This is a genomic window from Acidovorax sp. NB1 (assembly GCF_005405905.1).
GTDB lineage: Bacteria > Pseudomonadota > Gammaproteobacteria > Burkholderiales > Burkholderiaceae_C > Acidovorax.
The window spans coordinates 113,085-169,785 of record NZ_BJHU01000009.1; the positions used below are offsets into that span (position 1 = coordinate 113,085).

Annotated in this window: 49 protein-coding genes (2 of these 49 only partly in view); 35 read left to right on the forward strand and 14 right to left on the reverse strand. The window is 66.0% G+C overall.

Going from position 1 to position 56,701, the window contains the following annotated elements:
• From dusB to purH, 3 genes are all read left to right on the forward strand, one after another.
• On the forward strand, positions 1-340 hold the final stretch of the coding sequence (gene dusB, locus AvAM_RS03915; RefSeq protein ID WP_137745858.1) for a tRNA dihydrouridine synthase DusB. It extends 707 nt beyond the left edge of the window; the window shows 340 of its 1,047 coding nt (coding positions 708-1,047); its start codon lies beyond the left edge, outside the window; it ends in the stop codon at positions 338-340.
• Complete coding sequence (locus AvAM_RS03920) at positions 337-570, forward strand: Fis family transcriptional regulator (RefSeq protein WP_063458953.1); 234 nt, start codon at positions 337-339, stop codon at positions 568-570. The genes dusB and AvAM_RS03920 overlap by 4 nt, the downstream gene beginning before the upstream one ends.
• Positions 571-668: 98 nt before the next feature.
• The gene (gene purH, locus AvAM_RS03925) at positions 669-2,270 is read left to right on the forward strand and encodes a bifunctional phosphoribosylaminoimidazolecarboxamide formyltransferase/IMP cyclohydrolase (RefSeq protein WP_137745859.1); all 1,602 of its coding nucleotides are present in this window, start codon (positions 669-671) and stop codon (positions 2,268-2,270) included.
• 82 nt (positions 2,271-2,352) lie between these two features.
• Here the strand turns inward: purH and pobA are convergent, their stop codons facing one another.
• Positions 2,353-3,537 (reverse strand): 4-hydroxybenzoate 3-monooxygenase, encoded by a 1,185-nt coding sequence (gene pobA / locus AvAM_RS03930; protein WP_137745860.1) that lies wholly within the window; start codon positions 3,535-3,537, stop codon positions 2,353-2,355.
• A 302-nt stretch (positions 3,538-3,839) separates the two neighbouring features.
• Between pobA and AvAM_RS03935 the strand changes: the two genes are divergently transcribed.
• Positions 3,840-4,619, forward strand: coding sequence for an IclR family transcriptional regulator C-terminal domain-containing protein (locus AvAM_RS03935; RefSeq protein ID WP_137745861.1), 780 nt, complete (start codon positions 3,840-3,842; stop codon positions 4,617-4,619).
• A 73-nt stretch (positions 4,620-4,692) separates the two neighbouring features.
• Here the strand turns inward: AvAM_RS03935 and hemL are convergent, their stop codons facing one another.
• Both hemL and AvAM_RS03945 read right to left on the reverse strand, forming a co-directional pair.
• Complete coding sequence (gene hemL, locus AvAM_RS03940; RefSeq protein ID WP_137745862.1) at positions 4,693-5,997, reverse strand: glutamate-1-semialdehyde 2,1-aminomutase; 1,305 nt, start codon at positions 5,995-5,997, stop codon at positions 4,693-4,695.
• Positions 5,981-6,946, reverse strand: coding sequence for a bifunctional hydroxymethylpyrimidine kinase/phosphomethylpyrimidine kinase (locus AvAM_RS03945; protein ID WP_137745863.1), 966 nt, complete (start codon positions 6,944-6,946; stop codon positions 5,981-5,983). Before AvAM_RS03945 ends, hemL begins: the two co-directional genes overlap by 17 nt.
• A 94-nt stretch (positions 6,947-7,040) precedes the next feature.
• On the opposite strand from AvAM_RS03945, the gene AvAM_RS03950 reads away from it, so the two are divergent.
• From AvAM_RS03950 to AvAM_RS03980, 7 genes are all read left to right on the forward strand, one after another.
• A complete protein-coding gene (locus AvAM_RS03950) occupies positions 7,041-7,214 on the forward strand; it encodes a rubredoxin (RefSeq protein ID WP_082836248.1) in 174 nt (57 codons plus the stop codon).
• Positions 7,215-7,272: 58 nt separating this feature from the next.
• On the forward strand, positions 7,273-7,671 hold the full coding sequence (locus tag AvAM_RS03955; RefSeq protein ID WP_005796099.1) for a PleD family two-component system response regulator: 399 nt from the start codon (positions 7,273-7,275) through the stop codon (positions 7,669-7,671).
• Positions 7,671-8,036, forward strand: coding sequence for a PleD family two-component system response regulator (locus AvAM_RS03960; RefSeq protein WP_010459520.1), 366 nt, complete (start codon positions 7,671-7,673; stop codon positions 8,034-8,036). Before AvAM_RS03955 ends, AvAM_RS03960 begins: the two co-directional genes overlap by 1 nt.
• Positions 8,037-8,051: 15 nt before the next feature.
• Complete coding sequence (locus AvAM_RS03965) at positions 8,052-8,579, forward strand: chemotaxis protein CheW (RefSeq protein ID WP_137745864.1); 528 nt, start codon at positions 8,052-8,054, stop codon at positions 8,577-8,579.
• Positions 8,580-8,600: 21 nt separating this feature from the next.
• On the forward strand, positions 8,601-10,889 hold the full coding sequence (locus AvAM_RS03970) for a methyl-accepting chemotaxis protein (RefSeq protein WP_137745865.1): 2,289 nt from the start codon (positions 8,601-8,603) through the stop codon (positions 10,887-10,889).
• A gap of 48 nt (positions 10,890-10,937) precedes the next feature.
• Positions 10,938-17,162 carry an Hpt domain-containing protein gene (locus AvAM_RS03975; RefSeq protein ID WP_137745866.1) on the forward strand — a complete coding sequence of 2,075 codons (6,225 nt, stop codon included), beginning with the start codon at positions 10,938-10,940 and terminating at the stop codon, positions 17,160-17,162.
• A 158-nt stretch (positions 17,163-17,320) separates the two neighbouring features.
• On the forward strand, positions 17,321-18,493 hold the full coding sequence (locus AvAM_RS03980) for a PilT/PilU family type 4a pilus ATPase (protein ID WP_137745945.1): 1,173 nt from the start codon (positions 17,321-17,323) through the stop codon (positions 18,491-18,493).
• A 39-nt stretch (positions 18,494-18,532) separates the two neighbouring features.
• Here AvAM_RS03980 and AvAM_RS03985 read toward each other — a convergent pair whose 3' ends face one another.
• Positions 18,533-20,017, reverse strand: coding sequence for a deoxyribodipyrimidine photo-lyase (locus AvAM_RS03985; RefSeq protein ID WP_171012130.1), 1,485 nt, complete (start codon positions 20,015-20,017; stop codon positions 18,533-18,535).
• Positions 20,018-20,038: 21 nt separating this feature from the next.
• On the opposite strand from AvAM_RS03985, the gene AvAM_RS03990 reads away from it, so the two are divergent.
• The 9 genes from AvAM_RS03990 (at position 20,039) to AvAM_RS04030 (ending at position 27,446) form a co-directional block, all read left to right on the forward strand.
• Positions 20,039-20,638, forward strand: a complete 600-nt coding sequence (locus AvAM_RS03990; RefSeq protein ID WP_094291428.1) for a YqgE/AlgH family protein — start codon at positions 20,039-20,041, stop codon at positions 20,636-20,638.
• The gene (gene ruvX, locus AvAM_RS03995; protein ID WP_094291427.1) at positions 20,635-21,066 is read left to right on the forward strand and encodes a Holliday junction resolvase RuvX; all 432 of its coding nucleotides are present in this window, start codon (positions 20,635-20,637) and stop codon (positions 21,064-21,066) included. The genes AvAM_RS03990 and ruvX overlap by 4 nt, the downstream gene beginning before the upstream one ends.
• Entirely contained in the window at positions 21,063-21,587 is a 525-nt protein-coding gene (gene pyrR / locus AvAM_RS04000; protein ID WP_060987636.1) for a bifunctional pyr operon transcriptional regulator/uracil phosphoribosyltransferase PyrR, read from the forward strand. Before ruvX ends, pyrR begins: the two co-directional genes overlap by 4 nt.
• Before the next feature lie 12 nt (positions 21,588-21,599).
• Complete coding sequence (locus tag AvAM_RS04005) at positions 21,600-22,562, forward strand: aspartate carbamoyltransferase catalytic subunit (protein WP_056066217.1); 963 nt, start codon at positions 21,600-21,602, stop codon at positions 22,560-22,562.
• Between the two features lie 79 nt (positions 22,563-22,641).
• Complete coding sequence (locus AvAM_RS04010) at positions 22,642-23,937, forward strand: dihydroorotase (protein ID WP_137745868.1); 1,296 nt, start codon at positions 22,642-22,644, stop codon at positions 23,935-23,937.
• Positions 23,938-24,007: 70 nt separating this feature from the next.
• Positions 24,008-24,745 (forward strand): 1-acyl-sn-glycerol-3-phosphate acyltransferase, encoded by a 738-nt coding sequence (locus AvAM_RS04015; protein ID WP_137745869.1) that lies wholly within the window; start codon positions 24,008-24,010, stop codon positions 24,743-24,745.
• A 190-nt stretch (positions 24,746-24,935) separates the two neighbouring features.
• Entirely contained in the window at positions 24,936-26,168 is a 1,233-nt protein-coding gene (locus tag AvAM_RS04020; protein WP_137745870.1) for a Yip1 family protein, read from the forward strand.
• A gap of 292 nt (positions 26,169-26,460) precedes the next feature.
• Positions 26,461-27,030, forward strand: a complete 570-nt coding sequence (locus AvAM_RS04025) for a DUF4166 domain-containing protein (RefSeq protein ID WP_137745871.1) — start codon at positions 26,461-26,463, stop codon at positions 27,028-27,030.
• Positions 27,027-27,446, forward strand: a complete 420-nt coding sequence (locus tag AvAM_RS04030) for a thiol-disulfide oxidoreductase DCC family protein (RefSeq protein WP_137745872.1) — start codon at positions 27,027-27,029, stop codon at positions 27,444-27,446. The genes AvAM_RS04025 and AvAM_RS04030 overlap by 4 nt, the downstream gene beginning before the upstream one ends.
• Before the next feature lie 40 nt (positions 27,447-27,486).
• On the opposite strand, the gene AvAM_RS04035 is transcribed toward AvAM_RS04030, so the two are convergent.
• Positions 27,487-28,569 carry an ABC transporter ATP-binding protein gene (locus AvAM_RS04035; protein WP_137745873.1) on the reverse strand — a complete coding sequence of 361 codons (1,083 nt, stop codon included), beginning with the start codon at positions 28,567-28,569 and terminating at the stop codon, positions 27,487-27,489.
• Positions 28,570-28,688: 119 nt separating this feature from the next.
• Here AvAM_RS04035 and AvAM_RS04040 point away from each other — a divergent pair, with 119 nt between their 5' ends.
• Positions 28,689-30,326, forward strand: a complete 1,638-nt coding sequence (locus AvAM_RS04040) for an iron ABC transporter permease (RefSeq protein ID WP_137745874.1) — start codon at positions 28,689-28,691, stop codon at positions 30,324-30,326.
• Between the two features lie 86 nt (positions 30,327-30,412).
• Here AvAM_RS04040 and AvAM_RS04045 read toward each other — a convergent pair whose 3' ends face one another.
• The 7 genes from AvAM_RS04045 to AvAM_RS04070 form a co-directional block, all read right to left on the reverse strand.
• The gene (locus AvAM_RS04045; protein ID WP_249367925.1) at positions 30,413-32,203 is read right to left on the reverse strand and encodes an ATP-binding protein; all 1,791 of its coding nucleotides are present in this window, start codon (positions 32,201-32,203) and stop codon (positions 30,413-30,415) included.
• A 55-nt stretch (positions 32,204-32,258) separates the two neighbouring features.
• Positions 32,259-33,818, reverse strand: coding sequence for a PepSY-associated TM helix domain-containing protein (locus AvAM_RS04050; RefSeq protein ID WP_137745875.1), 1,560 nt, complete (start codon positions 33,816-33,818; stop codon positions 32,259-32,261).
• A gap of 19 nt (positions 33,819-33,837) precedes the next feature.
• Positions 33,838-36,051, reverse strand: a complete 2,214-nt coding sequence (locus AvAM_RS04055) for a TonB-dependent siderophore receptor (RefSeq protein WP_249367927.1) — start codon at positions 36,049-36,051, stop codon at positions 33,838-33,840.
• A 140-nt stretch (positions 36,052-36,191) separates the two neighbouring features.
• Complete coding sequence (locus tag AvAM_RS04060) at positions 36,192-36,551, reverse strand: DUF2946 family protein (protein ID WP_137745876.1); 360 nt, start codon at positions 36,549-36,551, stop codon at positions 36,192-36,194.
• A 212-nt stretch (positions 36,552-36,763) separates the two neighbouring features.
• Positions 36,764-38,203, reverse strand: a complete 1,440-nt coding sequence (locus AvAM_RS04065) for an aldehyde dehydrogenase family protein (protein ID WP_137745877.1) — start codon at positions 38,201-38,203, stop codon at positions 36,764-36,766.
• A 31-nt stretch (positions 38,204-38,234) separates the two neighbouring features.
• A complete protein-coding gene (locus AvAM_RS25600) occupies positions 38,235-38,405 on the reverse strand; it encodes a hypothetical protein (RefSeq protein ID WP_171012131.1) in 171 nt (56 codons plus the stop codon).
• Positions 38,406-38,490: 85 nt separating this feature from the next.
• Positions 38,491-39,219, reverse strand: a complete 729-nt coding sequence (locus AvAM_RS04070; RefSeq protein ID WP_137745878.1) for a FadR/GntR family transcriptional regulator — start codon at positions 39,217-39,219, stop codon at positions 38,491-38,493.
• 125 nt (positions 39,220-39,344) lie between these two features.
• Between AvAM_RS04070 and AvAM_RS04075 the strand changes: the two genes are divergently transcribed.
• From AvAM_RS04075 to AvAM_RS04120, 10 genes are all read left to right on the forward strand, one after another.
• Positions 39,345-40,163, forward strand: a complete 819-nt coding sequence (locus tag AvAM_RS04075) for an NAD(P)-dependent oxidoreductase (protein WP_137745879.1) — start codon at positions 39,345-39,347, stop codon at positions 40,161-40,163.
• Between the two features lie 64 nt (positions 40,164-40,227).
• A complete protein-coding gene (locus AvAM_RS04080; protein WP_137745880.1) occupies positions 40,228-41,217 on the forward strand; it encodes a TRAP transporter substrate-binding protein in 990 nt (329 codons plus the stop codon).
• 80 nt (positions 41,218-41,297) lie between these two features.
• Positions 41,298-41,816 carry a TRAP transporter small permease gene (locus tag AvAM_RS04085; protein ID WP_137745881.1) on the forward strand — a complete coding sequence of 173 codons (519 nt, stop codon included), beginning with the start codon at positions 41,298-41,300 and terminating at the stop codon, positions 41,814-41,816.
• Positions 41,817-41,818: 2 nt separating this feature from the next.
• Positions 41,819-43,102, forward strand: a complete 1,284-nt coding sequence (locus AvAM_RS04090) for a TRAP transporter large permease (protein WP_137745882.1) — start codon at positions 41,819-41,821, stop codon at positions 43,100-43,102.
• A 152-nt stretch (positions 43,103-43,254) separates the two neighbouring features.
• Positions 43,255-44,301, forward strand: coding sequence for a lactonase family protein (locus AvAM_RS04095; RefSeq protein WP_212742252.1), 1,047 nt, complete (start codon positions 43,255-43,257; stop codon positions 44,299-44,301).
• Between the two features lie 41 nt (positions 44,302-44,342).
• Positions 44,343-45,920 carry a galactarate dehydratase gene (gene garD, locus AvAM_RS04100; RefSeq protein ID WP_137745883.1) on the forward strand — a complete coding sequence of 526 codons (1,578 nt, stop codon included), beginning with the start codon at positions 44,343-44,345 and terminating at the stop codon, positions 45,918-45,920.
• A gap of 83 nt (positions 45,921-46,003) precedes the next feature.
• Complete coding sequence (locus AvAM_RS04105; protein WP_137745884.1) at positions 46,004-46,933, forward strand: DMT family transporter; 930 nt, start codon at positions 46,004-46,006, stop codon at positions 46,931-46,933.
• A gap of 9 nt (positions 46,934-46,942) precedes the next feature.
• The gene (locus tag AvAM_RS04110) at positions 46,943-48,055 is read left to right on the forward strand and encodes an aldose epimerase family protein (protein WP_137745885.1); all 1,113 of its coding nucleotides are present in this window, start codon (positions 46,943-46,945) and stop codon (positions 48,053-48,055) included.
• 79 nt (positions 48,056-48,134) lie between these two features.
• Positions 48,135-49,118 carry a catalase gene (locus AvAM_RS04115; RefSeq protein WP_249367929.1) on the forward strand — a complete coding sequence of 328 codons (984 nt, stop codon included), beginning with the start codon at positions 48,135-48,137 and terminating at the stop codon, positions 49,116-49,118.
• A 149-nt stretch (positions 49,119-49,267) separates the two neighbouring features.
• Positions 49,268-50,800: a DegQ family serine endoprotease gene (locus AvAM_RS04120; protein WP_137745887.1), complete on the forward strand. Its 1,533-nt coding sequence runs from the start codon at positions 49,268-49,270 to the stop codon at positions 50,798-50,800.
• A gap of 51 nt (positions 50,801-50,851) precedes the next feature.
• Here the strand turns inward: AvAM_RS04120 and AvAM_RS04125 are convergent, their stop codons facing one another.
• The gene (locus tag AvAM_RS04125; RefSeq protein WP_137745888.1) at positions 50,852-51,883 is read right to left on the reverse strand and encodes an ABC transporter substrate-binding protein; all 1,032 of its coding nucleotides are present in this window, start codon (positions 51,881-51,883) and stop codon (positions 50,852-50,854) included.
• A 200-nt stretch (positions 51,884-52,083) separates the two neighbouring features.
• Between AvAM_RS04125 and AvAM_RS04130 the strand changes: the two genes are divergently transcribed.
• The 3 genes from AvAM_RS04130 (at position 52,084) to AvAM_RS04140 (ending at position 55,280) form a co-directional block, all read left to right on the forward strand.
• Entirely contained in the window at positions 52,084-52,743 is a 660-nt protein-coding gene (locus AvAM_RS04130) for a response regulator transcription factor (RefSeq protein ID WP_137745889.1), read from the forward strand.
• The gene (locus AvAM_RS04135; protein ID WP_137745890.1) at positions 52,743-54,092 is read left to right on the forward strand and encodes an ATP-binding protein; all 1,350 of its coding nucleotides are present in this window, start codon (positions 52,743-52,745) and stop codon (positions 54,090-54,092) included. The genes AvAM_RS04130 and AvAM_RS04135 overlap by 1 nt, the downstream gene beginning before the upstream one ends.
• A 195-nt stretch (positions 54,093-54,287) precedes the next feature.
• Entirely contained in the window at positions 54,288-55,280 is a 993-nt protein-coding gene (locus AvAM_RS04140) for a 2-dehydropantoate 2-reductase (RefSeq protein ID WP_137745891.1), read from the forward strand.
• A 58-nt stretch (positions 55,281-55,338) separates the two neighbouring features.
• Here AvAM_RS04140 and AvAM_RS04145 read toward each other — a convergent pair whose 3' ends face one another.
• Positions 55,339-55,824, reverse strand: coding sequence for an Lrp/AsnC family transcriptional regulator (locus tag AvAM_RS04145; protein WP_137745892.1), 486 nt, complete (start codon positions 55,822-55,824; stop codon positions 55,339-55,341).
• Between the two features lie 101 nt (positions 55,825-55,925).
• On the opposite strand from AvAM_RS04145, the gene AvAM_RS04150 reads away from it, so the two are divergent.
• Positions 55,926-56,701: the 5' portion of an EamA family transporter gene (locus AvAM_RS04150; RefSeq protein WP_137745893.1), read on the forward strand. Its footprint extends 127 nt past the window's final position; only the first 776 of its 903 coding nucleotides appear in the window; its start codon is at positions 55,926-55,928; its stop codon lies beyond the right edge, outside the window.

Below are 56,701 nucleotides of genomic sequence, written 5' to 3' on the forward strand. Positions count from 1 at the left end.
CTTCCGCGAAGTCGGCCACTTTCTGGCCACGGGCGAACACCTGGCGCCACCGTTGGTGGTCGAGGTGCGGCGCCTGCTGCTGGACCACCTGCACGACCACTACCGCCTGTACGGCGAGCTCACCGGGGTGCGCAGTGCGCGCAAGCACATTGCCTGGTACCTGCGCGCGTTGCCGGGCGGCGAGGCCCTGCGGGCACATATCAACACGATCGAAGACAGCGCCACGCAGTGGCAGGCCGTGGCCGACTACCTGGATGCCCTCGCGCAACAGATGGACCGGCTACCCGCCGCCACCGATGTTGACGCAGACACAGAAGAACAAGAGGGATTGGCTGCATGAGCAAGAAACACATAGAAGAATGCGTGCGCGAAAGCCTGCAAGGCTACTTTCGCGACCTGGGCGGCGAGACGCCCGATGGCATGTACGACATGCTGGTGCGTGTGGTCGAAAAGCCGCTGCTGGAAGTGGTGATGACCCATGCGGACAACAACCAGTCGCGCGCTGCCGAGTGGCTGGGCCTGAACCGCAACACCCTGCGCAAGAAGCTGGTCGAGCACAAGCTGCTCTGACGCTCTCGTGCTGTTTGCTATCTAATTTATAGCTATTGGCCCTTGATGGACAGGCGCAAGGGCCTTTTTTTACTCAAAACCTCCCCACCACCACTGCCATGAACGCACTCCTCTCCGTCTCCGACAAGACCGGCATCGTCGAATTCGCGCAAGCGCTGCACGCACTGGGCATCAAGCTCTTGTCCACTGGCGGCACCGCCAAGCTGCTGGCCGACAAGGGCCTGCCCGTGACCGAAGTGGCCGAGGTCACCCAGTTCCCCGAGATGCTGGACGGCCGCGTGAAGACGCTGCACCCCAAGGTGCACGGCGGCCTGCTGGCCCGCCGCGAGCTGCCCGAACACATGGCCGCCCTCAAGGAACACGGCATCGACACCATCGACCTGCTGGTCGTCAACCTCTACCCCTTTGAAGCCACCGTGGCCAAGGCCGGTTGCACGCTGGCCGACGCGATCGAGAACATCGACATCGGCGGCCCCGCCATGGTGCGTAGCGCTGCCAAGAACTGGAAGGACGTGGGCGTGATTACCTCGGCCGACCAGTACGACGCCGTGCTGGCCGAGCTGAAGGCGGGCGGAAAGCTGTCGGACAAGCTGCGCTTTGCGCTGTCGGTGGCTGCGTTCAACCGCATCGCGCAGTACGACGGTGCGATCAGCGACTACCTCTCATCCGTCACGTTCGAAGAAGAAAAGCTGTCGGAAACCTATGTGCCCACGCGCACTCAGTTCCCTGGCCAGAGCAACGGCATCTTCACCAAGGTGCAGGACCTGCGCTACGGCGAAAACAGCCACCAGCAAGCCGCGCTGTACCGCGACCTGCACCCCGCACCCGGCTCGCTGGTCACTGGCGTGCAGCTGCAGGGCAAGGAGCTGAGCTACAACAACATCGCCGACGCCGACGCGGCCTGGGAATGCGTGAAGAGCTTTGACGCTGCCGCCTGCGTGATCGTCAAGCACGCCAACCCCTGCGGCGTGGCCGTGGGCCTGGACGCGCTGAGCGCCTACAGCAAGGCCTTCCAGACCGACCCCACCAGCGCCTTCGGCGGCATCATCGCCTTCAACCGCGTGGTGGACGGCCAGGCTGCTGCACAGGTCAGCAAGCAGTTTGTCGAAGTGCTGATGGCCCCCGACTTCACCGCCGAGGCGCTGGAGATCTTCAAGGCCAAGGCCAACGTGCGCCTGCTCAAGATCGCGCTGCCCGCCCACGGTGGCAAGACGGACTGGGAACGTGGCCGCAACGCCATGGACGCCAAGCGCATCGGCTCGGGCCTGTTGCTGCAGACGGCCGATAACCACGAGCTGTCGCTCATCGACCTCAAGGTCGTGACGAAGAAGCAGCCCACGCTGGAAGAAATGGAAGACCTGCTGTTCGCCTGGAAGGTCGCCAAGTACGTCAAGAGCAACGCCATCGTCTTCTGCAAGGGCGGCATGACCATGGGTGTGGGCGCCGGCCAGATGAGCCGCCTGGACTCGGCCCGCATCGCCAGCATCAAGGCGGGCCACGCAGGCCTGACCCTGCAAGGCACGGTGGTGGCGAGCGATGCGTTCTTCCCCTTCCGCGATGGTCTGGATGTGGTGGTGGACGCGGGCGCCACCTGCGTGATCCAGCCCGGTGGCTCGATGCGCGACAACGAAGTCATCGACGCCGCCAACGAGCGTGGCGTGGCGATGGTCTTCAGCGGCGTGCGCCACTTCCGTCATTGATCCCACCGGAGGCGGTCACCCAACAAAAAGCGGCTTCCTTGGAAGCCGCTTTTTTATGTCTGTTGCCAGACGGAGGCGAGGTTCAGGCGCCGAAGTTCATCGGCAGCCCCACGTAGTTCTCTGCCAGCGACACCGAGGCTGCGCGCGAGTGCACCAGGTAGTCCAGCTCGGCCTCCTGGATCTTCTGGCCGAACTCGCCCGTCTCTGGAAAGCGGTGCATCAACGAGGTGAACCACCACGAGAAGCGCTCGGCACGCCACACGCGGCGCAGGCAGCGGTCGGAGTAGGTGTCGATGCCGACCGAGGACTTCTCTTTGTAGAACTCGGTGAGCGCAGTCCACAGATAACCCACGTCGCTGGCTGCCAGGTTGAGGCCCTTGGCGCCGGTGGGCGGCACGATGTGCGCCGCGTCGCCCGCCAGGAACATGCGGCCAAACCGCATGGGCTCGGCCACAAAGCTGCGCAGCGGGGCAATGCTCATCTCCAGCGCGGGGCCGGTGACCAGGTTGGCGCGTGCCTCGGGGTCCAGGCGGTTGCCCAGCTCGGCCCAGAACTGGTCGATGGTCCAGTTCTCGATCTTGTCGGTGTCGGGCACCTGCACGTAGTAGCGGCTGCGCGTGGCGCTGCGCATGCTGCACAGCGCAAAGCCGCGCTCGGTGTTGGCGTAGATCAGTTCGTGCGACACGGGCGGCACATCGGCCAGCACGCCCAGCCAGCCAAACGGGTACACGCGTTCGTAGGTCTTGAGCAAATCCGCTGGGGCGCTGGCGCGGCACACGCCGTGGTAGCCGTCGCAGCCTGCGATGAAGTCGCAGTCCACGGTGTGGGTCTGGCCGTCTTTTTCGTAGGTCACGCGCGGGTGCTGGCCGTTGAAGTCGTGCACGCTGACGTTGTGGGCCTCGTACACCGTGGTCAGCCCTTCGGCTGCACGCGCATCCATCAGGTCGCGGGTCACTTCGGTCTGGCCATACACCGTCACGCGGCTGCCGCCGGTCAGGTCGTGCAGGTTGATGCGGTGGCGCTGGCCTTTGAACAGCAGCTCGATGCCGTCATGGGGCAGGCCCTCGGCATGGGCGCGGGCACCCACGCCGGCCTGGTCCAGCAGGTCCATGCTGACCTGCTCCAGCACGCCTGCGCGGATGCGGCCCAGCACGTAGTCGGGGCTGCGCTGTTCGATGATGACGGCGTCGATACCGGATTTGTAGAGCAACTGGCCGAGCAGCAGGCCGGCAGGGCCTGCGCCAATGATGGCAACCTGGGTACGCATGGGGCAATCTCGCAAAGGTGGTGGCGTTGGGGGATGGGCCCAGCGCCAAGCCTTAGGGCAGATGCTGCGCTGGGGATGGGACCAAGCGTAGGTTGATCTGCATCAAAAGAGGATGCCTGGGTTGCGTTTGCGCGCGATAGGTAGATGCTTTGTGCGATCATCGCGCAGGCATGCATGATCCGGGTCAAGAAGGCTGCGTGCGCCCCGGCACGGTGGCTGCCATGGCTGGGCTTTTGTCTGTGCCTTTGTTTGGGCTTGCATCTGGCCACCGGTTCTTTTGTTGCACCGTTTTTCACCACACCATGACCAGCATCTCCATCGCCAAGGCCGATTTGATTGAAGGCATGGCCAAGGGCATGGCCGTGCTGGAGAGTTTTGACACCGAGCGCCAGCGCCTGAATGCCACGCTGGCCGCGCAGCGCACGGGCCTCACGCGGGCGGCGGCGCGGCGGCATTTGCTCACGCTCGCGCACCTGGGGTATCTGGAGACGGACGGCAGCTACTTCTGGCTGGCGCCCAAGGTGCTGCGCTTCTCGGGCAGCTATCTGGCGTCAGCCCGCCTGCCGCGCGTGCTGCAGCCCACACTAAACCGGTTGGCGGCGCAGACGCAGCAGTCGTTTTCGGCCGTCGTGCTGGATGGCAGCGAAGTGGTGATCGTGGCGCGCAGCGGGGTGTATGGCGCGCCGTCGCGTGTGCTGGCGTATGGCCTGCACCTGGGGGCGCGGCTGCCTGCGCACCCCACGTCCACGGGGCGGGTGCTGCTGGCGGGGCTGCCACCGGTGGAACTCACGCAGTGGCTCAAGGGCCACACGCTGCACCGCCTCACGCCCCACACCATCACCCAGGTCGGGCCGCTGCGGCAGGTGATTGCCAAGGCGCGGCGCGATGACTATTGCCTGGCGGTGGAAGAGCATGAGCTGGGCGTGCACGCGCTGGCCGTGCCGCTGCGCAACCTGCAGGGCGACACCGTGGCAGCGCTCAATGTGGTGGCGTCGCCCAAGCAGATCGATGAGGGCAGCCTGCAGCGCGACATGTTGCCGCTGCTGCAGGAGGCAGCGCGCGAGTTGCGCGGACTGTTGTAGCCGCCCTGCCGCCAGAAATATGAAGAAAAAATGCCGCTACCGCGCTATAGATAAGCGCTGATAGCTACTATTTTTATAGTGTCTTGAAGACTTCGCGTGCAGCCGCCACGGTGGCGTCGATGTCGGCGGCGGTGTGGGCGGCGCTCACAAAACCGGCCTCGTACAAGGCGGGCGCAATGTAGACGCCCCGGTCCAGCAGGCCGTGGAACAGCTGGTTGAAGCGCGCGCTGTCGGTCTTGAGCACCTGGGCATAGTTTTGCGGCAGCTCGGGCAGCAAGAAGAAGCCGAACATGCCGCCTTCGCAATCACTGCTGAAGGGTACGCCTTCAGCGGCTGCGGCGGCCGCAAGGCCATCGACCAGCAAGCGGGTGCGGGCCGAGAGTGCATCAAAGAAGCCGGGCTTCTTGATCTCGCGCAGCGTGGCCAGGCCACAGGCGGTGGCGACCGGGTTGCCCGAGAGCGTGCCCGCCTGGTAGACGCCACCCAGGGGCGCCAAGTGTTCCATGATGGCGCGCGGGCCACCAAACGCCGCCAAAGGCATGCCACCGCCAATCACCTTGCCGAGCACCGTGAGATCCGGCTTGAAGCCCGGGATGCTTTTGGCATACACGCTTTGCGCACTGCCCAGTGCCACGCGGAAGCCCGTCATCACTTCATCCAGCACCAACAGCGCGCCGTATTCGGTGCACAGCTCGCGGCAGCGCTTCATGAACGGCACGCTGGCGCGCACCAAGTTCATGTTGCCCGCGATGGGTTCGATCATCACGCAAGCCAGCTCCTTGCCGTGCAGGGCAAAGGCTTCTTCGAGCTGGGCGACGTTGTTGTATTCGAGCACGATGGTGTGCTGCACCACTTCGGGCGGCACCCCGGCGCTGGTGGCGTTGCCAAACGTGGCCAGGCCCGAGCCGGCCTTGACCAGCAGCGAGTCGGCATGGCCGTGGTAGCAGCCCTCGAACTTGATGAACTTGCTGCGGCCGGTGGCGCCACGGGCCAGGCGGATGGCGCTCATGCCAGCCTCGGTGCCCGAGCTGACGAGGCGGATCATCTCCATGGAGGGGACCAGGCTCAGGATTTCTTCGGCCAGCTCGACCTCGCGCTCGGTGGGGGCGCCGAAGCTGAAGCCTTCCAGCGCGGCGCTCTGCACGGCTTCGAGCACGGCAGGGTGGCCGTGGCCCAGGATCATCGGGCCCCAGGAGCCGATGTAATCAATGAAGCGCTGGTCGTTGGCGTCCCAGAAGTAGGCGCCTTGCGCACGCTTCACAAAGCGGGGCGTTCCGCCCACGGCCTTGAAGGCCCGCACGGGCGAGTTCACGCCGCCGGGGATCAGCGCCTTGGCGCGTTCGAACAGGGGGATATTGCGATCAGTGTTTGGTGTCATGGGGGGGCATCACAAAGCCTTCAAGGGCCTGTGCTTCGTCAATCGGGGTCTCTTCGTCGTCGTCGTCAGTGCCGGTTTCTTCGTCATCTGGCTGGGCCCAGAACATGCGGTCGGGCACGATGTGGCCCATGCCGGGGCGAAAGCCCGCGTCCAGGCAGCGGTCCAGGTAGCTCAGTGCCTCGCTGGTGGCCTCGCCCAGATCGTTGCCCGCCGCCACCAGGGCGGTGAGCGCGGCCGAGAGCGTGTCGCCTGCGCCTGCGAAGGTGGCGTCAAACAGCTCGAACTTGCCGCTGCCCAGCACCGTCTGTGGGGATGCGAGCACGTTCTCGACGAACTGCTCGGGCAGGGGGATGCCGGTGACCAGGGTGTAGGGCACGCCCATCTCGGAGGCTGCGCGGGCAATGTCGCGGGCGGTGGGGTTGCGCTCGCCGCTCCAGTCCGGCAGCAGCCAGCGCCACAGGGTGCTGTGGTTTCCAACCAACACTGAGGTCTGCGGCAACAACAATTCGCGGAAGGCGTCCAGGTACTCGTCGATCAACTCGTCACGCCACCAGGAAAGGTTGGGCATGTACGCTATCACTGGGACTTCGTCATAGTCTGTAGTTATCTCGGCGATGGTGCTGATGTTCTCCGGACTGCCCACGAAGCCAACCTTGATGGCCTGGACCGGCAGGTCCTCCAGCACGGCCCGGGCCTGCTCGGCCACGGCCTCGTCGTCAAAGCCGAAGTGGTCAAAAATCTCAGCGGTGTCGCGGGCGTAGGCGCCTGTGACCACGGCAATCGGGTGTCCGCCGACGGATGCAATGGTGGTGATATCGGCGGTCAGGCCGCCTGCGCCGCTGGGGTCGCTGGCATTGAAGACAAGCACACATGCAGGGCTTGCTTCCTCCGAACCGTCATCTTCGATCTCTGTGATTTCTGAGGGGGGAGGGGACGCTTTGATGGTCATGGACCAGATCCTGCTTGAGGGGTGGCACCGAAGCCGCAGCCCCTGGAGATGACTAGATACAATCGTTGCATTCTATGTGAAGGCCCTTTAAGCTGTGACCGACTCTAAAACTTGGATGTGTTTGATTTGCGGCTGGATTTATGACGAGGCAGAGGGCTCCCCTGAGCACGGCATTGCACCCAATACGCCCTGGGATCAGGTCCCCATGAATTGGACCTGCCCTGAATGTGGCGCCCGCAAGGAAGATTTCGAGATGGTTCAGATCTGAGGCGCCCAGCACCACTTGCTGCGGCGTTGTTTATTTTCTCCATCGGGAGCAGTGACAATTGACTACAACAGGCGCATCTTTCAAAGTGCTCGTGGTGGATGACAGCAACACCATCCGTCGAAGCGCCGAGATTTTTCTCAAGCAGGGGGGGCACGAAGTCTTGTTGGCCGACGACGGCTTTGATGCTTTGGCCAAAGTCAATGATTATCAGCCTCAGCTGATTTTCTGCGACATCCTCATGCCCAAGCTCGACGGGTACCAGACCTGCGCCATCATCAAGCGCAATGCCCGTTTTGCAGATACTCCGGTAGTGATGCTGTCCTCCAAGGATGGCGTGTTCGACAAGGCGCGTGGGCGCATGGTCGGCTGCCAGGAATATCTCACCAAGCCATTTACCAAAGACCAGCTGTTGCAAGCAGTTCAACAGTTTGGCAATTCCCAACAAGGAGCCATGTAATGCCCATTCAGAAAGTATTGGTCGTCGACGACTCGAAGACCGAGTTGATGTTTTTGACGGACCTGCTTCAGAAAAAAGGCATGCAAGTCCGTACTGCAGAAAATGCCGACGAAGCATTCCGCCGCCTCGCTGAAGAAAAACCCGACCTGATTTTGATGGACGTGGTGATGCCTGGCCAAAACGGTTTTCAGCTCACGCGTGCCATTACCCGTGATCCGCTGTATGCCGATGTGCCGATCATCATGTGCACCAGCAAGAACCAGGAAACGGATCGTGTCTGGGGCATGCGTCAGGGTGCGCGCGGCTATATCACCAAGCCGGTGGACCCCGCCGAATTGCAGGCCAAAATTGACGCTCTGAACTAAGGCTGCGGCGCGCTCATGGCCAACCGCGAAGCCCTGCGAGAACTGCAGACCCGACTTGCCAGCCGCCTGCAGGCCGCAAGAACCGAAGGGACCTCTGTGTCATCCTGGCTGGCTGTCGAGTCCGCCGGGAGTTTTTACTTATTGCCACTGGGGCAGTCGGGGGAAATTTTCCCCTGGGCCTCCGTGCAGGCCGTGCCCTATACCCAGAGCTGGTTCCTGGGTGTTGCCAACCTGCGTGGTGGGCTGGTGGGGGTTGTGGACCTGGCGGGTCTGCTGGGTTCGGCGGCGCCGCGATCCGAGCAGGCGCTGGCCGAGTCCAGCCTGCTGGCCTTCAACGCCGCACTGGATGTCAATGCGGCGTTGCTGGTGGACCGCTTGGCGGGTCTGCGCGGCACCGACGCCTTTGTGTCGTCCGAGCCCCCTGCCGAGGACGCTCCCAGCTTCTTTGGCACCACCTATATCGATTCCAGCGGCACACGCTGGCAGGAGCTGAACCTGCAGATCCTGTCCCAACATCCCGCTTTCCTGAGCATCAGTGCTTGAGTTTTTCTGTAAGGCTGCACCATGTCCGTCGTCAATCAATTTGGAAAACTGTTCAACCGGAAACCCTCTGCGCCGGATGCTGGCGCGGCCGCCGGCACGGCTGACGATGGGCAGGATGTCCTGGCCACAGGCGCTCTGGATGGCGCGCAGTTGCGCGACTCCTACCAAGCGGAGGCCATGAACAGTGTTCAGGGGGATCCCGATGGTTACCCCTCCGAATTGGCAGTTTCCGAAACGGACGAAGAGTTGATCTCTCTGCCCCTGCTGGGGCGCTCGACGGCCGCAGGCCACCAACGCCGTCTGCTGGCCCTGCTGCTGGTGGGCGTGTTGGTGCTGGGTGCGATTGCGTTCTGGGTGCTGCAGCAGGCGGACCGCTCCGCGCAGCAGCTGGCGGCTACCGGCCAATCGCTGATGCAGTCGCAACGTCTGGCCAAGTCGGTGTCGCAGGCGCTAGTGGGTAGCCCACAGGCATTCCCGGACGTGGTGGAAAGCTCGGGCGTGCTGGCGCGCAACGTGCGTGCCCTGAATGCGGGTGACAGTGAGCTGGGCGTGCAGTCGCTGGGCGAGCCGTTCAAGCCTGACCTGGATGCCGTCAACCCCCTGATGGAGCGCGCCGAGCGCAACGCCAGCGTGGTGATGGGCCAGCAGAAGATCCTGACCCAGGTGGGCGACGCTCTGCGTACCATCAACCGCCAGTCTTCCGACTTGCTGGAAATCGCTGAAACCGTGTCCTCGCTGAAGCTCCAGCAGAATGCCCCGGCCGCTGAAATTTCTGCAGCTGGCCAGCTGGTGATGTTGACCCAGCGTATCGGCAAATCGGCCAACGAATTCCAGACCATGGAAGGCGTGAGCCCCGAGGCCGTGTTCCTGCTGGGCAAGGACTTGAACTCTTTCAAGGAAATCGCCCAGGGTCTGCTGGATGGCAGCCCCGAACTGCGCCTGGCTGCCACCAAGGACGCCCAGACCCGCGAGCAACTCGAAGCCCTGGTCAAGCTCTATGAGCAGACCCGCACCCAGGCCAGCGCCATTCTGGGCAACCTGCAAGGCCTGGTGTCTGCGCGTGAAGCGCAATCCGCCATCATTGCCGACAGCGAACCGCTGCGCCGCCAACTCGAAGGCCTGCAGACCAAGCTGTCCGCCCAGACCGGTCTGGGTGCTGGCCAGTTTGCCGCTCTGGCACTGGCCGGTCTGTTCGTGCTGCTGTGCGGTATCGGTATTTCGCGTGTTCAGCTGCTGGACAGCCGAGGCCGCCAGGCAGCTGCCGAAACGCAGCAAAAAGACGCCAAGCGCCAGGAGCAGGAAGCCAAACGCGTCAATGACGCCAACCAGGCCGCCATTTTGCGTTTGATGAACGAACTGCAGTCGGTTGCTGAAGGTGACTTGACACAGGAAGCCACGGTGACCGAAGACATTACGGGTGCCATCGCCGACTCGGTGAACTACACGGTGGAAGAACTGCGCCAGCTGGTGGGCAGCGTGCAGAACACGGCGACCCGCGTGGCGCAGACGACCGCGCAGGTGGACAACACCTCGACCGAACTGCTGGCTGCTTCGACCGAACAGCTGCGCGAAATTCGTGAAACCGGCCGCTCCGTTCTGGACATGGCGACCCGAATCAACGAAGTGTCCACACAGGCGCAAGAATCCGCCACGGTGGCCCGTCAGTCGCTGCAAGCCGCTGACTCGGGTCTGCAAGCCGTGCAGAACGCCATCGGCGGTATGAACTCCATCCGCGACCAGATTCAGGACACTTCCAAGCGGATCAAGCGCCTGGGCGAATCGTCGCAGGAGATCGGTGAAATCACCGAGCTGATTTCTGACATTACCGAGCAGACGAACGTGTTGGCCCTGAACGCCGCCATCCAGGCCGCGTCTGCCGGTGAAGCCGGTCGTGGCTTCTCGGTGGTGGCGGAAGAAGTGCAGCGCCTGGCTGAACGTTCTGCAGACGCGACGCGCCAGATCTCGGCGCTGGTGAAAGCCATTCAGACCGACACCCAGGATGCCGTGGCCGCTATGGAGCGCTCCACGCAGGGTGTGGTGGAAGGGGCGCGTCTGTCTGACAGCGCCGGTACCGCGCTGACCGAAATCGACCGCGTGTCGCGCCGCCTTGCTGAACTGATTGAGCAGATTTCGTCCTCCACTTCGCGTGAAGCTGTTCTGGCCAACGAAGTGGCCGACAACATCCAGCACATTTTTGCGGTGACCGAGCAAACGGGTGAAGGTACCCGCACCACGGCACAACAGGTGCGTGAGCTTTCGCACATGGCCGAAGAACTGCGCCAATCGGTGGCACGTTTCAAGATCGCCTGACAGCAGTAGTCATCAACCAGCTGGCTCATTGCAGCCGGGGACAAATACATGTCATCTATTGATGCCAACAATGCACCGGCCGCAGAAGGGACCCAGGGGGATCAGGACCTGGGTCCTTTGGCTTGGGTGCTTGACGAACTGCGGAAGTCACTCGACGGTGCGGTCAAGGCCATGCGCCGTTTTGTGCGCGATGCGGAAGTTGCGCGTGAATCCGATCTTGCAGCGCTGGACGCTGGCGCGCTGCGCATAGCGCGTCAGCAGCTGCACCAAGCATGTGGCGCACTCGAAATGGTGGGCATGGGCCCACCAGCCCTCGTGCTGCGCTCCATGGAGTCTGCGGTCCAGAAGTTTGTCCAGCGCCCGGAAACCTGCAGCGACGAAGCGGCTGCAGTGATCGAGCGCGCAAGTTTTGCGCTGATCGAATACCTGGAAACCGTGCTGGCGGGCAAGGCGGTATCACCCGTGGCGCTGTTCCCTCAGTACCGCGACGCCCAGGCGCTGGCAGGTGCCGACCGCGTGCATCCGGCAGACCTCTGGCCTGTGGAGCGCCGTTTCCGCGAACCCGAAGGGGCCGTGACCCTGCCGCCCTTGCCATATGGCCCCGAGGCGCGGGCGCGGCTGGATGCGGCCGTGCTGCGCATTGTCAAGTCCGGCGACCTCAAGGCTGCGCTGAACCTGCGAGATACCTGTCTGGGGCTCGTAGCAGCCCAGTCAGACCGCCAGGCACGTGCGTTCTGGAAGATTTGCGCTGGCTTCTTCGAAGCGTTTGGCTCCGGCCTGTTGTCCCCCGATGTGTACGTCAAACGGGTGGCCTCGCGGGTGCTGATGCAGTACGCGACCCTGGCCAAGGGCGACCCCACCATTGCAGACCGGCTGGTTCAGGACCTGCTGTTCTTCTGTTCGCAGGCCAAGGCCTCCGAGTTGCCCGAGGACGCTGCACCTTCGCTGCGCGCCGTGCGCCAGGCGTTTTCCCTGGACCGTTTCAAGCCCGTTGATTACGAAACCGCGCGGTTTGGCCGCTTCGACCCGGCAGTGTTGGCGCAGGCGCGCAAGCGCATCGCATCGGCCACCGAGACCTGGTCGGCACTGGCCGGTGGTGATCGCAACAAACTCAAACCGGCAGCTGACCAGTTCAGCCTGGTGTGCGACTCGCTGCGCAAACTGCATCCTGGCAGTGAGAACCTGGCCCTGGCATTGACGCGGGCAATGGACTCCACCACCCGCTCGGGCGAGCCGCCATCGGCCGCCTTGGCAATGGAAGTGGCGACTTCGGTGTTGTACCTGCAGGCGGCGTTTGAAGAACTGGATGCTGCCGACGACCAGATGGAGGCGCGTGCCACCCGGTTGGCCGAGCGCCTGGACGCGGTGACAGCAGGTGCCGAACCCGAGCCGCTGGAGCCCTGGATGGAGGAGCTGTACCGCAGGGTCAGCGACAACCAGACCATGGGCAGCGTGGTGGACGAGTTGCGCGTGACCTTGGGCGAGGCTGAGAAGGCGCTGGACCAGTTTTTCCGCAACCCCCAGGACACGGCGGTTCTGGCCACAGTACCCGGACATCTGGCCCAGATGCGCGGTGTTTTGTCGGTGCTGGGGCTTGACCAGGCGTCGCTGGCCGTGGTGCGCATGCGCGATACGGTGGAGCGTCTGCTCATCAACGAGGTGCCCGAAGAAGGGCGCCAAGCCGTGTTCGAAAAGCTTGGCAACAGCCTGGGCGCACTCGGTTTTCTGATCGACATGCTGAGCTATCAGCGCACCATGGCGCGCAAGCTTTTTGTCTATGACGAGGACCTGGGCGAGCTGCGCATCCTCATGGGCAAAACCCGTGCGCGTGCGTCTGACGCGATGGAGGAAGCCCCAGCCAAACTGGAGGAGCGCACCGCGACCCTAGTGCCTGACGTGCTGCCGCGCTTCCCAGCGCCGGAGCCTGTCAGCGAACCCACGGACTTTGCTCCGATTCTGGACCTGGGCCCTGCTCCAGTCAGCGAGCCTTCCCCCCAGTCAGAGCCAGAAAGCCTGGCTCCGGACATTTCCTTCGATGTGGCTGCGCCTGCTGCCCCCGCGTCGGTTGTCGCCGCCGCAGATGCACCAGCACCAGCACCTATTGCCAAGGCTGCTGTACCGGATGTCGAAGATGAGTTGCTGGACGTTTTCCTGGAGGAAGCACGCGAGGTGGTGGTCAACGGATTGGCCGCCATTGATCTGCTTCAGGGGGAGCCTGGCAATCTGAGCGAACAGACCACGTTGCGCCGTGCGTTCCACACGCTCAAGGGCAGTTCGCGCATGGTGGGCCTCAACGACTTCGGCGAAGCCGCCTGGTCGATGGAGCAAATCCTCAACGCCTGGCTGGCTGAGCAGAAGCCCATGCAGCCGGGCTTGTTGACACTGTCCTCGGACGCCTTGCGGGCATTTGGCCGCTGGGCCGATGACATTGCGGCAGGCCGCGCAACCGGCTGGGATCCTGAATCCTTCCGCAAATCTGCAGATGCGATGCGCCTTGACGGTACGTTGCTGCCTTTGGTCGTGCCTTCCGAGGGGGACGAAGCCCCTGGGACTGTTCCAGAGATCGAACCCCTGGCGGCGCTGGAACCAGAAGCGGTCGAACTGGCCGCCGGTACCGTGTCTTCGGATGGCCTCGATGCTCATCCTGAGGACGATCTGGGCCTGATGGACTTCCAGGCGACCGAAATTTCGGAGCATGTGCACGAACAGCCTGCAGCTGTTGAAGCACCCGTTGCGCCTGAAGTGGCTGCAACATCCGGTGTGGCTGAGGTTGCGGAGGATATTGACTTCTCGGTCTTTACCGCCGCCCTGAATGCCGATTCGGCCCCCGCTCCGTTGGTAGATCCGTCCAGCGCCGACTTTGTGCTCGACCTAGAGCTGCCTGATCTGGATTTGCCCGATGTGGCGCCTGTTGCCGAGGTCTCTGCCGTGGCTGCTGTCGCAGAGCCGCTGGAGGAGATTCCTCTGGAAGCACTGACTTTGTCTGATGCAGAAGCCAGCACAGCGCCAGAGGCCGTGGTGCCCGCAGAGATCGAAGCCGAGGTGCCAGAGGCATCCGATGCCCTCGCGTCACTGGATGTCGAAGCCTTGGAGCGGTTGCTTGAAGCCGAGTCCGCCGCTGCTGAGGTCCCGGTGGAGGCGCATGAGGCCGTTGAATCTGCCGATGCCGAGTTGCCCTCTGAAATGGCTGGGCTTCTGGAGGCCTTGCCGCAGGAGGACAGCACCAGCGACGATGCGGTCAAGGTGATTGACACCCTGCGTATCAGCATCCCTCTGTACAACGTGTACCTGAATGAGGCCGACGAATGGTCGCGCCGTCTGGTGACTTGTCTGCAGGAATGGTCGCTGGAACTGCACGAGCCCCTGCCCGACATGGCGGTGGCACTGGCGCATTCGCTGGCGGGCAGTTCTGCCACGGTCGGTTTCACTGCCTTGTCGGAATTAGCGCGGGCCTTGGAGCACGCAATGCAGCATGTGCAGCTGCAATCTGGCGGCACCGAGGAACAGGCCCGGGCCTTCATGGGCGCTGCGGAAGACATCCGCCGCCTGCTGCACCAATTCGCTGCGGGCTTCCTCAAGGAGCCCAACGAAGAGGTGCTGGAACAGCTGCGCCAGATTTTGGAAGCCGAGGTGGTTGTCACCTTGTCTCCGCCAGAGGAAGACGCTGTCGAAGCTTTCCCCATCGAGATGGTGGAGCCCGTGGCTTCCGAGCCCGCGCCAGACGCGATCGACGAGCCCGAGGCCTATGCCGAGGCAACCCTGGAGCCCGCGCCCGTCATCATCCCGCAAGGCCATGTGGCGCCTGCGCTGTCTGTGGTGGCTCACGATCAGGACCAGTTGATCGACGACGCGATCGCCCACGCCGTGGCGCTGTCTTCGGACGTCGATGACGACATCGACGCCATCGACGTCATCGATCCCGACCTGTTCCCGATCTTCGAGGAAGAGGCCGCCGAGTTGCTGCCTCAACTGGGCGGTGCCCTGCGCCAATGGGCCGCGCGGCCTGACAACCTGGGTGCCCGCAGCGAAGTGCTGCGTGCCCTGCACACGCTCAAGGGCAGCTCGCGCCTGGCCGGTGCCATGCGCCTGGGCGAAATGGCCCACCGGTTGGAATCTGCGATTGAGCAACTTGATCCCGAGACCGTCACAGCCGATCAGATCGACCCCCTGCAAGGCGGTTTTGATGGCCTGCAGGCGAATTTCGATGCCCTGCGGGCGATTGGCCAGACCCCTGCCGACACGGTGGTGGCCCTGCCCGTCGAGGGCGCGAGGGCCCGTCTGGACGCTGCTGATGCGCCCATGGCACCCGCCGCTGCGTTGGTGGATGCCGCTGCGCCTGTCGCTCCTGCGGTCCGTTTGCCCGGCCCCTCGCAACTGGCGCCCTTGCGCGTGGCTGCGAGCCAGTCGGTGCGCGTGCGTGCGCAGCTGCTCGACCGCCTGGTCAATCAGGCGGGCGAGGTGATGATCAGCCGCTCGCGTCTGGATGTGCGCCTGGGGCAGTTCCGCAGCTCGCTCTCCGACCTGTCGGGCAACCTCGACAGGCTGCGCCAGCAACTGCGCGACATTGAAGTGCAGGCCGAATCGCAGATGCAGTCGCGCCTAGCTTTGTCCAAGGATTCGGCCGCTGGTTTCGACCCGCTGGAATTCGACCGTTTTACCCGCGTGCAGGAACTCACCCGCATGATGGCCGAATCGGTGAACGACGTGGCCACCGTGCAGCGCAACCTGCAGCGCGCCATGGAAGGTGCCGAAGACGACCTGATCGCCCAGGGCCGCCAGGCCCGGGAGCTGCAGCGCGACCTGCTGCGCACCCGCATGGTGGAGTTCGAAGGCATTGCCGAGCGCCTCTACGCCGTGGTCCGCCAGGCCTCCAAGGAGACTGGCAAGCAGATCAAGCTGGACATCACCGGCGGCTCCATCGAAATGGACCGTGGCGTGCTGGACCGCATGACCCCCGCGTTCGAGCACTTGCTGCGCAACTGCGTGGCCCATGGCATCGAAGATCCCGAAGTGCGTGTGGCGGCGGGCAAGCCGGCCTCCGGCACGATCACCGTGGATCTGCACCACGAAGGCAACGACGTGTCGGTGGAGTTCCGCGACGACGGTGCGGGCCTGAACCTGCCGCGCATCCGCGAAAAGGCCCTGTCTCAGGGCATCGTGGAACCCGGTGTGGAACTCAGCGATTCCGAGGCCGCCAACCTGATCTTCATGCCCGGTTTCTCGACGGCATCCGAAGTGACCGGCCTGGCCGGACGCGGCATCGGCATGGACGTGGTCCGCGCCGAAATCAACGCCCTGGGGGGACGTATCGAAACCTCGACCGAGGCGGGCAAGGGCGCGGCGTTCCGCATGGTGCTGCCCTTGACGACTGCGGTGACGCAGGTGGTGATGCTGCGCACCGGCGACCTGGCGGTGGGCGTGCCTGCCAACGTGGTGGAAATCGTGCGCCGCACTTCTGCGGCCGACCTGGAGGAAGCCTACCGCACCGGCGTGTTTGACGACGGGATGGAGAAGGTGCCCTTCTTCTGGTCTGGCGCCTTGCTGCAGGCGTCTGCCCGCAGCCATGAGCCCGCTGGCAAGACCCGCCCCGTGGTGATTTTCCGCAGCGCCGCGCAGCGTGTGGCCATGCATGTGGACGAAGTGCTGGGCAACCAGGAAGTTGTGGTGAAGAACCTCGGCCCCCAGTTGTCCCGCCTGCCAGGCCTGGCCGGGATGTCGGTGCTGGCCTCGGGTGCCGTGGTACTGATCTACAACCCGGTGGCGCTCGCCACGGTGTACGGCGATCAGGTGCGTGCTGCCAGTGTGGGCATGGCGCCCGCCCCGGAAACGGAGGGTGGTGCGGGTGGTGGCAAGCAGGTGGTCTCGCCCCAGCTGGCGGGGCCCAGCCAGGTGCCGCTGGTGTTGGTGGTGGACGATTCGATCACCGTGCGCCGCGTCACGCAGCGCCTGCTGCAGCGCGAAGGCTACCGGGTGGCCCTGGCGGCCGACGGCCTGCAGGCCCTGGAGCGGCTGCAGGAGGAGCGTCCGACCGTGGTGCTGTCCGACATCGAAATGCCCCGCATGGACGGTTTCGATCTGGCGCGCAACATCCGTGCAGACGGTGCGTTGCGTGACCTGCCGATCATCATGATCACCTCGCGCATTGCCGAGAAGCACCGTGAACATGCGATGGAGCTGGGCGTCAACCACTACCTGGGCAAGCCGTATTCGGATGAGGAGCTGCTGAGCCTGATCCAGCACTACGCCCGCATCGCGGCAGCGGCCGAGGCCTGACATACCATGCGCATCATCCACAGCCCCGTCCTTCACCGGCGGGGCTGTGGTTTTTTGGGCTGCCATGTTTCCGTGATGGGTGGCGCTACGGCGAGTGGGGCTGTGGGCCCAGGGGCTGACCCGCTGCAGCCCGCCTTTTGCAGATGGCCAGTGTGCTGATGGACCCGGGAGCGCCGTCGCCCTCTGCCGATCCTCGCCTGCTGGCGTGCCTGGCCTTTGTGGCCAGGGAGCGGGCCTCCGATCTTTTCCTGCTGGCGGGTGCGCCGCCCACCATCAAGCGGCAGGGCGCGTTTGCGCCGATTGCCCAGCAATTGCTGTCGGCGGAAGACGTTCGGCAGATGGCGTATTCCATCTTGCGCGATGCACAACGGCATGAGTTCGAGACCACGATGGAGTGTGATCTCTCGTTCCAGACCCCCGAGGGCGAGCGTTTTCGCGTCAATGTGCACCGTCAGCGTGGACAGGTGGGCATGGTGATACGGCATGTGATTGCGCAGATACCAGACCTGCAGACGCTGGGCCTGCCACCGGTGCTGCAGCAACTGGCCTTCCTCAAAGGTGGTCTGGTGTTGGCGGTGGGGGCCGCAGGTTCGGGCAAGACCACCACACTGGCCGCATTGCTGGACCACCGCAACACCCACGCGGGCGGGCATATCCTGACTGTGGAAGACCCGATTGAGTACCTGCACACCCACAAGAAGTCGCTGGTCACCCAGCGCGAAGTGGGGCTCGATACGCAGTCCTATGACGAGGCCCTGCGGCGGGCCATGCGCGAGGCCCCCAATGTGATCCTGATCGGTGAGATCCGCGACCGGGCCACCATGCAGCACGCGCTGCACTATGCCGAGTCCGGGCACCTGTGCGTGTCCACCCTGCATGCCAACAACGCCAACCAGGCGGTGCAGCGCATCCTGAATTTCTTCCCCGAGGATGCCCACCGCCAGCTGCTCATGGACCTGTCGCTCAATCTGCGCGCGGTGGTGGCCTTGAGGCTGGTCACAGGGCTGGCCGGGAGCCTGGTGCCCGCCACAGAGATCATGCTGCTGACCCCCTACGTGGCCGAACTGATCCAGAAAGGCCAGATTGACGAACTCAAGACGGCCATCACCCGCAGCGGGGAGCAGGGCATGTGGAGCTTCGACCAGTCCCTGCTGTCCCTGGTCGAGCTGGGTGTCATCTCACCCGCAGAAGCGATTGCCAATGCCGACAACCGCACCGATGTGCGCCTGCGCCTGCGGCTGGCTGCTGGTGCTTCGCTGGGTGGCGAGGGCATGCAGATGACACCGGAGGAGCCGCCACCGGGCGATCCGCCGCCCATGGCGCATCGCTAACCCACGGCGGCCTGCTTTAGTCCGCAGAGCCGTGTGTTGTCACCCTGCAGCCGTCTTGACCACGGCATACCGCTCCAGCGTGCGTTGCCGTGCGGCATCGTGCTCCACCACGGGGAAGGGGTAGGTGTGTCCCAGGCGTACGCCGGCTTCCTGCAGCTCCAGGGGGCGCGCCAGCCAGGGAGCGTGCAATGCCTTGGTCGGGAGCGCTGCAAGCTGGGGCAGGTAGCGGCGGATGAACTTGCCCTCTGGGTCGAACTTCTCGCTCTGGCTCACCGGGTTGAAGATGCGGAAATAGGGCTGGGCATCGCATCCGCTGGAGCTGGCCCACTGCCAGCCGCCATTGTTGGCGGCCAGGTCGAAGTCATTGAGGTGGGTGGCAAAGTAGGCCTCGCCCCGGCGCCAGTCGATGCCGAGGTCCTTCACCAGAAAACTCGCTACCACCATGCGCAGGCGGTTGTGCATGTAGCCCGTCTGGTTGATTTGTGCCATGGCGGCATCCACCAGCGGGTAGCCTGTGCGGCCCTCGCACCACGCGGCAAACAGGGCATCGGCTTCTGGGCCGGTTTCCCACTGGATGGCGTCGTAGGCCGGTTTGAAGCTGTGGTCCACCACATGGGGGTGGTGGTGCAGGATCTGAAAATAAAAGTCGCGCCAGATCAGCTCGCTCAGCCATGTCGCAGCGCCGGGGTTGCCCGCCTGCACCAGCCCGTGTGCGGTGCGCGCCAGCAACCGTGGCGAGATGGTGCCAAAACGCAAATGCACACTGAGGTAGCTCGGGCCCTTGACGGCAGGAAAATCGCGCGCATGGTCGTAGCGCTCGATGCGGCCCAGAAAATCATCAAACAGCTGCTGCGCGCCACGGGCGCCGGTGGGCAGCCCGGGGGTTGGCGACGCGCTGGCCTCAAACCCCAGCGACGCCAGCGTGGGCAGGGGCTGGCAATGCGCCTGGGGGCGCGGCGCCAGGTGGTGCGCGTGGCGTTCCACGGGGTAGCTTTTGAGCTGGAAGGCGTCGATCTTCTTGAGCCAGGCGTTTTTGTAGGGCGTGAACACGCTGTAGGGGTTGCCGGTCTGCGTCAGCACCTCACTGCGTTCAAAAATGGTGTGGTCCTTGAAGGTGTGAAATGCCTGGCCCGCCGCCGCCAGCCGGGTGCGCACCAGGCTGTCGCGCGCCAGCGCCTGGGGCTCGTCATCGTGGTTGGCAAACACGGCCTGTACGCCCAGGCGCTGCGCCAGTGCCGGAATCGCCTCGCTGGCCACGGCATGCAGCACGATGAGTCCGCCCCCTGGCTGGCCAGACAGGGCGCGCAGCGAGGCGTCCAGCTCCACCAGCGATGCCAGGATGAACTCCACCCGCCGGTCCACCCGGGGCAGGCCATCCAGAATCTCCTGGTCCAGCACAAAGGCGCAGTGCACCTGCTCGCACTGCGTCAGCGCCCGGTACAGGGCGGCATGGTCCTGCGCACGCAGGTCGCGCCGGAACCAGACTAGACCGCTTGGGTAGGAAGGCTCGGAAGGGGTCGCCATGTTCACCGTTAAAATTGAGGGATGTCTTTCGATTCTGCGCCCATCAACCTGACGCATCACTTCCTGATTGCGATGCCCGGCCTGGAAGATGAGTCTTTTGCGCGCAGTGTGGTCTACCTGTGCGAGCACAGCGAACGCGGCGCACTCGGACTCATCATCAACAAGCCCTCGGACATCACCCTCAAAAGCCTGTTCGACAAAGTAGATCTGTCGCTGCGGCGCGAAGACCTCACCCGGGAGCCTGTGTTCCAGGGCGGCCCAGTGCAGACCGAACGCGGTTTTGTGCTGCACGAGCCCATGCTCATGGACAAGGCCGAGACTGACGAATCTGCCTACGCCTCCACCATGACCATCCCCGGCGGCCTGGAGATGACCACCTCCAAGGACGTGCTCGAAGCCCTGTCCACGGGCGCTGGGCCGCGCCGCGTGCTCATCACGCTGGGCTACTCGTCCTGGGGCGAGGGGCAGCTTGAATCGGAGCTGGCCGAGAACGCCTGGCTCACCGTGGCGGCGGATTTGTCGGTGATCTTCGACACCCCCGTGCCCGAGCGCTACGACCGGGCCTTGTCGCTGCTGGGCTTGAAGGCCTGGATGCTGTCGCCCGAGGCGGGGCACGCATGACCGGTTCGCCCGTTCAGTCGATCCAGCCGCCAGCCGTTCCTGCGCATTTCCAGACCTTTCTTGCTTTTGACTTTGGCCTCAAGCGCACGGGCGTGGCCTCGGGCAACCGCATGCTGCGCAGTGCCACCCCGCAGCGCACCATCCAGGCCGAGGGCGACGCTCGCTTCGCCCAGGTGGCCGAGCGCATCAAGGAATGGCAGCCCGACGCGCTGGTGATCGGCGTGCCTTACCACCCTGACGGCGCGAGCCACGAGAACACCGCACGCGCGCTCAAGTTCGGCCGCCAGTTGCGTGGCCGATTCGGCTTGCAGGTGTTCGAGGTAGACGAGCGCTACAGCACCACCGAGGCCATTGCGGGTGGTGCCAAGGATGCCGACGCAGCGTCGGCCTGCATCATCCTGGAACAGTTTTTGAGGAATCTCCCATGACCACCCCATCCCCCGGAATGTCCGGCAGCTTGGTGCTAGACGCCGAGGCGTTGTACCGCGAACTGCTGCGCGGCGTGCGCAGCATGCTCACCCCCACCACGCGCCTGGCGGGCATTGCCTCGGGCGGTGCCTGGCTGGCCGAGCGCCTGCAAAAAGACCTGGGCCTGGAAGGGCCCGCCGGCGTGCTGTCGTCGGTGATGCACCGCGACGACTTCGCCCAGCGCGGCCTGTCGGCCAGCGCGCAGACCGCTCTGCCGTTTGATGTGAACGGTGCCGACGTGCTGGTGCTCGACGATGTGCTTTACACCGGCCGCACCATCCGCGCCGTGCTCAACGAGCTGTTCGACTACGGCCGCCCCGCCAGCGTGCGCCTGGCCGTGCTGGTGGACCGGGGCGGGCGCGAGCTGCCCGTGCAGGCCGACTTTGCCGCCGCCCGCGTGGCCCTGCCGGTTGCCCATTCGCTGGCCCTGGCGCGGGGCGACAGCGGCACCTTCCAATTCCAAGTCCAAGACAAAGACTAAAGAGGCCTGACCGTGCTGCACAAGCGCAATCCCCAACTCAACGGCAACGGCGAACTCATCCACCTGCTGTCCATCGAGGGCCTGCCGCGTGACATCGTCACGCACATCCTCGACACGGCTGCCAACTTCGTGAGCGTGAACGACCGCGAAGTGAAAAAGGTACCCCTGCTGCGCGGCAAGAGCGTGTTCAACCTGTTCTTCGAGAACAGCACGCGCACCCGCACCACCTTCGAGATCGCGGCCAAGCGCCTGTCGGCCGACGTGATCAACCTCGACATCGCGCGCAGCTCGGCCAGCAAAGGCGAGTCGCTGCTCGACACCATCGCCAACCTTAGCGCGATGGCAGCCGACCTGTTCGTGGTGCGGCACAGCGAGTCGGGCGCACCGTACCTGATTGCGCAGCATGTGGCCCCCCATGTGCACGTGATCAACGCGGGCGACGGCCGCCATGCCCACCCCACGCAGGGGCTGCTGGACATGTACACCATCCGCCACTACAAGAAGGACTTCAGTAACCTCACCGTGGCCATCGTGGGCGACGTGCTGCACTCGCGTGTGGCGCGCTCCGACATCCACGGCCTCACCACGCTGGGCTGCGCCGAAGTGCGCGTGGTAGGCCCGCGCACCCTGGTGCCGTCGGACATGGCGCAGATGGGCGTGCGCGTGTGCCACACGCTCGAAGAGGGCATCAAGGATGCCGACGTGGTCATCATGCTGCGCCTGCAGAACGAGCGCATGAGCGGCGCGCTGCTGCCGTCCAGCCAGGAGTATTTCAAGAGCTTTGGCCTCACACAGGAAAAGCTGCAACTGGCCAAGCCCGACGCCATCGTGATGCACCCCGGCCCCATCAACCGGGGCGTGGAGATCGACTCTGCCGTGGTCGATGGCAAGCAGAGCGTGATCCTGCCGCAGGTCACCTTTGGCATTGCGGTGCGCATGGCCGTCATGTCCATCGTCGCCGGGAATGAGGCGTGAAGCGCGCAATGATTGCTCCTGTTTTCATAGCTGCTAGCGCACGCCTGATGCGCGGAGGCAGCCAATTTGGCTTGAAATCATGAAGATACTGATCCAGAACGGCCGGGTGATCGACCCCGCTTCGGGCCTTGACCAGACCTGTGACATCGCCATTGCCGCAGGCCGCATCGTGGGCGTGAACCGGGTGCCACCCGACTTCGCACCCAAGCGCGTGGTGGATGCCACCGGCTGCATCGTGCTGCCCGGCCTGGTGGACCTGGCTGCGCGGCTGCGCGAGCCGGGCCACGAGCACGAAGGCATGCTCGAATCCGAAATGGCCGCCGCCGTGGCCGGTGGCGTGACCAGCCTGGTCTGCCCGCCCGATACCGACCCGGTGCTCGACGAGCCCGGTCTGGTGGAGATGCTCAAGTTCCGCGCCGAGAAGCTGCACCAGTCGCGCCTGTTTCCGCTGGGCGCGCTCACGCGCAACCTCGCTGGCGAGGTGCTGACCGAGATGGCCGAGCTGACCGAGTCCGGCTGTGTGGGCTTCGGCCAGGCCGAGGTGCCGCTGGCCAGCACCCAAGTGCTGCAGCGCGCGCTGCAGTACGCCGCCACCTTTGGCTACACCGTGTGGCTGCGCCCGCAGGAGATGCATCTGGGCAAGGGCGTGGCCGCCAGCGGTGCGCTGGCCACACGGCTGGGCCTGTCGGGCGTGCCCGTGGCGGCGGAGACCATTGCGCTGCACACCATCTTCGAGTTGCTCAAGACCACCGGCGCGCGCGTGCACCTGTGCCGCCTCAGCAGCGCTGCGGGTGTCGAGCTGGTGCGCCGTGCCAAGGCCGAGGGCCTCAAGGTCACCTGCGACATCAGCATCAACACGCTGCACCTCACCGAAAACGACATCGGTTTCTTCGACAGCCGCGCGCGCCTGACGCCGCCGCTGCGCCAGCAGCGCGACCGCGACGCCCTGAGCGCGGCGCTGCTCGATGGCACCATCGATGCGCTGGTGTCCGACCACACCCCGGTCGATGAAGACGCCAAGACCCTGCCGTTTGCCGAAGCCGAACCCGGTGCCACGGGCCTGGAGCTGCTGCTGTCGCTGGCGCTCAAGTGGTCGCAGGACAGCGGCGTGCCCCTGCAGCGCGCGCTGGCTGTGGTCACCGCAGAGCCCGCACGCGTGCTGGGCAGCGCCCTGGGCACGCTGCAGGCGAGCGTGGGCCAGATCGTGGAAGGCGGCGTGGGCGACCTCTGCATCTTCGACCCGCAGGCCGCCTGGACGGTGCATGACGACGCGCTCGCCAGCCAGGGCAAGCACACACCGTTCTCGGGCTACGAGCTGCCCGGCCGTGTGCGCATGACCCTGGTCGGTGGGCAGGTAGCTTTTGACCGCAGCTGAGACAGTGCGGCGCAGCACCTGTGCACTGTTTGCTGTCCAGCGTGCAACGCCCCACTAACGAGGCCCGGCTGTGAAGTTCCTGCGCGCCAGCTGGCGCCTCTTGCGGCTGCTGGGCCATATTGCCAAGGGCCTGTGGATCGTGGCGCTGCGGTTTCCATCGCTGTCGCCGGACCAGCAACATGCCCGCGTGCAGGCCTGGTCGCTGGAGCTGCTGGCCCATGCGGGCATCAGCCTGCGCATCCTGGGCCAGCCACCGCTCACCGGGCCGGTGATGCTGGTGGCCAACCACATCTCGTGGCTCGACATCCCCGTAATGCACGCCGCGCGGCACTGCCGCTTTGTCTCCAAATCCGACGTGCAGGCCTGGCCGCTGATCGGCACCCTGGCCACGGCGGCGGGCACGCTCTACATCGAACGCAGCTCGCGCCGCGACGCGCTGCGCATGGTGCGGTCCATGCAGGAAGCGCTGGAGCGTGGCGAGGTGCTGGCCGTGTTCCCCGAAGGCACCACGGGCGACGGGCGCGAGATGCTGCCCTTCCACGCCAACCTGCTGCAGGCCGCCGTGGCCGCGCAGGCGCCGGTGCAGCCCGTGGGTCTGCGCTTTGCCGACAAGGCCACCGGCACCACCAGCTTTGCGCCCAGCTACATCGGCGATGAAACCCTGGTGGGCTCGATCTGGCGCACGCTCAGCGCCCCGCCCATCGAAGCCGTGGTGCACTACGGCCCGCCGGAGCTGGCGGGCGAACGCGACCGCCGCACCTGGACGCAGCACCTGCACGACACCGTCGATCAACTGCGCAAAGCCTGAAAACGGTCGCAGGCTCCGGGCCCTGGCTCCCCAAAAGCCGTCTTTGTGCGGCAAAAGCGTGCATATTCCACGCTTTGGGCCTTGCAGGCGATGGCTCGGGTGGTCTGCACGGCGCAATGCCCCGTATCGTCCGCGCTTTCCGTTTGCCTGCGGGTCATCGCAGGCCTTTGCACACTGCCGGGAGGGCACCATGAACCTGATCGAGCGCGCCAAGCGCATTCTTCTGCAACCCAAAGAGGCCTGGGCCGCCATCGACGCCGAAAGCACCGATGCCGCCACCCTGTTCACCCGGTACGCGATGGTCCTCGCCGCCATTCCGGCGGTCTGCGGCTTCATCGGAATGTCGCTGATCGGCTTTGGGGGCTTTGGCGTCACCATCCGCGTGCCCTTTGTGTCGGGGCTGGTGAACATGGTGGTGTCGTACGTGCTCAGCCTGGTCGGCATCTTTGTGCTGGGCCTGATCATCGATGCGCTGGCGCCCACCTTCGGCGGCCAGAAGAATTCCATCCAGGCGCTGAAGGTGGCGGTGTATGCCAGCACGGCCGCCTTGTTGGGCGGCATCTTCAGCCTGTTGCCCGCGCTGGCCATGCTGGGGCTGCTGGCGGCGCTGTACTCCATCTACCTGCTCTACACCGGCCTGCCGGTGCTCATGCGCAGCGCGCCCGAGAAGTCGGTGGGCTACACCGTGGTGGTCATCATTGCGGCCATCGTGGTGGGGGTGGTGATCGGTGCGGTCAGTGCGCTGGTCTTGCCCCGGGGCGGCGGGCTGATGGGGGGCGCCGCAGGCCCTGCCATCACCATGAACACGCCCGGTGGCAAGGTGTCCATCGACACCGCAGGCCTGGAGGCCGCAGGCAAGAAGATGGAAGAGGCTGCCCGCAAGATGGAAGAGGCCCAGAAAAGCCAGGACCCCGCCGCGATTGCCGCTGCCACCGGCGACGCCGCCAAGGCTGCCGCAGGCCTGCTGGGCGGAGGCCAGGCCATTGCGGCGCAGGCGCTCAAGGCCGCGTTGCCCGAAAAGCTGGCGGGCCTGCCCCGCACTGGCTTTGACGTGCAGGACGGCGCGGCCCTGGGCCTTCCCACCAGCCAGGCCAGCGCGCAATATGGCAGCGACGACAAGCAACTGCGCCTGGAGATCGTGGACATTGGCGGCCTGGGCCAGATGGCCGCGATGGCCATGGGCATGGCCCAGGGTGAAAAAGAAGACCAGACCAGCGCCGAGAAAACCTGGCAGGAGGGCGGCCGCACGCTGCACACCCGCTACGAAAAAGACGGCAGCCATGCCGAGTTCAAGACCATCCTGAAGAATGGTCTGGTGGTCAGCATCGAGGGCGACAAGGTCGGTGTGAAGGAGTTGCAGGGCCTGATGTCGCAGCTGGACCTGAACGGGCTGGAGAGCCTGCAGCGCAAGGGCAAGTCCTGAGAAGGTGCGAACGAACCCGCCATGCCCGCTCATCCCGCCAAAACACACCCGCTCGTCGTTGCAAATGCTCGCCATAGCCCGAGCTATGGCTGCGCTTTGCGCCTAGATCGAGCGCGTTTTGGCGGCCTGCTCGGGCCCGCCGGATTCATTCACACCTTCTAAATTCGCACGGGTCGCGTATTCGTGCACGAGGGCCGACATCTGTCGGCCTTTTTCTTTGCTGCCTGCGAACGGCGGCTGGGGTGGCTGGCGATAGACTGGCCTCGGCCATTCATCACTCCTTATTGACCCCATGCCACCCCTGTCCCTGTACCAACGCGCCCTGGGCGGCCCTGCCTACCAGCGACTGGCGCCCGCGCTGGCGCGGTTTCATGGCCTCTCGGGCCCGCACCGGCTGGTGGGCCAGGTGCAGGTCGAGGCGCCCGCCACCTGGCTGGGGCGTGTGCTGGCCTGGGCCCTGGGCGCGCCCCAGCGCGCGGTGCAGGGGGCGATCACCTTCGAGCTGCAGGCGCGCCCCGACGCCGAGGTGTGGACGCGCCGCTTTCCTGCCCAGACCATGCAGTCCACCCTGCGCGAGGTTGCAGGCCGGGTGGTGGAACACCTGGGGGCTGCGCGGCTGAGCTTTGTGTTGCGCGAATCCGAAGGGCGGCTGGTGATGGAGCTGCAGCAGCTGCATTTCTGCGGCATTCCGTGCCCCGCGTGGTTGTGCCCGCAGGTGGTGGCCGAAGAAACCGGGGTGGGCGATGCGCTGCACTTTCGCGTGCAGGCCACGGTGCCTGGCGTGGGGCGCGTGGTCAGCTACCGGGGGCACCTGCAGGTACCGTCGGGCGCGGCTGGGGTCGGAGTGGGGGCGTCCGCATGATTGTGGTGTTTGACGGGCAGTGCCTGCTTTGCAACGGCTGGGTGCAGTTTCTGCTGCGGCACGATCGCGCACAGCGCATCCGGTTTGTGTCTATCCAGAGCGCAGCGGGCCAGCAACTGTTGGCGCGGGCGGGGCTCCAGGTGGAAGGCCTGCAGACCCTGCTGGTCATCGACGGCGAGCGCAGTTGGCAGCACACCGCCGCCATCCTGCGCGTATTGCATGCCCTGGGCTGGCCCTGGCGGCTGGCCTGGGTGGGCTGGCTGGTGCCGGCCCCGCTGCGCGATGTGCTGTACCGCTGGGTGGCGCGCAACCGCTACCGGATCTGGGGCCGGTCTGCCACCTGCATGCTGCCTGCGCCCGAGCATGCGGCGCGGTTTCTGGACCAGGATCCTGCTCCTGGAATATTTCAAAAATGATAGCTATCAGCGCATGATGGATGCGCGGGAGAGCCGTTTTTTACTTGGATTCTGACGCCAGTTCGCGCGGGAAGGTGACCACATGGTCCACCTGGGCGCGGATGCCGATCCACTCGCCCAGCGCGTGGTCGTGGTGGCTGGGCACATGGGCCAGCAGGGTGTGGCCGCTGGCCAGGCGCAGGGTGTACAAAAACTCCGAACCCCGGAACGACTTGCGCACGATCTGCGCCTGCACCGGCGCGTGGTCGTCGTGCACGATGTCGTCGGCGCGCAGCAGCACATCGCAGGCGCCGCCAGGGTAACTGCCGGGCAGGGGGCATTCGTCCAGGTCGGTCAGCTCGCCCAAGGGGGTTTGTGCCACCACGTTGTCGCCGCGCTGCTCCAGCGTGGCAGGGGCGAACACACCGTGCCCGATGAAGTCGGCCACAAACCGCGTGGCGGGGCGGTGGTACAGGGTGTAGGCATCGTCCCACTGGTGCAGGTGGCCTTCGTGCATCACGCCGATCACGTCGCCAATCGCAAACGCCTCGAACTGGTCGTGCGTCACAAACAGGGCAGTGGCGCCCGCCGCCTTGAGGATGCCGCGCACCTCATGTGCCAGGCGCTCGCGCAGGTCCACGTCGAGGTTGGAGAACGGTTCGTCCAGCAGCATGAGCTGTGGGCGCGGGGCCAGCGCCCGGGCCAGTGCCACGCGCTGCTGCTGGCCGCCAGAGAGTTCGTGCGGATAGCGGTGCTCGCTGCCTTCCAGCCCTACCAGCTTCAGCACTTCGTCCACGCGCGCGGCCTGCTCGGCCCGGGGCAGCTGGTGGATGCCGAACGCCACATTGCGGCCCACGGAGAGGTGCGGGAACAACGCGTAGTCCTGGAACACCATGCCAATGCGCCGCTGCTCGGGCGGCACGCTCCGCTGGGCGCTGCTGACCACATTTTTGGTCAGGCGGATCTCGCCGCCCGTCACAGGCTCCAGCCCGGCCACGGCGCGCAGCAGGGTGGTCTTGCCGCAGCCAGAGGGGCCGATCAGCACCCCGATGTCACCGGCTTTCAGGCTGAGCGTGACGCCTTGCACGGCGGCCTGTGCGCGGCCTGCGTAGCGCACTTCGAGTTGGGAGACCTCAAGAAACATGCCTGCATTCTAGGTGGGCAGGGGCGAATGCTTAAAATTCGCATTTGCATTCCTGGGCGCTGCGGCGCCCATGCCTTTCGGCAGGTGTGCGCTTTTTTCCTTCTGCCGAGCCCACCGCCTTGCGCCGTACCCCGTCTTCTGTCCTTCGCAGCGTCCCGCTGATCCTGTTTGCAGGCTTTCTGGCTTTGCCGGTGCTGGCGGTGCTGGCGTCGTGGCTGCCGCTGTCCGCCCCCGGGCAGGGCGATGCCCAGGCGGGTGCCATCCTGCGCGAGATGGCAGCCACCGTGTTGCCCGGCTATGTGTGGACCACGCTATGGCTCAGCGTGCTGGTGGCGCTGGGCGCGGCCATGGTGGGCACCCTGGCGGCGGCGGCCGTGACGCTGTTTGATTTTCCGGGCCGCCGCACCTTTGAATGGCTGCTGCTGTTGCCGCTGGCCATGCCCGCCTACGTCACCGCCTATGCGTACACCGACTTCCTGCAGTTCAGCGGCCCGCTGCAGGTGGGCCTGCGCAACACCTTTGGCCTGGAAGGCCGCCTGCTGCCCGAGGTGCGCAGCCTGGGCGGCGCGGTGTGGGTGTTCATCTTCTCGCTCTACCCCTATGTGTACCTGCTGGCGCGCACGGCGCTGGGCGAACGCGCCGCGCACCTGATGGAGGCTGCGCGCCTGCTGGGCGCGCCGCTGCCACGCCGCATCCGTGCCGTGGCCTTGCCGCTGGCGCGCCCGGCCGTCGCCGCCGGGGTGGCGCTGGTGCTGATGGAAACCCTGGCCGACTTCGGCGTGGCCAGCTACTTTGGCATCCAGACCTTCACCACGGGCATCTACAAGGCCTGGCTGTCCATGGACAACCGCCTGGCCGCCGCGCAGCTGGCCACCATGCTACTGGTGGTGGTGATGGCACTGCTGCACCTGGAGCACCGCGCACAAAAACGCATGCGCTTTGCCACCGGCGGCGGTCGTGCGGGCTCGGCCGAGGCGCAGCCCCTGGCCTTGCGCGGCGCGCGCCGCTGGGCTGCCTGGGCGGTGTGCGCGGTGCCCGTGCTCATGGGCTTTGTGGCGCCGGTGCTGTTCATGCTGCGCCCGCTCGCGGCCGACTGGTCGGTGCTGCCGTGGGAGCGGTTCCTGGAATGGGCCTGGCACAGCGTGCGCTTAGGATGCATCACCGCCGTGCTGGCCGTGACCGTGGCGCTGGCGCTGGCCTTTGCCGTGCGCCGCCAGCCCGACGCCGTGACGCGCGGCGTGGTGCAACTGGCCAGCGTGGGCTACGCAGTGCCGGGCGCTGTGATCGTGGTGGGTCTGCTGCTGCCCGTGGGCTGGCTGCAGGCGGCGGTGCCCCAGTGGGGCGTGGGCGCGTTGGTCACGGCCACGGCGCTGGGCATTGTGTGGGCCTACCTGGTGCGCTTTTGCGCCGTGGCCCTGCAGTCCATGCAAAGCGGCTATGCGCGCATCCCGCTCAGCCTGGACGACTCTGCCCGCATGCTGGGCGTGGGCAGCTCAGGCCTGCTGGCGCGGGTGCACTGGCCACTGCTCAAGCGCTCCACCGCCGCCGCCGCGCTGCTGGTGTTTGTGGACGTGATGAAGGAGCTGCCCGCCACCATGGTGCTGCGCCCCTTCAACAGCGACACGCTGGCCGTGGTGGCCTACCAGCTGGCACGCGACGAGCGCCTGGGCGAGGCGGCCCTGCCGTCGCTGGCGCTGGTGGCTGTGGGGCTGGTGCCGGTGATTTTGCTCAGCCGGACGCTGCGCAGCCGGAACTGATCCCACAACGCCACAACGCCACAACGCCATAGCGCGCCAGGCCGCATGGGCCCTGCGGTGTACGCGTTACCTCAGAGCGATATTGTTTACTGAGGCTCAGCGCCTGGGCTGCGGGGCAAGGTGAGTGTGAAGCGCGAGCCTTGGCCTTCTGAAGAAGACAGCGTGAGCGTGCCCCCCATCAGCACGGCCAATGCCCGCGACAACGCCAGCCCGAGGCCCGTGCCGCCGTGCTGGTAGCTCACCTGGTCGTTGCCCTGGCGAAATTTTTCGAAGATCGTCTCGTGCAGGTGGGCCGGGATACCGGGGCCGGTATCCACCACATGAAAACGCACAGCGTCTGCCGTGGCATCCACTTCGATGGTGACGGCGCCTGTCTCGGTGAATTTCATGGCGTTGGAGAGCAGGTGGTTGAGCACCTGCTTCAGGCGCAGGCCATCACACACCAGCGTGGCGGGCGCATCGGGCGCGATCTGCACCTGCATGTCCAGGTTTTTGTTGGCGGCCGTGACGGCAAAGAAGTCGGCCGTGGACTGCACGATGTCCGCCACGTTCTGTTCCGTGGGCAGGTGTGGCATGGCGCCTGCCTCCACCTTGGCGAGGTCGAGGATTTCGGTGAGCAACGCGTTCAGGTGGTCGGCAGCCTTGCGGATCAGCCCGGCCTGCTCCTTGTAGCGGGGTTGGTCCAGCCGCAATTCCATCAGCTCGGCAAACCCCCGGATGCTGGTGAGGGGCGTGCGCAGCTCGTGCGACACGGCCGCCAGGAACTCGCTTTTGGCCTGGCTGGCCGAGCGCGCCTCGGCCTCGCTGATGCGCAGGGCGGCGTTGGTGCTCTCCAGCTGGCGCACGCTGCGCACAAAAATCAGGGCTGCGCCTGCCAGTGCAGCGCTGAACAGTGCCATGGTGATCAGTGCGATGTTGCGGCTGGCGCGCCACTCCTGCAAAGCCTCATTGGTGCTTGTGGCCACCACCACCATCAGAGGGTAGGTGCCCACACGGCTGTAGGCATAAATGCGTTCGATACCGTCGATGCCGCTGGAGCGCACATAGTGGCCGCTGGGGCCGCGTTCTTCTGCATTGTTGTCCGGACTGCGCGGCACCACACTTCCCATGCCGACACTCTGTCCGCCCATCACTCTTGCACGGATCGTGCGGTCGTTTCCGATAAGAGTCACGACACCCGTTTGCCCCAGTTGAACTCCCCGGTATACATCCTCGAAATAGCCGGGGTTCACCGAGGCAACGATCACGCCCGCTACGCCGCCGCCAGCGGCTGGAATTTTCCGCGACAACTGGATGGTGGCCTTACCAGACACCTTTCCAACCACGGGCTTGCCCACAAACAGTCCGCTAGGCGTCTGTTGCAGGCGGGCCGCCTCTGACGCGTCGGGATGGAGGTGTACCTGCACATGCTCGCGTTCAGACAGGTCTACGTGCCCCGTTTTTTCGCCAGTGGGGTCGATGTTGCTTCCAATGAACCGGCCGTCGGGGCCGACCAGGGAGAGCTGCGTCAGGATCTGAGGAGCGAGCCCGGTCTCGTTGGCAAACCGCGTGAAGTCTGCCTTTTCAAAGTCGTCGGCCTGAACCGCGTCCCGCATGCGCAGGGTGGCCTGGTCGACGGCCGCCATCACCCGCACGGTCTGTTCGCCCAGGCTGAGCGCGAGATTGCTGTTCTGGCGAATCTGCGCATTCATGGCATCGCGCCGTGACACGTCCATGAGCAGAGCCACGGTACCCCAGGCCATGAGCAAGACCAAGCCTGTGCCCCATGCCACCATGGAACGCAAAGGCAGGCTGGCTGGCCGCTTGAGAGGCGGCGCCGCACTGCTCGCGGCAGAACGCTCGGGGGTGATGGCGGAGGGCTGTTTAGGGGCCGTCATGGGCAAGTGTTTCCAAACGCAACTCCAGCCATCATAGGTGCGCTCCGCGATCAGGTCACTGGCGGCTGCTGCGCAACTGCGGTCCTTGCAGTTTTGTACCCAGTCTGCGCCAACCTATCACTATCCCCGTCACGCTCATCACCGCCCCGCCCAGGCTCAGCACGATGAGCAGGATGTCCCACAGCGGGCGGTGCTCCAGCAGCGGCAGCCAGTCCCAGCTGTGCAGCATAGCGAACAGCCAGCGGCTGGTGCGGCGGTGGCTGTCGGTGCGGCCCAGCACGGTGCCGGTGTGCGGGTCGATGTGCACCCAGCTCGCATTCGGGTCGTCAAACACCACGCGCAGTGCGGGCAGGGGTTTGTCGCTGCCACCGGTCATGGTGTGGGCGGCGCGGTCGTAGTAGTGCAGGTCGTAGGTCGTGAGGGTGTCGGTGCGCACCACCGCGTGGGGCAGCAGGCGCGCGGCGGCTTCGGCCACAGCTCCCGGGGCCCACACATGTGCTGCGGCGGTGGTGGCGTCCAGCACCGTCGGGGCGCCTGTGGGGCTGTAGGCGAGCACCAGCGTGTGGCCGGCATGGCGCACCCACCGCAGCTCACGGGTGTTGGGCGACGCGGCAGAGAGCAAGGCTTGCACCGTTGCTGCCTGCGCGGGCACTTCCAAAGGCCCGCCGTTCATGGCCTGCTGTCGCAGTGGAGCTGCGCCGCTGTCAAAAATCTTCCAGGGGTTCATGGACATGAGGCCGCTGAAGATCCAGGTGAACGTGATGGCGGCGAACACCAAGCCGAACACATGGTGCCAGCGCATCATGAAGCCCCGGTACGGCGTGCGTGCGCCCGTCTTGTACCGGCCGCGAAAGCGCCAGCGCAGCACGCCCACCACCGTGCCCGTCACCGTGAGCACGATGCCCGCGATGGACAGCCAGTTGACGATGTCTGTCCAGTAGTCGTTGAAGACATTGCCCCGGAAGGGGTAGAGCCAGTGGATCCAGGCGCCGACATAGTTCCAGGCCCGTTCCTGCAGCGGCGCATCGCGCACCACCTCGCCGGTGGTGCCCGACACATAGACCACGGTGCCAGCGCTGTCGCCCAAGTGCAGGCGGTGCAACGGGCGGTGCACATCCAGCGCGCGCGAGTGGGTGAAGGCGTCTTCGTCCAGCGTGCCCTGGTAGTCGATGGTGGCATCGGGATGCTGCGCGAAGGCGCGGGCCGATGCGATGGCCCGTTCTGCGTCCACCTGCTGCAGTTTTTCGCCGGTGATGGCGTCGATCACAACCGCAGCAGATGCTCTGCGCGGGCGTGGTGCGGCGTCGCCGGTGGGGGCGGCGGGAATCACCAGGTACACCGGGCGCCCGCCGCTGGCCACGGCCAGCCGCAGGTCTTGCAGCGGTCCCGCCACGCCCGCGCGCTGCAGGGCATCGGCGGGCTCCAGCAGGCGCTCGGGGCCCTGCATGGCGCTGCGCAGCGGTGGTAGATGGGCCAGGCGCTCCGCCTGCGTGAGCTTGGGGTAGCCCACGTACATCATCACCACGCCCGAGAGGAACCACATGGCGAAGAAGGCGCACAGCAACACGCCCAGCCAGCGGTGGACGAGGTACAGCCAGCGTTTGGCGTGTGGCATGTCGGGTGCTCCGCCTGGGTCAGAACGCGGTGTGCAGCGTCACGTCCAAGGTGCGCGGCGCACCCAGGTAGACCTGGTCGCGTGTCTCGGCCGCGTAGATGCGGTCGGTGGCGTTGCGCACGCGGGTGGTGAGCGTGGTGGTCTTGTTGACTTTCCAGGCCAGGCCCAGGTCCAGCAGTGTGTACGACGGCCAGAACTTGGTATTGGCCGCATTGCCATACACCTTGCCCACATGGCGCACACCCGCGCTGGCGGTGATGGTGGGTGTGATCGCGTACGATGCCCACAGGTTGGCCACCTGCTGTGGCACCAGTTGCGGCACGTTGCCCGCGCGCGAAACGCCGCCTTGCACAAAGTTTTCATACCGCGCACGGATCAGCGACAGGTTGCCCTGCAGCTGCCACTGTGGCGTGGGGCGGATGCCTGCCGACAGCTCAATGCCCTTGGACGACTGCTCGCCCACCAGCACGGTGAGATTGGGGTTGGACGGGTCTTGCGATGCGATGTTCTTGCGGCGGATGTCAAAGGCCGCCACCGTGGCGCTGCCCTTGCCGTCCCAGAAGTCGAACTTGCTGCCCACCTCGACCTGGCGGCCCGTGGTCAGCTCGCCGTTGTTTCGCACATCGGCAAACGAGGCCGAGGCCAGCGAGCCCGATGGCGGGTCGGCCGCGTTGGAGGCCTGCGCATACAGGTTGGCACCGGGCGCAATGTCCCACACCACGCCCAGGCGGCCGGTGGTGGGGCTGTAGCTGCGGCTGAAGGTGGCGGGCGATGTGGCCGTCACCGCACGGCGGTTCACCAGGTCCAGCTCGATGCGCTCGTGCCGCAGTGCGGTGATGAGGTTCACCCCTGAGGCCACCAGGGTGCGGTTTTCCAGGTACAGCGCCGTGTTGGTGATCTTGTTGTCCTTGTCAGGGTTCAAGACGGGCGACATGCCGGGAATGTCGAAGAAGTTCTCGGTGGAGAAGTTGTAGGGGTTGACCGTGCTCACGGTGACCGAGGGGCCGAACGGGAAGCGCGTCTGCTTGTTCACGCTCACGTCCAGGCCAAAGGCCCAGTCGCTCTTTCGGCCCGCGAGCTGGCCCTGGTAGGTGCCCTCCAGCCGGTCGCCCACCAGCGTCTGGTCGTGGCGCTGCAGGTAGGGTGCCGTGCGCGTGACGGCCGTGTTGCTCGCGTTGAAGGTGTAGATCTCGACATTGCGGTAGTCGCGCAGGGCGTCGTACACGTAGAACGTGTTCTTGAGCTGCAGCGCGTCCGACACGCGCCACTGCGCCACTGAGCGCAGCCACTGCACGCGGTGCTCGTACATGCCGTCGGCGCTGTTGTAGTTCTTGAAGCGCGTGGCAGGGTCGATCTGCAGCGCGCCCACGGCGGGGTTCAGCACCGGCGTGCCCCAGTAGGGGCGGTCCACATGGTCCTTCTGGTATTCGTAGGCCAGCGTGTGGCTGAAGCCGCCGCCCAGGTCCGACAGTAGCGAAGTGGCCAACTGGGTGGACTGCGTCTTGGTGCCTTCGGTCCAGCTGCCTGCGTTGCGGTGGTTGAGGTCGATGCGTGCGTAGTGGGCCGGGCCTGCGCCGCCATTGCCGCCCGCGATGCGGCGGTTCAGGCCCACCGACACTTCCTTCATGTCGTAGGAGCCCAGGCGGATCTGACCCTCGGCAAAGTCGCTGCGTTCGGCCGTCTTGGTGATGTAGTTGATGGAGCCACCCACGCCGCCCGAGCCGTACAAAAAGCTTGAGGCACCGCCGATGGCTTCCACGCGGTCGTAGATCCAGCTATCGACCGCGCGCGTGGCGCTGCCATATTGCGGATTGATGCCGTTGTAGAGCTGCGCCACCGAGTTGCTGGTGAAGCCCCGGTAGTGTGCAGACATCGAGCCTGGCGCGTTGTGGGCCACCACGCCCGGCACGGCGCGCAGGATCTCCTGCGTGTCTTGCGCGCTGCGTGCGTCGATGGTGGCGCGGTCCACCACCGTGACGGAGGCGGGGTTCTCGCGCACCGTCAGGCCCAGGCGGCTGCCGGTGTCCACCGGGGTGTCCAGGCTGAGCTTGCCGTTGGGGGATGCAGCGGCATCGACCACATCCACAGTCTGCAGTGTGGGTGGGGTGTTGGTCTGTGCATGGGCTGCGACCGAGGCCAGCGCGCAGGTGGCAAGCACGCCCAGGCACAAAGGGGAAAGGGGCAGGCGCGGAAAGGCCGTAGCGCTGCGCGAAGCAAAAGAAATACGGGACATGAAAACGCTCTTGTCTTGAAGCGACAGTGCCGCTGCCCCGCGCGCGTCAACGCATCGCACAAGGCAGCACTGTCTGGAAACCAGCGGGAACAAGGCAGCACCCGACCACCAGGTACCGGGCACTGCCAACAAGCTTCAGATCAAGAGCGCGATGGGGGCCCGCGAGCGGGCAGAGGGGCTGCAGTGGCGGCCGCAATGCGGGCCGCCTCGACGGGCTGCAGCGCATGGGCCAGGGGGTGGGGCGGCAGCACGGCGGCTACCGGTGTGGGGGGCGGGGCGCTGGGGGTGAAGCACAGCGGGCAGTCCATGCCCATCGCGCCCATTTCGACAGTGCCATCGTCGGTCTGCACCAGCAGCTTGATGGTGCCCGCGCCCGAGCAGATCACCTCAAAGGCCTGGGGGTGCACCAGTGGCGATGCAATGGCCACCCCCATTGACGCCACGAACCATGCGAGCACCCACAGGCGCAGCGCAGCAAAGGTTCGTCGGGGGGCGGTCATGGGGCGCGATGATAGCGGAGGGGATCCAGTCCCGCGCTGAGGCGGGCATGGGGGAGGGGCGAGCCTCCCATCAGGAGATAGGCCTCGTGCGCTCTATTTGCTATTAAATTAATAGCTTATAGCGCAATGTGGTAGCGCGGCAGGGCCTGTTTTTCCCTACATTTTCAGCAACCCGCTGCGACGCCTGTCCGGTGGGTTGCGGGCTGGCAGCTTCACGCCTGCGTGTACGCCGTCTTCACCGTGGTGTAGAACTCCGCCGCGTAACGCCCCTGCTCGCGCGGACCGTAGCTGCTACTCTTGCGGCCGCCGAACGGCACGTGGTAGTCCACGCCCGCCGTGGGCAGGTTCACCATCACCATCCCGGCCTGGGCGTGGCGCTTGAAGTGTGTGGCGTGCTTGAGGCTGGTGGTGGCAATGCCGCTGGCCAGGCCAAACGGGGTGTCGTTGGCCAGGGCCAGCGCCTCTTCGTAGTTCTTGGCGCGCAACACGCTCACCACGGGGCCGAAGATCTCTTCGCGGTTGATGCGCATGCCGGGCGTGGTCTCGGTGAACAGGGCAGGGCGCAGGTAGTAGCCGGGCGCACCGTCGGCGTTCTTCTCCAGCGCTTCGCCGCCATAGGCGAGCTTGGCGCCCTCCTGCTGGCCGATGCCGATGTATTCCAGGTCCTGTGCGAGCTGGCGGTCGTCCACCACGGGGCCGATGTCGGTGCCGGCCTTGCGGGCGTCGTCCACCTTCAGGGTCTTCATCTTCTCGACCATGGCGGCCACGAAGCGGTCGTGGATGCCTTCGGTCACGATCACGCGGCTGCTGGCCGTGCAGCGCTGGCCGGTGGAGAAGAAGCCGCTGTTGATGGCCGCGCCCACCGCCACGTTCAGGTCCGCGTCGTCCAGCACCACGAAGGGGTTCTTGCCGCCCATCTCCAGCTGCACCTTGGCGCCGCGCGGTACGCAGGCCGCCGCCACGCGCTGGCCGGTGCCCACGGAGCCCGTGAAGCTCACGCCCGCGATGCGTTCGTCTTCGAGTAGCACGGCGCCCACGTCCGATCCCCGGCCCATCACCAGGTTGAACACGCCGGCGGGCAAGCCAGCGCGGTGCAGGATGTCGGCCAGCGCCCAGGCGGAGCCGGGCACCACTTCGGCGGGCTTGAACACCACGCAGTTGCCGTAGGCCAGGGCGGGGGCAATCTTCCAGGCCGGGATGGCGATGGGGAAGTTCCACGGCGTGATGATGCCGATGGTGCCCAGCGGCTCGCGCGTGATCTCGATGCCCACGCCGGGGCGCACGGACGGGATCATCTCGCCACCGGGGCGCAGCGCCTCGCCAGCGAAGAACTTGAAGATGGCGGCCGCGCGGCCCACTTCGCCAATCGCTTCGGGCAGGGTCTTGCCTTCTTCGCGGGCCAGCAGGTCGCCCAGCTCGGCCTTGCGGGCGATGATCTCGTTGCCCACGGCGTCCAGGATGTCGAAGCGCTGCTGGGGCGTGGAGAGGCTCCAGGCCGGGAAGGCCGCGTGCGCGGCGGCCACGGCGTCGAGCGCCTGCTCGCGGCTGGCCACGGCGTAGTCGCCAATCACGTCGCGCGTGTCAGAGGGGTTGGTGTTCTGGTAGGTGCGAACGCCGTCGGTCCAGGCGCCGCCAATCAGGTTTGCATGCATGGCTGTGGTGGTGTGTGGTGGGTTGAAGAAATCAGAACAAAGCCCGTAGCGCGCCAAGGCGCACCCGGCGCTCAGGGAGGGGGGCCACGGCGCCCGAAACCCCAGCCAGCGCCGTGAGGCGCGGCGTATGCTGGGCAGGAATGATTTGTTGTATGTCATCGTACAACATATTGATCGAGAGCGCCTGCGGGTAATTACTCATGGGACCACTGTCTGCGCGCCCGTCCAGCAGTGCGGGGTGGGGCGTAGTGGGCATCTGGGGCGTTAAAGCTGCGGACCGTTCATGCTCAACTGGCTTCGGCCTGCGCGCGCCGCCTGCGCTCGCGGCTGTTGGCCAGGTGGGTGCGCATGGCGGCGCGGGCGGCGTCCGGGTCCTGGCCCACGATGGCGTCGTAGATGCTTTCGTGCTCGCCGTTGACCCGCCGCAGGTACTGCCGCCGCTCATCGTTGGCCGAATCCATCGCAGCCAGGCGTGCACGGGGGATGATCATGCTGCCCAGCGTGCCCATCAGCTCGGCGAAGTGGCTGTTTTGCGTGGCGCGGGCAATCTCCAGGTGGAACTGGAAGTCGGAGGCCACGGCATCACGCCCTGCGTCCACAGCGGCGGCCACGGCGTCGAGCGCCTCGCGCATGGTTTTCAGGTTGGCATCAGTGCGGCGCTGGGCGGCCAGGGCCGCCGCCTCAGTTTCGACGCCGATGCGCAGTTCCAGCACTGCAATCACGTCGCGCAGGGTGCTGAACTGGTCGGGCGTGATTTTGAAGCCGGGCGCCTGGCCCAGGCCCAGCACAAAGGTGCCGATGCCGTGCCGTGTTTCCACCAGGCCCGAGGCCTGCAGCTTGGAAATCGCCTCGCGCACTACGGTGCGGCTGACGCTGAACTCGGCCATGATCGCCGCCTCGGTGGGCAGCTTGTCGCCCAGGGCCAGGCGGCCGTCCCGGATACGGTCTCCGAGGGACTCCACCAGTTCCAGGGCCAGGGTGCGGGGTTTGCGGCGAAGGGTGGTGTCGGTGGTCATTCTTGGTGTTATCCCTATGGGGCGCCGGGGGCAGAAGCAGTACATTGCATTCCGTTGTACGACAACTGATGACGTTCAACGAATGTGCTGCCACTGTACCAAGAACCTCTGCCTTTGTAACCGCCATGCCTTGCCACCCGACGCCCCTCCGCTTTCAACGCCTGCTGCTGACCGGAGCTTCCGGAGGCCTGGGCCAGGAGCTGCGCACGCGGCTGAAGGCCTACTGCACGACCTTGCGCCTGTCGGACATCGCGAACCTGGGCGATGAGGGCGCGGGAGAGGAGTTGCGTCCTGCGCGCCTGGAAGATGCTGGCGCCGTGCTCAGCCTGCTGGAGGGGGTAGATGCCGTGGTGCACCTCGGGGGCGTGTCCACCGAACAGCCCTGGGAGCCGATCCTGCAGGCGAACATCGTCGGCGTCTACAACCTGTACGAAGCGGCGCGCAAGCAGGGCGTCAAGCGGGTGGTGTTTGCCAGCTCCAACCACGTCACGGGTTTTTATCGCCAGGACGAAGTCGTGGGCCTGCGCGACCCGGCGCGCCCCGACGGGCTGTATGGAGTCTCCAAGGCGTTTGGTGAAGACCTCTCGCGTTTTTATTTCGACCGCTACGGCATCGAGACCGTGTGCCTGCGCATCGGCTCGTCCTTCCCCGAGCCGCGCAACCGCCGCATGCTCGCTACCTGGATGAGCTATGACGATCTGGAGCGCCTGGTGGTTGCCAGCCTGACCGCCCCGGTGGTGGGGCACAGCATCATTTATGGCATGGGCGACAACACCACCACCTGGTGGGACAACACCCTGGCGCGCCACGTCGGCTACCGTCCGCAGGACAGCTCCGAGCCCTTCCGCGCCAAGGTGGAAGCGGCTGACCCGCACCCCGACCTGGCCGATCCCGCCGTGATCTACCAGGGCGGGCCGTTCGTGCGGACCGGCCCTTTCGAATGACACCAGCGTCGGGCTTTCCATCCATTCCTGCTTCACTCAAAAACCATTCCACCGGAGACACACCATGACCTTTCGCCGATCCCTGCTGACCGCTTGCGCTACCGCCGTGGCCGCGATGGCCTTTCTTCCCGTTGCCGCCCAGGCCCAGTCCATGGTGCTGAAGGCGGCCGACGTGCACCCCGCCGGCTACCCCAACGTGGTGGCGGTGGAAAACATGGGCAAGAAGCTCGAAGCTGCCACGCAGGGGCGCCTGAAGATCCAGACCTTCCCCGGTGGCGTGCTGGGTGGCGAGAAGGAAATGATCGAGCAGACGCAGTTCGGTGCCATCAACATCCTGCGCACCTCGCTCGGCCCGGTGGGCACGGTGGTGCCTGAGGTGAACGTGTTCAACATGCCCTTCGTGTTCCGCAGCCAGGACCACATGCGCGCGGTGATCGACGGTGCCATTGGCGACGAGCTGCTGGCCAAGATCAGCGCATCGCCCGCCAAGCTGGTAGCCATCGGCTGGATGGATGGTGGCTCGCGCAGCCTGTACACCAAGAAGCCCGTGCGCAGCCCCGCCGACCTCAAGGGTCAGAAGGTGCGCATGATGGGCAACCCGCTGTTCGTGGACACCATGAATGCCATGGGCGGCAACGGCATCTCGATGGGTTATGGCGAAGTGTTCACCGCGCTGCAGACTGGCGTGGTGGATGGCGCTGAAAACAATGCGCCCAGCTTCTTCACCAGCAACCACTACAGCACGGGGGCAAAGTTCTACACGCAGACCAACCATCTGATCATTCCCGAACTGCTGGTGGTCTCCAAGGTCACGTGGGACAAGCTCAGCAAGGACGACCAGGCCCTGCTCAAGAGGTTTGGCCGCGAGGCGCAGCTGGAGCAGCGCGCGCTGTGGGACAAGAGCGTGGAGGACTACACCGCCAAGCTCAGGGCAGCCGGTGTGGAGTTCATCAACGTGGACACCAAGGCCTTCTATGACGCCACCGCCCCGGTGCGCGCCAAGTACGGCGCCAACTATGCGGACCTGATGAAGCGCATCGAGGCGGTGAAGTAAGCACTGGGTTTGCGTCTTGCGTGGGCGAACTCCTGGTGGGTTGCCTGCGCCTTTTTTCTTTGTCTTTCAGACCTGCTTGTATGGACCACCCCTTTTTGCGCTGGATGGACCGGTTGTACCTGGCCACCATCTGGGCGGCCGGCACGGCCATCTTCTTCATGTCGCTGATCATCCCCTGGGGCGTGTTCAGCCGCTATGTGATGGGCACGGGCTCGCAGTGGCCCGAGCCCATTGCCATCCTGCTCATGATGGTGTTCACCTTCATCGGCGCTGCGGCGGCCTACCGTGCGGGCGGGCACATCGCCGTCAACATGCTCACCGAAAAATTGCCCGCCCTCCTGCAGCGGCTGCTGGCGGTGGTGGTGGATCTGCTCATGCTGGTCATCTGCGGCTTTGTGGCCTGGTATGGCACCAACCTATGCATTGAAACCTGGGGCCAGGGCATTGCCGAGCTGCCCTGGTTGCCCGTGGGCGCCACCTATGCGTCGCTGCCCATCGGTGCGGCCGTCACGCTGCTGTTCGTGCTGGAGAAGATGGTCTTCGGGCCGCAGAACCACCGGCGCATCGTGCGTTTTGAAGAACTGACGGAAGGCGCCTGATCATGGATACCTTGGTACTGCTGGGCACTTTCTTTGTGCTCATGATGATCGGTGTGCCGATCGCCTATTCGCTGGGGCTGTCGGCCCTGGCGGGCGCGTTGTGGATCGATCTGCCGCTGGACGCGGTGATGATCCAGGTGGCCTCGGGCGTCAACAAGTTTTCGCTGCTGGCCATTCCATTTTTTGTGCTGGCGGGCGCCATCATGGCCGAGGGCGGCATGGCGCGGCGTCTGGTGGCCTTTGCGGGTGTGCTGGTAGGCTTCATCCGGGGTGGGCTGTCGCTGGTCAACATCCTGGCGTCCACCTTCTTTGGCGCCATCTCTGGTTCGTCGGTGGCGGATACCGCGTCCATCGGTTCGGTGCTGATCCCCGAGATGGAAAAGAAAGGCTACCCCCGCCCCTTCGCTACAGCCGTGACCGTGAGCGGTTCGGTGCAGGCCATCCTGATTCCGCCCAGCCACAACGCCGTGCTGTATTCGCTGGCGGCAGGTGGCACGGTGTCGATTGCCGCGCTGTTCATGGCCGGTGTGCTGCCGGGGCTGCTCATGGGCCTCACGCTGGCGGGACTGTGCCTGTTCACCGCGCACCGTGAGGGCTACCCCAAGGGCGAGGTGATCCCGCTCAAGCAGGCGCTCAATATCTGTGTGGAGGCGCTGTGGGGCCTGATGACCATGGTCATCATCCTGGGTGGCATCCTGTCGGGCGTCTTCACGGCCAACGAGTCGGCGTCGATCGCAGTGGTGTGGGCGTTTTTCGTGACCATGTTTGTCTACCGCGACTACAAGTGGCGCGACCTGCCCAAGCTGGTGCACCGCACCGTCAAGACCGTCACGGTGGTGATGATCCTCATCGGGTTTGCGGCAGCCTTTGGCTATCTCATGACCATGATGATGATCCCGATGAAGGTCACGGCCTTCCTCACCAGCCTGTCTGACAACAAATACGTCATCCTCGCCATGATCAACATCATGCTGCTGTTGCTGGGCTGCCTGATGGACATGTCGCCACTGATCCTGATTCTCACCCCCATCCTGCTGCCCGTGGTCAAGATGCTGGGTGTGGACCCGGTGCACTTCGGCATGATCATGATGGTGAACCTGGGCATCGGCCTCATCACGCCGCCAGTGGGTACGGTACTCTTCACCGGGGCGGCGGTGGCCAAGCTGCCGCTGGGCATCGTGACCAAGGCCATGATGCCGTTCTTTGTGGCGCTGTTTGTGGTGTTGCTGATGGTGACCTACGTGCCCGCGATTTCGCTGTGGCTGCCCCGTGCGATGGGGTTGTGAAGAAATGAAGTACCCCCTGAGTCGCCTTCACCGCCTTCCTCCACAAGGGGGACGACGCCCCGACTGCAGGGCGACCCTTGCTCTGCGTCCCTGGCCTGGTCCCTGCTCGTCCCATCGGCCGTGGGTAGTGGGCAGCTCCGAGGTGCACTGAAATGGTTACACGCTCGATGGCCGCCGATACCTTGGTATTTGTCTCCTGCGCTGACAGTGGCGAACTGCATGTACTTCACCTGGACTCTGGCACGGGGCAGTTGCGCACCGAGCAGATCCTGGCGCTGGGCGGGCAGCTTATGCCCATGGCGCTCAGCCCGGACGGCACCCGCCTGTATGTGGCGCGCCGCAGCGACCCGCTGGCCGTGGTCACCCTGTCGGTGGATGCACGCGCGGGCCGCGCTGAGGTGTTGGGCGAGGCCCCTTTGCCCGCCAGCATGGCCCATGTGGCGACCGATGGCACGGGGCGCTGGTTGTTGAGTGCGTCCTACGGCGCCGACCTGGTCGCAGTGCAGGCTATTGCGGATGATGGTGCGGTCGTGGCAGCGGGTGATGCTCGCACCTACGCCATGGGTCGCCATGCCCACAGCGCCTTGGCCAGCCCCGGCAATGGCTTTGTGCTGGCGGCCTCGCTGGGGGGCGGGCAGTTGCATCGCTACCGTTTTGACGCTGCCAAGGGCGCGCTGCAGCCCACCGACCCTGCCGTGTTCGCCTTGCCGACGGGCACAGGCCCCCGGCACCTGCGGTTCAATGCGCAGGGCGACCGCATCTACCTGCTGGGTGAATTGGATGCCTGCGTGCATGTGCTGGCCTGGGACGAAGCCAGCGGCGGCCTGCAGCTGCTGCAAAGCCTGCCGACATTGCCACCGGGCTTTGCAGGCCCCGCATGGGGCGCAGACCTACATCTGAGCCCGGATGGCCGCTGGCTTTACACCAGCGAACGCAACAGCCACACCCTGGCCGGGTTTGCCGTCGATGCGGCCACGGGCCTGCTGGCCCCCATGGGCCATTGGTCCACGCAACTGCAGCCCCGGGGCTTTGCCATCACTCCGGACGGGCGCCACCTGATTGCCGCAGGCCAGATCAGCCACCGTGTGGGTGTGCACTTGATCGCGCCTGGCAGCGGTGCCCTGACCCAGATGGCCGAGCACGATGTGGGGCTCAACCCGAACTGGATTACCGTGCTGCCCATGCAGCCTGATGCCTGATACCTACTGAGATTGCATAAATTGACGAGACCGCGCCACCGATGAAACGACCCGCCCTCACCATCAGCATGCACCCGGATGACAACGTCGCCATCGTCGCCAACGACGGTGGCCTGCCTGCCGGCACCGTGCTGCCGCAGGGCGTGCCTGGCGCGGGCATTGCGCTGCGAGACAAGGTGCCGCAGGGCCACAAGGTGGCGCTGGCGGACATCCCCGAAGGCGGTGTGGTGCGCCGCTACAACGTGCCCATCGGCTACGCGCTCAAGGACATCGCGGCCGGCAGCTGGGTGCACGAGCGCCTGCTGCAGATGCCCTCGGCCCGCGCGCTGGAGGGCTTGCCCATGGCCACGGTCAAGCCTCCGGTGCTGGAGCCTTTGACCGGCTACACCTTCGAGGGCTACCGCAACGCCGACGGCTCGGTGGGCACGCGCAACATCCTGGCGATCACCACCACGGTGCAGTGCGTGGCCGGTGTGGTGGCGCAGGCCGTGCGCCGCATCAAGACCGAGCTGCTGCCGCAGTACCCGAATGTCGATGATGTGATCGGCCTGGAACACACCTACGGCTGTGGCGTGGCCATCGACGCGCCCGACGCGGTCATTCCCATCCGCACGCTCAAACACATCAGCCTGAACCCCAACTTCGGCGGCGAGGTCATGGTGGTGAGCCTGGGCTGCGAAAAGCTGCAGCCCGATCGCCTGCTGCCCCCGGGCAGTTTCCCCATCACCGACGAGCGCGATGCCGCGCTGGGCCCCGAGACCGTGTGCCTGCAGGCCGACCACCATGTGGGCTTCATGTCGATGCTGGACGACATCCTGCAAAGCGCCAGGCCCCACCTGGAACGCCTGAACGCCCGCCGCCGCGAGACCATCCCCGCCAGCGAGCTGGTACTGGGTGTGCAGTGCGGTGGCAGCGACGCGTTCTCGGGCGTCACCGCCAACCCGGCCGTGGGCTTCTGCGCCGACCTGCTTGTGCGCGCGGGCGCCACCGTGATGTTCAGCGAGAACACCGAGGTGCGCGACGCCGTGGAGCAGCTCACCAGCCGCGCTGCCACCGCCGAAGTGGCCGACTCCATCGTGCGCGAACTGGGCTGGTACGACCGCTACCTGGACCGCGGCCGCGTGGACCGTGCGGCCAACACCACGCCGGGCAACAAGGCGGGCGGGCTGTCGAACATTGCCGAAAAGGCCATGGGCTCCATCATCAAGAGCGGCACCGCGCCCATTGCGCACGTGCTGGCCCCTGGCGAGAAGCTGCGCCGCGACCAGCGTGGCCTGGTGTATGCCGCCACGCCCGCCAGCGACTTCATCTGCGGCACGCTGCAACTGGCCGCGGGCATGAACCTGCACGTGTTCACCACCGGCCGTGGCACGCCCTACGGCCTGGCCGAATGCCCCGTGGTCAAGGTCGCTACGCGTAGCGACTTGGCGCGCCGCTGGCACGACTTGATGGACATCAACGCCGGCAAGATCGCTGATGGCGAAGCCACCATCGAAGACCTGGGTTGGGAGATGTTCCACCTGCTGCTCGACGTGGCCAGCGGCCGCAAGAAGACCTGGGCGGAGCAGTGGAAGCTGCACAACGCGCTGGTGCTGTTCAACCCGGCGCCGGTGACCTGAAATTTGCGGGGCCACAGCCCCTTGTGTTTCCCCTCCAACAGCCCTTGCCTGCAAGGGCTGTTGTCCTTGAAAGACCGCTTCGCATGGGATCTTCTCGTTTTTCTGACCGCAAGGTCGTGGTGGCGCTGGCGCTGCTGTGCTGTCTGCTCTGGGGAAGCTCGTACCCCGCCATCAAGACCGGGTACGCCTGGTTCGGCATCTCACGCAATGACATCCCCACGCAGCTGGTGTTTGCGGGCTGGCGGTTTCTGGGCGCAGGGCTGATCCTGCTGTCCTGGGCCGTGGCCACGCGCAAAGCCATCTGGGGCCTGGGGCCTGGGGCCGGGCGCCAGCTGGTGGTGCTGGGCCTGGCGCAGACCACGCTGCAGTACGTTTTCTTCTACGTGGGCCTGGCGCACACCACGGGCGTCAAGGGTTCGATCATGAACGCCACGGGCACCTTTTTCAGCGTGCTGCTGGCGCACTGGGTCTATCACAACGACCGGCTGAGCCATGCCAAGCTGTGGGGCTGCCTGGTGGGCTTTGCGGGCGTGATGGTGGTGAACCTGGGGCGTGGCACGCTGGACCTGGACTTCACGCTGCTGGGCGAGGGCTTCGTTGTCATCGCTGCGTTGGTGCTGGCTGCCGCCAGCATCTACGGCAAGCAGGTGTCACAGCGCATGGACTCGGTAGTGATGACGGGCTGGCAGCTGGGACTGGGCGGCGTGGCGCTGCTGGCCATCGGCTGGGCGCTGGGGGGCTCGCTCACGGGTTTCACCGCGGGCTCGACCGTGCTGCTGGTGTATCTGGCGCTGCTGTCGTCGGCCGCTTTTTCGCTGTGGAGCATTTTGCTCAAGCACAACCGGGTGAGTCAGGTCACGGTGTTCAACTTCACCGTGCCGATCTTCGGCGCGGCGTTGTCGGCGCTGTTTTTGGGCGAGGCACTGTGGGAGTGGAAAAACCTGCTGGCCCTGGTGCTGGTGTGTGTGGGCATCTGGCTGGTCACGCGCGATACGGCCAGCGCCACCAAATAGACTCGGCCCATGGCTTACACACTCTCCCGCGACGCATTCCAGCGCGACCTGCACGGCCAGCGCACCGACTTGTTCACCCTGCGCAGCCCCGGCGGCCTTCAGGTGGCTGTGAGCAACTACGGCGCACGCCTGGTGCAGGTGACAGTGCCCGACGGGCAGGGCGGTCTGGCCGATGTGGCGCTGGGCTACGACAGCCTGCAAGGCTATCTGGACGGCCAGCTCTCCATGGGCGCACTCATTGGCCGCTGGGCGGGGCGGCTGCGTGCGGGCACGCTGACCCTGCCGGACGGATTGCACCGGCAACTGCCTACCAACAGTGGCCCGCACCACCACCATGGCGGCCCGCGCGGCAGCCGCTTTCAGGTGTTTGCGGTGGAGCAGGTGCAGGCCGATGCCCTGGTCCTGAGCCACACCTTCTGCACCGAAGACGACGGAGTGCCCGGCACGGTGCACGTGCAGCTCCACCTGCAGGTCACGGCCGACAACGCGCTGCACATGGCCTGGACGGCCGAGGTGCTGGATGTGCCCACGGTTCTCAACCTCACCGGGCATGCGTTCTTCAACCTGGCAGGCCAGGGCAGCACCCACGGCCACACCCTGCAGGTGCCCGCGAGCCGCTATGTGCCATTGGCCGCCGATGTGTGCCCCACGGGCGCGCTGGCTGCGGTGCAGGGCACGCCGTTCGACTTCCGCCAGGCCCGCCGTGTGGGGGATGCCATCGCAACACCCCACGAACAGCTGAGCATGGCGGGCGGGCTCGATCACTATTTGGTGCTGGACGAACCGGGTGCACGCCTCGCACCTCCGTTGGCTGCCATCACCCCACCCGGCCTGCGCCTGGCCGCGCTGCTGAGCGAGCCCGTGAGCGGCCGCGCGATGGAGGTCTGGAGCACCGCCCCCGGCGTGCAGGTGTATGCAGGCCACGGCCTCAAGGCCGACCCCGCCCGGGACTTGGGGCGCGGACTGGGACAGGGCGGCTGGCTGTGGCAGCCGGGCGACGGTATCTGCCTGGAGCCCATGGAGTACCCCGATGCGCCCAACCACGCGGGCTTTCCGGTGCGCTGGTGGCAGCCGGGTGAGGTGGTGCGGGGCGCCATCGTGTACCGCTTCGTCAGTGGTTGAAGGCCTGTAGTGGGGTGGCATGGCGAGCCCGTGCCGCGCTACCATGCCGCCTGGCTTTTAACCAAGGTGGCTCATGCACATGTCCAACGCCCCCAGCACCCAGTGGAAAGAAGTGGTGGCACCCGATGAGGCCCAGCGTTTTGCGGGTTACGCGCGCCAGTTTGCCGAGCTGCAGGCGCGCAAGTCGCAAAAGTATGGCGATGGACGGGGCCTGCACCGCAAGCAACTCACGGCCGCGTATGGCCGCCTGGAGGTGCTGGGCGATCTGCCCGCGTTTGCGGCCCAGGGCTTGTTCGCGCGGCCGGCGCAGTACGACGTGCGGGTGCGGCTGAGCAACGGCGGCATGGACAAGGCGGCGGACCACAAGCCCGACATCCGGGGCTTTGCGATCAGTGTGCGCGGCGTGCAGGGCGACTCCGCATTGGGCAACGGGCCCGCCAAGAGCCAGGACTTTCTGCTGATCAATCAGGAAAAGTTCGCCTTCCCCCAGAGCGCAGAGTTTGTGGATTTTGTGGTCGCTGCGTCGCACGGCGGCGGTGCGTTGATCAAGTTTCTGGTGCAGCGCCACGGCGTGCTGGGGGCGGCTCGGCAGATCGCCAAGACGGTCAAGACCTTCGGGCGGCCCTTTGGTGGCTTTGCATCGCATGCCATGTTCAGCGCTGCGCCCATTGCCTGCGGGCCCTATGCCGTGCGTGTGCGCCTGGTGCCCCATGCGTCCAACGGGGCGCCCGTGAGGCAGGTGCAGCAGGACTGGGGTGCCGAATTCTCCGGCCGCCTGCGCCAGCAAGACCTGCAGTGGGACCTGCAGCTGCAGCCGTTTGTGGACGAAGCCACCACCCCCATCGAGGACGCGAGTGTGGATTGGCCCACGCCGTACACCACCGTGGCCCGGCTGACCCTGCCACGGCAGGATCCTGCAACCGATGCAGCCCTGGCCGCCGAGGTGGAGGCCGCTGTGTTCGACCCCTGGCAGGCGCTGGCTGCACACCGGCCTCTGGGGGATGTGATGCGGGCCCGCAAGGTAGTCTATTTCGAGAGCCAGAAAGGCCGTGGCGCCGTGTGACCTGCGGGGTGCTGCGACCGGGCGCTTCGTGAGGAAGCACCACGGTACTCAGAAAAGCAAAAAGGACTTTGAACAGGTTCTAAGTTTCGTCTAAGTGTTGGTGCCCACACTGCCTTTCATCGCAACTCCGATTGGAAAGGCACCACACCATGAACACGACAACGCTGACCTCCACCCCCCGCCGCCTCATCCTGGCCCTGGTGGCCGCCGGTGCGGTGGGTGCCACGGGTGCAGGCCTCATCACCGGGCACCAGGCCCGCGCCCTGACTCCGCCCCCCGCCATCGTGGCCCAGGCGCCCGCCGCCCCTGGCGGGACCTTGCCCAGCTTTGCGCAGATCACCGCGCAAAACGGCCCTGCGGTGGTCAACATCAGCGTGACGGGCAGCACCAAGACCGCGATGGTCGATGACGACGGCGAAGACGACGGCCAGCCCGCCGCGCGCCAGGGCCGCAGCCCGCAGATGGACCCGAACGATCCGTTTTACGAGTTCTTCCGCCAGTTCGGCTTTCCAGGCGCCGGGCCGCAGGCCCGGCCCAATGTCCCTACCCACGGTTTGGGATCGGGTTTCATCGTCAGCCCTGATGGCCTGGTGCTGACCAACGCCCACGTCGTCAAGGGCGCCAGCGAAGTCATCGTCAAGCTCACCGACCGCCGCGAGTTTCGCGCCAAGGTGCTGGGCTCCGACCCCAAGACCGACGTGGCCGTGCTCAAGATCGACGCCAAGAACCTGCCCACGGTGCGCCTGGGCAGCACACGCGACCTGCAGGTGGGCGAATGGGTGCTGGCCATTGGCTCGCCCTTTGGCTTTGAAAACAGCGTGACGGCCGGTGTGGTCAGTGCCAAGGGCCGCTCGCTGCCCGACGACAGCCTGGTGCCCTTCATCCAGACCGACGTGGCGGTCAACCCCGGCAACTCGGGCGGGCCGCTGTTCAATGCGCGCGGCGAGGTGGTGGGTATCAACTCGCAGATCTACAGCCGCTCGGGCGGCTACCAGGGGGTGTCGTTCTCCATCCCCATCGAGCTGGCCGCCAAGATCAAGGACCAGATCGTTGCCACCGGCAAGGTGCGCCACGCACAGCTGGGCGTGGCGGTGCAGGAGGTGAACCAGGCGTTTGCCGAGTCGTTCAACCTCGACAAGCCCGAAGGCGCGCTGGTGGCCAGCGTCAGCAAGGGCAGCCCCGCTGAGAAGGCCGGCCTGCAAGCGGGCGACGTAATCCGCCAAGTGGACGGTCAGCCCATCGTGGCCTCGGGCGACCTGCCCGCCTGGGTGGGCCAGGCGCAGCCGGGTCAACAGGCCAAGCTGTCGGTGTGGCGCCAGGGCAAGCCACTGGAGCTGACCGCCACCCTGGGCGACGCCAGCGACAAGGCGATCAAGCAGGCGCGCAACGATGACGCCGTGGGCAAGGGGCAACTGGGCCTGTCGCTGCGCCCGCTGGACCCGCAGGAGCGGCGCGAAATGGGTGCAAAGGGGAGCATCAGCGAAGGCCTGGTCATCGAGCAGGCGCGCGGCCCTGCTGCTGCGGCCGGTGTGCAGCCGGGCGATGTGCTGCTGGCCATCAACGGCGCGCCCATCAAGGACATCACGCAGGTGCGTGCCGCCATGGCCAAGGCGGGCAAGTCGGTGGCGCTGCTGATTGAGCGCGACGGCGACAAGATCTTTGTGCCCGTGCGCCTGGGCTGATCCATGGCCTGGGCCCGCCGTCGGCTCTGGCCCTGCGGCGGGCGCTGCGCATCAGCGCGGCAGGGGCTCCACTTCCTTCGTCCAGCGGTCGATCAGGCGGCGGCGCTCGGCGGCCTTGCCGTATTTCTCGAAGTCGTATTTGATGAGCTTCACGTTGTCCAGCGTAGGGATGCGCGGGTCCATCTTGAAGGTCTTATTGGCGGGCACTTGGTAGCTGCCCACCTGCGCGCCCACGGCCTGGCCCTCGGGGCTCATCAGCCAGTCGTAGTATTTTTTGGCGTTCTCCATGTTGCGCGCGCCCTTGACCAGCGCAATGCCGCCCACCTCATAGCTGGTGCCTTCACAAGGCGCCTGGGTTTTCACCGGGTACTTGTCGGCCTTCCATTTTTCAAAGTTGAACATGAAGGTGATGCCCACACCCACCTCGCCCTTGGCCACGTTGGGCGCCTGCGCCTGGCCGCTGCGGGTGTAGGTGGTAGTGTTCTTGTGCAGGGCCTTGAGGTAGTCGAACGCCTTGTCTTCACCCATCAGCTGCACCAGCCCTGCGATCACGGTGTAGGCCGTGCCGCTGGAGGCGGGGTGCGAGATTTCGACCTCGCCCTTGTAGGCGGGCTTGACCACGTCGGACCAGCACTGGGGCTCTGGCAGCTTTTTCTTCTTGAGCGTTTCGGTGTTGTAGCCAAAGCCGATGGCCGAGCTGTAAAAGCCCCCCACCTGGTGGCCCGACATGGCGTACTGGCGCACGCTCCAGCTGTGCAGGTCATGCAGATACGCCGGGCGGTATTCTGCGAGCAGGCCCTGTTCGGCGGCCTGCAAGAAGGGGTCGCCCGTGCCGCCCCACCAGATGTCGGTCTTGGGGTTGTTGGCCTCGGCGCGCAGCTGCGCGGCAATCTCGCCCGTGCCCTTGTGGGCCTGGTTCACCTTGATGCCGGTCTTGCGGGTGAACTCCTTGGCGGCCGCTTCGCACCAGGGCGCGTCGGTGCTGCACAGCGCGTTGACCACACCCTGTGCCTGGGCGCCTGTGGCAGACAGAGCGGCCAGCGCAACGGCCGCAGAGATGCAATGAAGAGGGGGAAATGCCATCGGTCTTGCTCCTTGTGTTGTGTGGTGGCCCGACGCCTGGGGCGGGCGGTGTGCGCGTGGCGCTTTCATTGTGACAGTGATGTGTCAAATTTAAGTCGTTCTAGCAGCCCAAGACTGCGTCTGCGCTCGCGCCGCCGCTATCCTTGGCAGCCAGCCCTTTTCCTGCACTCCTGACCGACCGACCTTTCTGCCCCCTTGCCATGCGCCTGCTGCTTGTTGAAGACGATTCCATGATCGGCGAAGCCGTGTTGGACCTGCTGCGCGCCGAGCAGTACGCGGTGGACTGGGTGCGCGATGGCGATGCCGCCGACGCCGCCCTTTGCACGCAGGCCTATGACCTGGTCATGCTGGACCTGGGCCTGCCCAAGCGCGACGGCCTGGCCGTGCTGCGTGCGCTGCGTGCCCGAAAGAACCGCACCCCCGTGCTGGTGGCCACCGCGCGCGATGCCGTGGCGCAGCGCATCGAGGGGCTCGATGCCGGGGCCGACGACTACGTCCTCAAGCCCTACGACCTGGACGAGCTGCTGGCCCGCATCCGCGCCCTGCTGCGCCGCGCAGCGGGCCGGGCCGAGCCGGTGTACGAACACCAGGGCGTCAGCATCAACCCCGCCACGCGCGAGGTGACCGTGCGCGGCACGCCGGTGGTGTTGTCGGGCCGGGAGTGGGCCGTGCTGGAGCCGCTCATTGCCCGCCCCGGCATGGTGCTGTCGCGCCAGCAACTGGAGGACAAGCTCTACGGCTGGGGTGACGAGGTCAGCAGCAATGCCGTGGAGGTGTACGTCCACGGTCTGCGCAAAAAGCTGGGGCCCGAGCTGGTGCTGAATGTGCGCGGTGTCGGGTATCTGGTACCGAAGATGTGATGGAAAAAATCTCACGCACCTTCCAGGGTCTGCTCCCGCGCTCCTTGCGCATGCGGCTGCTGGTGTTTCTGCTCGCCGCCATCGTGCTGGCCGGGGCGGTGCAGGGCGCTCTGGCCTACCGCAGCGCGCTGGACGAGGCCGATGCCCTGTTCGACTACCACATGCAGCAGACCGCGCTGGCCTTGCGCTCTGGCCTGCCGGTGGACGCGCAGGGCCTGGGCCCCGGTCTGGACCCGGAGGACGAAAACCACGAATTCATCGTGCAGGTCTGGACCAACGAAGGGCTGCGCATTTTTGAATCGGCTGTGGGCGCGGCCCTGCCGCAGATTGCGGTGCTGGGCTTTACCAACGTGCAGGCGCGCGGCGGCACCTACCGCGTGTTCTCGATGCAGACACGTTCGCAGGTCATCCAGGTGGCGCAGAACATGGCCGTGCGGCAGGGCATGGCCCGCAGCCTGGCGCTGCGCACCTTGGCGCCGCTGGCTTTGATGGCGCCGCTCCTGGTGCTGGCCGTGTGGTGGGGCGTGAGCCGGTCGCTGGCCCCGGTGGAGCGTGTGCGCCGCCAGCTCGCCCAGCGGCAGGCCGACGACCTTTCGCCCGTGAGCGATGCGCAGCTGCCCGACGAGGTGCAGCCCCTGGTGAGCGAACTCAACCTGCTGTTCGAGCGCGTGCAGCAGGCTTTCGAGGCGCAGGAGCATTTTGTGGCCGACGCCGCGCACGAGCTGCGCTCACCCCTGGCCGCGCTGCGCTTGCAGTTGCAGGGCCTGCAACGTGCGGGGGACGATGCCACGCGCGCCGCGGCCATCGAACGCCTGTCGGCCGGCATCGACCGCGCCACGCGCCTGGTCGAGCAGCTGCTGACGCTGGCACGGCAGGAAGCCAGTTCCACAGCATCAGAGCCTGTGGACCTGCGCGCCATGGCCCAGCTGGCCCTGGCCGACGTGGCGCCCGCCGCACAGGCGCGCGGCATGGACATCGGCCTGCTCGACTCCGACGCCACCACCGCGCCTGTGATCGTGCGTGGTAGCGCCGAGGCGTTGCGCATGCTGGTGCGCAACCTGCTCGACAACGCCATCAAGTACACCCCGCCCGGCGGGCAGGTGGATGTGCAGGTGGGCACCAATAGCGGCCACGCTGTGCTCACAGTGGAAGACAACGGCCCGGGCATCGCCCCCGAGCACCGCGAGCGCGTGATGCAGCGTTTTGTGCGTGACACCGCCGACGGCGCTCCCGGCAGCGGCCTGGGCCTGGCCATCGTGTTGGCCATTGCGCAGCGGCACGGGGCGACCGTGGCGCTGGACCGCTCCATGCGCCTGGGCGGGCTGCGGGTGACACTGCGGTTTGGCTGATGGAATGGTGTTGAATTGCTATATATTTGATAGCTATCAGGGCTTGATGGTCGCGCGGAGAAGGCCAAAAAAGCCATAAGTTTCAGTGTGAAAAGGCATGGATGGGCCCAGCGTCGCCTGCGCGCCAGACCGCAGGCCGCCCGGTCTGCACAATGCCAGTGGGCACCGGGCCCACTCTCCAAGGATTTCGTTGCCATGCACTTCATCGTTCTCGGCGCAGGCGCCATCGGTTGTTATGTGGGCGGCCGCCTGGCGGCGCATGGCCAGGCCGTCACGTTAGTGGGCCGCGCCTACGCACTGCAGCCCATTGCCGCGCAAGGCTTGCGCGTGAGCGACCTGGACGGCTTTGACCGCACCGTGCCCGCCAAGGCGCTGCGGCTGGCCGCCACCTTGGCCGAAGCCGCTCCGGGCGCGGACAGCATCGTCCTGCTGTGCGTCAAAAGCGGCGCCACCGAATCCGCCGCCCGCGAGCTGGCGGCGGCCTGTGCGCCCGGCACACCTGCGGTCTCGCTGCAAAACGGCGTGGACAACGTGGCCCGTGTGCAGGCGCTGGCGCCGGGCCTGCAGGTGCTGGCAGGCATGGTGCCGTACAACGTGGTGCTGCGCGGCGCGCATGTGCACCGCGCCACCGCAGGCCACCTGCAGCTGCAGCGCGATGCGGCCACCGAGCGCATCGCACCGGTGTTGGCCGCCGCAGGCCTGGCCACCGTGCTGCCGCCGGACATCCGTGCCGTGCAATGGGGCAAGCTGCTGCTCAATCTCAACAACCCGGTCAACGCACTGTCCGATCTGCCCCTGCGGCAAGAGCTGCTGGACCGCGACTGCCGCCGCGTCTTTGCCGCGCTGCAGACCGAGGCGCTCGGCGTGATGGCCCGTGCGGGCATCCAGCCCGCCCAGGTCACGGCCGTATCACCCACTTTGCTGCCCCATGTGCTGCGGCTGCCCAACTGGTTGTTCACGCGCCTGGCCAAACGCATGCTGCAGATCGATGCGACCGCCCGCTCGTCCATGTGGGATGACCTGGAGGCCGGGCGGGTGACGGAGATCGATGCGCTGTGCGGGGCCGTGGTGCGGCTGGCGGCGCAGCAGGGCATGGCAGCGCCGCTGAGTGCGCGCATGTGCGAGTTGCTGGGCGGGCCAAGGCAGAGGTTGACCGGCGCAGAGATGCGCCAGGTGTTGGGGGTGTAGCGGCAGGCACCAGCGGGGTGCGGTGCCGGGTGGGGTGGATCAGCGCTGCCCCGGCCTGTCAGGGCTGCAGCGTGTCCAGCGGCACCCGCAGCCCCGCCTTCAAACACCCCAGCGCCACCGAGGTCCGAAACCGCCGCACGTTGTCGTCGCCTTCAAACAGGCGCCGCGTCAGCGCCTCGTAGTCGGCCATCGACGCCACCGTCACCACCAGCAGGTAATCCGCCTCGCCCGTCACGCTGTAGCACTGCTGCACGGCCTCTTCGGCGGCGATGCGCGCGCGCAGCGGGGCGGTGCGGTCGGGGCGCTCGTTTTCCAGGTGCACCTCCACGATGATGGTCAGGGGCTTGCCCACCTTTTCCGGGTCCAGCACGGCCACGTTGGCACGGATCACGCCGGTGCTTTGCAGCCGCTGGATGCGCCGCTGCACGGCCGGGGCCGAGAGGTTCACGGCCTGGGCAATCACCCGCTGGGGCGTGGTGTTGTCGGTCTGCAGGATGTCCAGGATGGCGAGGTCGAAGCGGTCGAGTGTCGTGGGGGCGGCCATGAAGAACCTCGTGGTCGGGTGCGGGACGGGCGAGTGAAAGTTGCGTTTGACCTGTGAAATCAGAGCCAAAACTACGGCGCAGGCGCACTATATTTTTGCGCATGCGTGATTTTTCCTCTACCTCTCCCTGGTTCCAGCGTTTTCTTCCTTTTCTGGCTGTGCTGGGCTCCGTCACGGCGCTGGGCATCGGCACCTCGTGGGCCAAACACTGGCTGTTCCCGGCCGTGGGGGCGCAAGGCACCACGGCGCTGCGCGTGGGGTTCTCGGCGCTGCTGGTGCTGCTGCTGTGGCGGCCCTGGCGCTGGCATCTGTCGCGCGCCGATGCCAAGTCGGTGGTGCTGTACGGCGCGGCCCTGGGCGGCATGAACCTGATGTTCTACCTGTCGCTGCGCACACTGCCGTTTGGCCTGGCCGTGGCCATCGAATTCGCAGGCCCGCTGGCCGTGGCCATCTGGTCGTCGCGCCGCCCGGTGGATTTTGTGTGGGTGCTGCTGGCCATTGCCGGGCTGGGGCTGCTGCTGCCACTCGGGCTGAACGGCAGCATGCTGGACCCGGTGGGCGTGGCCTATGCGCTGGGCGCGGCCGTGTTCTGGGCGCTGTACATCGTGTTCGGCAAGCGCGCAGGGCATCTGCATGCGGGGCACTCGGTGTCGCTGGGCCTGTTGGTCGCCGCGCTGGTGGTGGTACCGGTGGGCGTGGCGCACGCGGGGGCAGCGCTGCTGTCACCCAGCCTGTTGCTGATCGGTGTGGCGGTGGCGGCGGTGTCCAGCGCGGTGCCGATCTCGCTGGAGATGATGGCCCTGAAGCGCCTGCCCAAGGAGGCCTTCGGCATCATGATCAGCATGGAGCCCGCCGTGGCCGCGCTGGTGGCCATGGT

What these genes read in the sequence shown, in the direction of transcription:
- AvAM_RS03920 (WP_063458953.1), top strand. Translation starts at nt 337, where the DNA reads ATGAGCAAGAAACACATAGAAGAATGCGTGCGCGAAAGCCTGCAAGGC.
- purH (WP_137745859.1), top strand. Translation starts at nt 669, where the DNA reads ATGAACGCACTCCTCTCCGTCTCCGACAAGACCGGCATCGTCGAATTC.
- pobA (WP_137745860.1), bottom strand. Translation starts at nt 3,537, where the DNA reads ATGCGTACCCAGGTTGCCATCATTGGCGCAGGCCCTGCCGGCCTGCTG.
- AvAM_RS03935 (WP_137745861.1), top strand. Translation starts at nt 3,840, where the DNA reads ATGACCAGCATCTCCATCGCCAAGGCCGATTTGATTGAAGGCATGGCC.
- hemL (WP_137745862.1), bottom strand. Translation starts at nt 5,997, where the DNA reads ATGACACCAAACACTGATCGCAATATCCCCCTGTTCGAACGCGCCAAG.
- AvAM_RS03945 (WP_137745863.1), bottom strand. Translation starts at nt 6,946, where the DNA reads ATGACCATCAAAGCGTCCCCTCCCCCCTCAGAAATCACAGAGATCGAA.
- AvAM_RS03960 (WP_010459520.1), top strand. Translation starts at nt 7,671, where the DNA reads ATGCCCATTCAGAAAGTATTGGTCGTCGACGACTCGAAGACCGAGTTG.
- AvAM_RS03965 (WP_137745864.1), top strand. Translation starts at nt 8,052, where the DNA reads ATGGCCAACCGCGAAGCCCTGCGAGAACTGCAGACCCGACTTGCCAGC.
- AvAM_RS03970 (WP_137745865.1), top strand. Translation starts at nt 8,601, where the DNA reads ATGTCCGTCGTCAATCAATTTGGAAAACTGTTCAACCGGAAACCCTCT.
- AvAM_RS03975 (WP_137745866.1), top strand. Translation starts at nt 10,938, where the DNA reads ATGTCATCTATTGATGCCAACAATGCACCGGCCGCAGAAGGGACCCAG.
- AvAM_RS03980 (WP_137745945.1), top strand. Translation starts at nt 17,321, where the DNA reads ATGGACCCGGGAGCGCCGTCGCCCTCTGCCGATCCTCGCCTGCTGGCG.
- AvAM_RS03985 (WP_171012130.1), bottom strand. Translation starts at nt 20,017, where the DNA reads ATGGCGACCCCTTCCGAGCCTTCCTACCCAAGCGGTCTAGTCTGGTTC.
- AvAM_RS03990 (WP_094291428.1), top strand. Translation starts at nt 20,039, where the DNA reads ATGTCTTTCGATTCTGCGCCCATCAACCTGACGCATCACTTCCTGATT.
- ruvX (WP_094291427.1), top strand. Translation starts at nt 20,635, where the DNA reads ATGACCGGTTCGCCCGTTCAGTCGATCCAGCCGCCAGCCGTTCCTGCG.
- pyrR (WP_060987636.1), top strand. Translation starts at nt 21,063, where the DNA reads ATGACCACCCCATCCCCCGGAATGTCCGGCAGCTTGGTGCTAGACGCC.
- AvAM_RS04010 (WP_137745868.1), top strand. Translation starts at nt 22,642, where the DNA reads ATGAAGATACTGATCCAGAACGGCCGGGTGATCGACCCCGCTTCGGGC.
- AvAM_RS04020 (WP_137745870.1), top strand. Translation starts at nt 24,936, where the DNA reads ATGAACCTGATCGAGCGCGCCAAGCGCATTCTTCTGCAACCCAAAGAG.
- AvAM_RS04025 (WP_137745871.1), top strand. Translation starts at nt 26,461, where the DNA reads ATGCCACCCCTGTCCCTGTACCAACGCGCCCTGGGCGGCCCTGCCTAC.
- AvAM_RS04030 (WP_137745872.1), top strand. Translation starts at nt 27,027, where the DNA reads ATGATTGTGGTGTTTGACGGGCAGTGCCTGCTTTGCAACGGCTGGGTG.
- AvAM_RS04035 (WP_137745873.1), bottom strand. Translation starts at nt 28,569, where the DNA reads ATGTTTCTTGAGGTCTCCCAACTCGAAGTGCGCTACGCAGGCCGCGCA.
- AvAM_RS04045 (WP_249367925.1), bottom strand. Translation starts at nt 32,203, where the DNA reads ATGACGGCCCCTAAACAGCCCTCCGCCATCACCCCCGAGCGTTCTGCC.
- AvAM_RS04050 (WP_137745875.1), bottom strand. Translation starts at nt 33,818, where the DNA reads ATGCCACACGCCAAACGCTGGCTGTACCTCGTCCACCGCTGGCTGGGC.
- AvAM_RS04055 (WP_249367927.1), bottom strand. Translation starts at nt 36,051, where the DNA reads ATGTCCCGTATTTCTTTTGCTTCGCGCAGCGCTACGGCCTTTCCGCGC.
- AvAM_RS04060 (WP_137745876.1), bottom strand. Translation starts at nt 36,551, where the DNA reads ATGACCGCCCCCCGACGAACCTTTGCTGCGCTGCGCCTGTGGGTGCTC.
- AvAM_RS04065 (WP_137745877.1), bottom strand. Translation starts at nt 38,203, where the DNA reads ATGCATGCAAACCTGATTGGCGGCGCCTGGACCGACGGCGTTCGCACC.
- AvAM_RS25600 (WP_171012131.1), bottom strand. Translation starts at nt 38,405, where the DNA reads ATGAGTAATTACCCGCAGGCGCTCTCGATCAATATGTTGTACGATGAC.
- AvAM_RS04070 (WP_137745878.1), bottom strand. Translation starts at nt 39,219, where the DNA reads ATGACCACCGACACCACCCTTCGCCGCAAACCCCGCACCCTGGCCCTG.
- AvAM_RS04075 (WP_137745879.1), top strand. Translation starts at nt 39,345, where the DNA reads ATGCCTTGCCACCCGACGCCCCTCCGCTTTCAACGCCTGCTGCTGACC.
- AvAM_RS04080 (WP_137745880.1), top strand. Translation starts at nt 40,228, where the DNA reads ATGACCTTTCGCCGATCCCTGCTGACCGCTTGCGCTACCGCCGTGGCC.
- AvAM_RS04085 (WP_137745881.1), top strand. Translation starts at nt 41,298, where the DNA reads ATGGACCACCCCTTTTTGCGCTGGATGGACCGGTTGTACCTGGCCACC.
- AvAM_RS04090 (WP_137745882.1), top strand. Translation starts at nt 41,819, where the DNA reads ATGGATACCTTGGTACTGCTGGGCACTTTCTTTGTGCTCATGATGATC.
- AvAM_RS04095 (WP_212742252.1), top strand. Translation starts at nt 43,255, where the DNA reads ATGGTTACACGCTCGATGGCCGCCGATACCTTGGTATTTGTCTCCTGC.
- garD (WP_137745883.1), top strand. Translation starts at nt 44,343, where the DNA reads ATGAAACGACCCGCCCTCACCATCAGCATGCACCCGGATGACAACGTC.
- AvAM_RS04105 (WP_137745884.1), top strand. Translation starts at nt 46,004, where the DNA reads ATGGGATCTTCTCGTTTTTCTGACCGCAAGGTCGTGGTGGCGCTGGCG.
- AvAM_RS04110 (WP_137745885.1), top strand. Translation starts at nt 46,943, where the DNA reads ATGGCTTACACACTCTCCCGCGACGCATTCCAGCGCGACCTGCACGGC.
- AvAM_RS04115 (WP_249367929.1), top strand. Translation starts at nt 48,135, where the DNA reads ATGTCCAACGCCCCCAGCACCCAGTGGAAAGAAGTGGTGGCACCCGAT.
- AvAM_RS04120 (WP_137745887.1), top strand. Translation starts at nt 49,268, where the DNA reads ATGAACACGACAACGCTGACCTCCACCCCCCGCCGCCTCATCCTGGCC.
- AvAM_RS04125 (WP_137745888.1), bottom strand. Translation starts at nt 51,883, where the DNA reads ATGGCATTTCCCCCTCTTCATTGCATCTCTGCGGCCGTTGCGCTGGCC.
- AvAM_RS04130 (WP_137745889.1), top strand. Translation starts at nt 52,084, where the DNA reads ATGCGCCTGCTGCTTGTTGAAGACGATTCCATGATCGGCGAAGCCGTG.
- AvAM_RS04135 (WP_137745890.1), top strand. Translation starts at nt 52,743, where the DNA reads ATGGAAAAAATCTCACGCACCTTCCAGGGTCTGCTCCCGCGCTCCTTG.
- AvAM_RS04140 (WP_137745891.1), top strand. Translation starts at nt 54,288, where the DNA reads ATGCACTTCATCGTTCTCGGCGCAGGCGCCATCGGTTGTTATGTGGGC.
- AvAM_RS04145 (WP_137745892.1), bottom strand. Translation starts at nt 55,824, where the DNA reads ATGGCCGCCCCCACGACACTCGACCGCTTCGACCTCGCCATCCTGGAC.